A 48,501-nucleotide genomic window follows, 5' to 3' on the forward strand; every position below is an offset into this window, starting at 1 on the left:
CATTTTCAAGAGAGAAAACAGGCAACACACTCGAATTGTAAGATTTAACCATATCAATATATTTTGTTAAAGTTATAGGAGCTACTGTACCATTTTTACTACTATTACCCATAAGGCTAGTTATATAATTATCGATATTTTCTTCAGTTACAGGCTTAACTTCTACATAATCCTTTGCCTTTCCTTTAACTATAGCCATCATAATTGTTCTATTTAAACTTGGTTCTCTTTCAATATAATCCATTACTTCTTGTAAAATTTCAGGGTACTTAAATAATTCTTCACTTAAAAGTAAGAGTTTACTATGTCCAAAGTGGAGAGCTCTACTGCTCTTTCCAAGGGCTTTAAAATATGTATCTGTCATAGAATACCCTTCTACTGTTATAGAAAGTTCTGAAGCAGTACCCTTTTTAGGATCCATATTTCTAATGTCTGGAAATCCATAGGTTACTCTTAAAGTATTATTTTTTTCAATGCTCTCTTCTGATGTATTCTCTTTAGAATTTATTATTTCACTCCTAACTTTAATATCTTCACCTACATCTATTGCTATGGTAGATACAAAGGCTTTTCTATCAATCTCTACACTATCCCAGCATCCAGTAAGAAGTAAAGATATCATCATTATAGGAATAAGTTTTATTATCTTATTCTTCACTTTGCATCCTCCTTTTCTTTATATAGCTTAATAATAGAGTTATTCCTATTACAACTATAATTGTTGCAATAAAACCAATTCTTAAGTACCCAAATTTTAAATTTCTAACTTCTACAATACTGTTAGGTATCATAGAAGCTAAATATACTATAGGAACATATATCATAGAGGATGTTCTAATATCATCTAAATTAAGACTTTCTTTTAATATGGAAGAAGCAAAATAATATATATTGGCAAATGATGTAAAATAAAATATTACCCACAATGCCATAACCAAACCATCCCACTTTTCTAGAAAGCCACTTCTTGAACTTATGGATTGTAGCATTGTTATGGTTGGAAATATACTTTCAGCAGTTTGTACTGATGATAAAGTAGCGGATACTAAGATAAATATTATCACATAGAACACACCTACAAAAATACTGCTTCTTCTTAATATCGAACCAATCTTTCCTTTTTCCCTTACATATGGTATCAATATAAAAGCAATAGAAAAACCATTAAATAAAAATAACATTTCAAAACTAGATATAAAATAATTTTCAATAGGTGAAGCACCTATTGGTAAAAGATTCTTGAAATTTGCTTCAGGTAAAGTTAATAATAAAGTTATTGCTAAAGGTAAAAACATAACCCAGAAGGCTATTTCATTAAAATGCACCACATTAGCAAGTCCTCCGCGACTTAAATACATTCCTGTAAATATAAATGTTATTATTATTACTTCAGTAGGTGTATTAACTAAAAGATACATAGTTATAACCTCTGAAAATACTCTAAGAGAAAATGATAATACAATTATTATCACCAATGAATATATTAATGATATAATTGTTCCTAGAACTCCTCCATAAGTATCTTTTAATATGGGCGTAATATCCTTATATTTATTTAATTTTACTATTTCATATATACAAAAAAGAATTAGACAAATTGCAATCCCTGCTATTATTGCAGATATCCAACTATCTGCACCTACATATTTAGCTACAATAGCGGGAGCATAAAAAACACCTACCCCTATCATGGATACTGATAAGCTAGCAAAGAGTGCAAATTCTTCAATAAATCCTTTATTTTTCATATCTTAACCTCCTAGCTATGGTAACACCTTATTTAGTACCACCTTGTCTTTTAGTTTTCTGTCTCACTTGATTTTGTGTTTTTAAGAAATGAGGCCTATCTTTAAACACTTTAAGGGGCATTCTTACATACAAGTCTTTTAAATCACTCCAAACTAAATCTACAGCCGGAGCAAGATAAGGTATTCCAAAGCTTTTTATTCTTGTTAAATGAATTATTAAGAATATAATACCTAGCATTATTCCGTACAAACCAAAAACTGCTGCTAGAACAATAATCATTATTCTAAAGTAGGTAAAAGCCGAGGTTACTGTATAGTTAGGCATTAAAAATGTTGTTATTGCTGTAAGTCCTAAAACTATAACCATTATAGGACTTACTAATCCTGCTGTTACAGCTGATTGCCCTATTATAAGCCCTCCAACTATACCAATAGTAGAACCAACCGGCTTGGGTAATTTTATAATAGCTTCAACTAGAAATGCTAAACTAGCCTCCATGAGTAGTACTTCTATATAGGCAGCAAAAGGTACTCCCTCTCTAGATGAAGCTATGGTATATGCTAATTTTGTAGGAATTAAGTCTGTATGAAATGTAGTTACCGCTACATATAAAGCAGGTAAAACTAGAGATACCAGTATTCCAACAATCCTAATAAATCTTACTATGCTTCCACTTATCCAGCTTGTATAGTAATCATCTGGTGATTGAAAGAAATCCACTAACACTGCTGGAACAATTAATGCAAAGGGTGATCCATCTACAATTATTCCTATTCTTCCTTCATATAAAGCAGCCGCTACTACATCTGGTCTTTCTGTACTTTGTACTTGAGGAAATGGGGTTTTATCATTATCTTCAATAAATTGTTCAACATAACCACTATCTAAAATTGCATCAATATCAATTCTCTCTAATCTTTCCTTAAGTTCTTCTAGTACATCGGTATTTACTATATCATCTATGTATACTATAGCAATATCAGTTTTAGATCTAACACCACATTGTCTTCCCTCAACTTTAAGTCCTGCATCTCTAATTCTTCTTCTAAGAAGTGCTGTATTAAACCTTATAGTTTCTGTAAATCCTTCTCTAGAACCACGTATTACAGTTTCTCCCGAAGGCTCACCAACTCCACGATTAGGCCATGCTCTATTAGCAACTACTAAAGCTCCTGCTAAATTATCTATCAAAACTAAACTTTCACCTGATAATATTGCATTAATTCCATCGCTTAATTTATTAACTTCTCTCATATCAGATATAGCTATAATTCTATCTTTTATTTCCTTAGCATCTATCACCTCTTCACTCATCTTCATCATAGGTTCAAGTAAAAAATCATTTAATAGTTCCTTATCTGCCATACCATCTATATAGATGACTCCACAAAGAATATCTCCAAACTTAAATTCTCTAAATACCATATCGGATGTATCTTCAAATAATTTCTTAAGATAATCCATATTCTCTCTTGTGCTATTAGAAATATGTTCACGAATTTGACCCTTCATATAGCTATCTCCTTCCCTTTAATGCAACATAATTTAAAATTTCATAATTTCTATATCTATTTTCTAGATAAAAATTCCTCTCAGAATATACATTCCAACCACAATTAACATCATGGTTATCCCTACTACTAAGCTTTGTTTTTTAGCTTTATGCTTATCTTCCCTTGAAAAATATCTTATATCACCACTTACCATCATATATCCAGATACTAATACTAGTATTACTAGGTATATATCAAATCTTTCAATTAAAACTCTCATCATAAATTATCATCCTTCAAATTTATATTTTAATTTATCATCTATTTGCTGACCTTAATATTTCCCTGCTAGCCTAGTTTTACCTTTGTATAAAGTTTATATTCATAAAATTATCAGCATAAATCCTTAAGGTCCTCAAACCACAATTTAATAAAAAAATAAGAGAGTAATTCCTCTTGAATCACTCTCTTATCCCTAATTATATTATGACCATTATTTAACTAAACAACTTCTAGATGGTTCTTGTAACAAAAACCTCTTTATACTTATCTCTTAATTTATCCGCACACTGATTGGCTTTGTTAATGTCACTAAAAAAACCAAAAACAGTAGGTCCACTTCCACTCATCATTGCTCCTAGAGCACCTTCCTTACACATAAATTCTTTTATATCCTCAATTTCCTTATGTTCCTTTATTGTTACAAGCTCTAGTAAATTCATCATATTATTCGCTACATATTCAACATTATCCCTATACATGGCTTCTATAATACCTTCCACATCAGGATGGATTTTTACCTCATTAAGCTTAATTTTTTTATAAGTCTCCACTGTAGATACCCCAAAATTGGGCTTTACCACTACCATTAGCTTATCTTTAAAATCCTTAAGTGACGTTATAACCTCTCCAATTCCTTCACATAGAGCAGTTCCCCCTTCTATACAATAGGGTACATCTGCACCTAACTTAACTCCAAGTAATCTAAGTTCTTCATTTCTAATATCCGGTCTATATATATCCCTCATAGCTCTTAAGGCCGCTGCAGCATCAGTACTTCCGCCTGCCATCCCAGCTTCTACAGGAATATTCTTTTCAATATGAACCTCTATTTCTCTTTTCACCTCGTAGGTATCACAAAATAGCTCTATTGCTTTATACACAAGATTTTTATTATCTGTAGGAACAAAGTCTTTATTACTTGTAATATGTATTCCTTCCTCCCCTCTGTTAAAGGTTAATTCATCATATATATTAACAGTTTGCATAATCATTCTTAAAAGATGATACCCATCTTCTCTTTTTCCAATGATATCAAGGACTAAATTTACTTTACCATAAGCTTTTACCTTCATCTATTCATACACCTCACTACAAATGAGAATAATCCTTTTACCTCTTTGCGTCAAGAATTTTATACTTATTTATAAATTTAAAAACAGATTACTCATTTTAACAAAATAAAATGCCATGAAATATGGCAGCTAATGCTACCCTTCATGGCATTTCTACTTAATAAAAATACTAAATTATAATATATCTAATTTCAAATCTTTAAACTGTAGCTCTTCCTGGTATAATTAGTTTCTGAGATGGTCTAACTTCTTCCCCATCAGCTAATTCATTAATATTCATAATTTCTTCAACTGTAGTCAAATATTTCTTAGCTATGCTCCAAAGAGTATCCTCTGGCTGAACTACATATATTATTATACTTGCTTTTTTCTCCGGAACTTCTCCATCATTAATAGCCATGTTAACAACAAATTTATTTTTAATATTGTAATATACCTTACAATGAACTTTAACAATAGCTCTAATAGATATATTTCCAACTTCTAAACTACCCTCTATCATCTCTAAGGATATATTAGCATTTGTTTGCATATTGGGTTTTGTTCCAGCTATATCAACCTTGCAACTAAAAGGAATATCTTCATCTACAGTAACTATATACCTCTCTTCATCCTCAGTTGAATATAATACATTAACCTTTAATAATCCTTCAATTTCTATCTTATCATTTTTAATATTTTTATCAGTAATAGATACATTTCCTGTAGTCATTATAACCTTGTTTGGTTTTAACTCATCATCTTTCACATCAATATCGCCTTTAACCAGACTTTCAGCATATCCATGACCTTGTATCACATTAATACTATTTTCTTTAATATCCATATTTAATAGTTTTGTAGGACAGTATACATCTTGTATAACTTCCACTTCTTCTTTATACATTACATGAGTAACAGCCTTAACTACGAATTCCACATCAATTATTCTATTTTCACCCATATCATCTTGTCTAACATCATATTCAAATGATTGAACTTCAAATTCAGTGAAGTATTCCATATTTGGTTTTAACTCATCAACGGTAACTTCTTTATATAAAGGCACACTTTCTGAAACGCAGAACAATTCTCTTCCATTTTTCCCCTTATATAATATAGTTACATTAGCCATAGCTTCTATTTTGAGCCCACCATCATATATTCTTACATCCTTCTTACCAATAATAACATTATATTTTATAACTTTTAGACATTCATTCTTATCCATGTCAATTTTAACTTCTGCTTTTCCAACTAATTCAGTTTCTATAGGTTCCATAACCTTATCAACAGTCATAGGATTCTTTAAAAATTGAATATCCTTTCCTTCATGTACATCTTTAACTATTTCAAATGAATTTATGTTATATCCATTGCACTTGCATATAATAAATCCTTGAATAGCTATCTTTCTTTCATTAATAATAACACAGTCCATATGTTCAATGTTTAGCTGTATATCACAATACATATTTGATTGGGCACCAATCATGTCAATAGACTCAAAAATGTTACCATTGTATACTACTGAATGAGCTTCAGTAGCTCCTCCGTCCTTTGCCATATAAAGAATAGTATACTGAAGTTGCCCCTCTAAATTCACTTTATCAGTTCCAACCTCTTTATTTGTTATCATAGGCTTTACATCTAACATTAGTATATTATCCACATCTGGTAGCGTATCAGGTATAACATATTCTTCCTTTATGAACATCTTTGTGTCATTTTCAGCTATTGATTGCTCATATTCTATATAGTCCTTTATTAAATCCAAATCCATAACTTTCCCTCCTAAAATACCTACTAATAATGTATATATGAGAATGTTATGAAATATAACTATTTATATTAAATTTTCTTGAAAGAGTAATTATTTATCCGATGACTACCAGCTCTAATACTCCCATCTTCGTCCTGGGTAACGATTTCCCCTAAAGGACAACGACTTCCAAGTATCAAAAATACTGATACTTAGAATTCTGTTAGTAAAGCTTCCAAGAAGCTAAGACCTCTGTTTGTATTCAAAATAAAAGAGGCATTCTTAAAAGAACACCTCTTTATTCTACCCTGCAAACACTAGCTGAACAGTTTTTGTTAGCACATCACTATAGCTATAACTAACAGTACGTTGCACATTATTATCAAGTCTAATTGTAAATATACTGTCATATGTTTTTTCCAAAACACCATCATTTACTACTACTTTACGTCTTCCTCCATTTGCCTTCAATGTCACTTTTTCGCCAACATGACTTTCGATATCTTTTTTTATCGTAGTCAATACATTTCCCATCTTCACAGTAGACACCCTCTTTCTAATATTTCCATAAAGGCTTCCAACTATATTGTAACAGTTATCCCTCCTTATGTCAAGCAAACTAAATATTTTACAACATATTATTAACATTTGTCAATGTTAAATATTCGTTAAAATTTTATGTATTATTTTGTTTTTTCGATACTATGTCATTTATTCAGCTATAATGAACAGAAATCAACTTGACATTAGTATGTGTAATAATTATTTAGAATATTCACATATAATTGTATAAATTTTAATTTTCTCAGAGATTCAACTAATTTTATAGACTTTGAATATTTCTTTTTCAACACATAAAAGCACCTAGAGATTATTCTCTAAGTGCTAGTAAAAATTTATATATGAAAATAGGTAACTATGAAACTATATAAATATTTAACTAGTTAGCTAGTTGTTCTATTCATGCGTGTTACAATGGTTTCATTATCTAAATATTATACATAAATCCATATTAAATTTATTTCAAATTATCGCTTACTTCTTATTTCGCATACTGAGATTTAGGATATCCTTCTCTGTATTTACCTCTAGTTTGTAATCCTCCTACCCCTTTAATCCCTGTAATTGTATTTTTAATTACATCTTCAATATTTACTATATCATCAATATTAGTATATGCTACCTTCTCACAAATAAGCACTGGATCTAAGCAATGAATTAGTACTCTACTGGGGGAAGATGCAAAATTAGCACCTGCATCCAATAAAGCCTCATAATTTGATTGACAGGCACCTGCAAAAATAACCAAGTCATCATAATTAGAATTGTAACTTCTTAATAAGGAAACACACTCTACAAAATATTTTGAGTTTCTATAGTTTCCAAGATCCATATAATCTGATATATTCTTGCTCATTCCATCATGCCCTGTAATTACAACTATATCTGGATTTACTTCCTTTACTAAATCTAATATCTGAGATGGCTGGTCCTTTTCTGCTATTACTTTACCTACAGCCTCAATGGATAATTGCTTATATGTTTTTAAACAAATATCTAGATATTGAGGATCACCATCTATATGGAGTATTTTACCTGGTCTTCCAAAAAACAATTCATTGCTTTTGAATGATGTACTTTTTTTTTCCTTTCTGTTTATTTCACTATCTATAACTCTTAGCGCAGCAGAAGATCCTCTTGTAGCTGATCTTGATAGTAAAACTTTCTTTAGAGCCGTATTTACCTTTTTATCAAATATTTTATCTTTTTCTCCTACTACTTCACTATTAATAATTTCTAGGTCCTCTTCTATACTGTCTGCCTCAATCCTTATATTTAATCCCTTTAATAAATATTTTTTTACACCTTCATCATCAATTTCTATATCTATTATTTTAAAGACTATATCTTTATTATAAGATTTCCTCACTACTCTATCACCTATATTCATGTATATCTCTCCTCATGATTTCCTCTTAATATAATATGAACTTTACTTAATAATTGTGAGATATTAAACAATTATAAAAAATTCCATTAAAATTTTGATAAAATTTTAACTAAATATCTTGAATTATAAATTTTCTGCGTTATAATATAATTAGTTAAATAAATAACAAAGTTTAGGGGGTCTATAATAAATGTCTACTAAAAAAATTGATGTTAAACCTGCTGATAAATCTAAGAACGAAACCGTCTCAAACCCTGGTATTTTAGCTACTAAAGCCACATCATATGTAGATTCTGAAATTAATGAACTTGTTAAAAACGCTCGTGATGCCTATGATGAATTTTTAACATTTGACCAAACTTCTATAGATAATATAGTTAAAAAAATGACAATCTCAGCCCTAAGTAAACACCGAGAACTAGCTAAAATGGCTATAGATGAGACAGAAATGGGTATATATGAAGATAAAATAACTAAAAATATATTTGCTTCTGAATATGTATATAACAGTATAAAAGATCTAAAAACTGTGGGTATTGTAAATGAAGAAGAAGACTATATGGAAGTTGCAGAACCCATTGGAGTAGTGGCAGGAGTTACTCCCACTACGAATCCTACATCCACTACAATATTTAAATCCTTAATAGCTATAAAAACTAAAAATCCAATAATATTTAGCTTTCACCCTAGAGCTCAAAAGTGCAGTATAGCTACTGCTCAATTACTTTTGGATGCAGCTATTGAAGCAGGTGCTCCTAAGAATTGTATTCAATGGATAAGTAGTCCTTCCATTGAAGGTTCTCAAAAGCTTATGCTTCATCCTGGTGTAGATATTATTCTTGCCACAGGTGGCCCTGGAATGGTTAAATCAGCTTACTCTACTGGAAAGCCCGCACTTGGTGTTGGTGCTGGAAATGTTCCTTGCTATATAGAAAAAACAGCTAATATTAAAAGATCTGTTAATGACTTAGTACTATCAAAATCCTTTGATAATGGTACAATTTGTGCATCAGAACAGGCAGTTATTATAGATAGAGAAATTAGCGATGAAGTAATTTCCCTTTTAAAAGAGCGTGATTGTTATTTCCTTAATAGTGAAGAGATGTTTAAACTTCAAAAGGTCTCTATAGATGAAAAAAGACAATCTATGAATCCAAACATCGTAGGTCAAGGTGCTACAAAAATTGCAGCAATGGCTGATATTAAAGTTCCAAAGGATACTAAAATTCTTGTGTGTGAGCCTGGTGGAATTGGGGCAGATTATCCCCTTTCAAGAGAAAAGCTTAGTCCTATTCTTTCAATGTTTATAGTTGATACCACCGAAGAGGGAATAAAAGCCTCCGAAGATATGATCGCTTTTGGTGGCCTAGGTCACTCTGCTGTTCTTCATTCTACTAATGAACAGGTTATTGAAGAATTCTCTAGAAGAGTTAAGGTTGGAAGAATCATAATAAATTCTCCTTCTTCTCAAGGTGCTATAGGAGATATTTATAATGTAAATATTCCTTCATTAACTTTAGGTTGTGGAACTATGGGTAGAAATTCGACCACTCAAAATGTTAGTGCAAATAATTTAATAAATATTAAACGTGTAGCTAAAAGGAGAGTTAATATGCAATGGTTTAGAGTTCCTGAAAGAATTTTCTTTGAGCCTGGCTCTCTTTCATACCTTGAAAAACTTAAAGGTAAAAGAGCCTTCATCGTAGCAGATAAATTTATGGATAGACTTGGATATGTATCTAAAGTAATGGAACATCTAAAAAAAGCTAACTTTGATATAAATGTATTTTTAGATGTAGAGCCAGATCCATCTACAGAAACAGTTATGAGAGGAACCGCTCAAATGAACAGCTTTGAGCCTGATGTCATAATAGCTCTTGGCGGAGGTTCAGCAATGGATGCTGCTAAAGGTATGTGGCTTTTCTATGAAAATCCTGATATAGATTTTAACGGTCTTAAGCTTAGATTTATGGACATAAGAAAAAGAGCATTTAAATTTCCTTCTCTAGGTAAGAAATCTAGATTAGTTGCTATTCCTACAACTTCTGGTACTGGTTCTGAGGTTACAGCCTTTGCTGTTATAACTGATAAAGAAAATAATATAAAATATCCATTAGCAGATTATGAGTTAACTCCTGATATTGCTATAATAGATCCTCAATTAGTTATGACTGTACCACCATCAGTTACGGCCGATACCGGATTAGATGTTTTAACTCATGCTATAGAAGCTTATGTATCTGTGATGGCTTCTGATTATACCGATGCCTTAGCTCTTAAAGCTATTGAGCTTGTTTTTAAATATCTACCTATTGCATATAAAGATGGAAGCAATACTCTTGCTAGAGAAAAGATGCACAACGCTTCTTGCATTGCAGGTATGGCATTTACTAATGCATTTTTAGGAGTTAATCATAGTATAGCTCATAAATTAGGTTCAGAATTCCATATACCTCATGGAAGAGCAAATGCTATCATGCTTCCACACGTTATAAAATATAATGGAAGTAATCCAAGTAAGTTAGTAGCCTTCCCAAAATATGAATATTATAAAGCTCCTGAAAAATTTAAAGAAATTGCAAAGTTTTTAGAGTTAAATCACTCTACCTGCGAAGAAGCTGTAAATAATTTAGTGGAAGCTATCAGAAACCTTATGCTAGAGCTAAATGTCCCAGCCACCCTTAGTCAATGTGGTGTTACTAAGGATCATCTAGATTCTGTACTATATTCATTAGCCGATGAAGCTTTTGAAGATCAATGTACTACCTCAAACCCTAGACTACCTCTAGTTTCTGAAATCGCAGAACTAATTAAGGATGCTTTCTAATGCAAATTTAATTTAAAGATAAAAAGTTGTGGTATATCATATATTCCACAACTTTTTTATCTTCTCAAGGATAATTTCCTTAAATATTATAGAATTCTTTAAATTGCCTCATAAAATTCTCAAATTTTTCTCTCTCTTGTATAAGCTCTTCTATTTTCTTATTAAAAGTGTTTTGTACCCAATTTACTTCATTATAATAATACCTATTACATATTCTCCAATATCTTTGAGGAAACATCAAAAATGCATATAGCACCATATATTCATCATCTTCTATTGGAGATATTTCATTGTAATTATCAATGATAAACTTTGCTATCTCAAAGTTCCACTCACGCCTCTTTAAAACTTTAATCATAAAATTAGATAAATCGAAAGTTCTAACCTCTCTTTTACAGTAATCAAAATCTATTATGCTCACTTCATTCTTTTCATCAATTATTATATTGTGATAAGTAAAGTCATGATGGCAAAAACTTTTTTCTTCTTCTGATATTCTACAAATATTATAATAATTAGATTGATTTAAAACCTCTAGAGCTTTTTGTCCTAAAACTTTATAATAATCCATAGATTTTATATAATTCAGATCAAAATCTGTCTTATGATTTCTCTTCTTTCTAACCATTTCCTTCATCTTATCAAAGGACTTTATCCTTTTTTCCATTAAATGAGGCCATCTTCCTAAGTCAGATTTTAATTTACTGTTTTCAGATGGTTCATATCCCTTTGACGCTAAATGAAAGTTAGCTAAAGCCCTAGATGCCAATATTAAATCATCATCACTATGAAAATCACATTCTCTACCATCTATCCATTGTGATAAAGTATAAATATCTTCATTTACTAGAGCATACGGTTTTTCCTCTGTATTAAGATAATATCTATCTATGTTCTTAAACCCATTATTGTATAGATGTTCTTTAGCTCCATATACAAAGAATAATTTTTGAGTACCATAGCTTATTTTTTTTAAGCACCTAACACCCTCATTGGTTTTTAATTGATATACACCTTTATTAGGTTTAATGCTTTCAATTTTAATATCAAATTGACGTTCAATTTCAAACTCTCTCATCATAATTTCGCACCCCCTCTATAATTTATATGTATTAGTGTCATAATTTAGAATAGTCCATAACATATTTGAGTTTAACTGAATAGTATAGATTATAATACCTATTATAAAGGAGCATTGATATGAATATTGGTATAGATATTAGAGCTGCCAAATGGTACAGAGGTACAGGTATAGGAACCTATGCCTATCAGCTTATAAACGCTATTAATAAAGTTGATTCCCTAAATAAATATACCCTCTTCAGTGATTGTAATTCTATCCCCATAAACTTTAACTCTAATTTCAAAATTTCTCCTATTCCTAATAGTAGTGCTAATAATTTTTGGGAAAGTGTTAGTCTTCCTATAAATTTAAATAATGAAGATTTAAACATATATCATGTACCTCAAAATGGCATTGGCTTACCTTTGGATCATAATCATCCTTTCGTTATCACTCTCCATGATACAATTCCAGCACATATGCCAGAAACAGTAGGTGATAAATACCTTAGCCTATTTAACAGCTGCATGGAGAATATAGTAAATAGATGTGATGGTATTATTACTGTCTCTAATTTTTCTAAGGAAGATATTTCAAAAGATTTTAATTTCCCTAGAGAAAAAATATATGTTACCTATTTAGCCAGTGAAGATATATATAAACCCCTTGATAAAATTCTATGCAGTACTATAATAAAAAAATACTACTCTTTGCCTAAAAATTATATTTTGTACACAGGAGGGTTCAGTCCTAGAAAGAATATTTCTGGTCTTATAGAGGCTTTTAGTAAGATTCATAGTAAATTACCTAATGAAATAAAATTAGTCATCGCAGGAACTAAAGGAAAATCCTATAGTATTTATAAGACTCTTTGTGAAAAATTAAAAATTGCTGACAAAGTTATATTTCCTGGATTTATAGCTATGGAACATATGCCTTATCTATACAACAATGCAGCCCTTCTAGTATATCCTTCCTTTTATGAAGGCTTTGGACTTCCACCTATAGAGGCTATGGCATGTGGTATTCCTGTAGTTGCATCCAATGTAACTTCTATCCCCGAAATTTTAGGTGATAGTGCTTTACTTTGCTCTCCTTATGATATAGAAGAACTTACAGAAAGTATTTTAAAAGCTCTACTAGATAATAAGGTGAGAAATGATTTAATTTATAAAGGTTTTATGAAAGTAAGTTCCTTATCCTGGGAGAGTACAGCAATACAAACTCTAGATAGCTACAAAAAAATAACTTCACTATAAAAGGAAGATACATCAAGTATCTTCCTTTTTATACTACATCCTAGGGGGGGCTAGGATGTAGCCAACCCATAAATATTATTGAATTTATCTACCATATCTTGTCTTTCTTCTATATCTTGCACTTTTTTTTGTATTTTATACAAGTAACTATTATATTTCCAAAGTTTTTTTCTATAAAAATAATCTCTCGATATAGAGTAAAACCCTTCTGGGAATAATAGCATTCCATATAACACTTCATATTCTTTCTTTGATATAGGTGTTTCCAAATTGTATTCTTCAATAATTTGCTTAAATACATTGAAATCATAGCAACTATGCTTTGTAGTCTTATTTATAAAGTTACATATATCATGAACTCTTAAATCTATTATGGAATAATCAAAATCTATAAAATACCCTTTGTTATCTTTTATTAAAATATTGTGATAAGCTAAATCATGATGACAAAGAATAAAGTTTTCTTTATCCTTACATAGCTCAATATAAGGTGAATTTTCTAGTACTTCTATACTCTTCTTCATTCTTTCAAGAAAGTAATCTACATGAGTCAGAAATATTTCATGAAACTCATTTTTATTCTTATAGCTTAAAGCCATAGTCTTCATATTTTCTAAATCCTCAAGCTTTTCCTTATAACTATCTATAAGTTTAAAACCCTTAAATCTGTTACACTCTTCTGAAAATCCTATCTTCCTTGATGCTTTATGCATCTCTGCTAAACTCCTAACTGCTATATTAATATCCAAAGGATTATTGTATTCACACTCTCTGCCTTCTATCAAATCCATAACTACATAGGTACTTTCTTTCCACACCGTGGTGATATGTCCCATATTATTTCGATAAAAATTTATGATTCTATCAAATCCATTGCTAGTTACATAATCTATGCCATATACTATAAAATATAAATCTTCTTTAGCATAATCTATTTTTTTTAATATTTTATTTCCCTTATCCGTTACCAGAATAAATACCTTTCTTAATGGAATTACATCTGTTACTACAAAATCGTAACTGCTAAAAAATTTTATATCTAAGTTGTATTTACTCAGCCATTCTTTATAAGAAAATCTATTTTCCATAGCCTTTAGTCACCTCCTTATATTAAAGACATTTCATCCTCCTTAATACCATTTAATAACCTTCTTATATACTCCTCTTCATTCCAATTTTTCTTATTCTTCTTATATTTCTCGTATATCTTAATAAATTCATAAGGATAAGATAAAAGTGCTCTAATGAAAATTTTACTGTTTTTTCCCAACCCTTCTAACTCGCAAAACTCATCTATACACCTATTAAAATCCACCTTAAACCCCTTTCTCTTAAGCTTTACTAAAAAATAATAGCAATCCATTTCTACCATGTTATATGCTATGTCATCGAAATTTACGATTTCTATAGTTTCACCTTTTCCTAAGTTATCAAAATCTACATTAGTTAAACATATCTCTACATTATCCATACTTCTTGCAACTAGCTCCATATATCCATTATCCATTATGGTATCAATGACTTTCTCACCTCTAGCTAAAATTTTATCTCCTCTTTCTAAAACTATCTCTTCTACTCTATCTATTGGCCCATTATCTTTAATTTTTTCTAAACTACGTCTAAGTTTTTTAAGTTGAATTTTATCATCTTCAATAAGCTTACAAGTGTGATTATTTATCCTTTTTCTCAAATATCCATTAAAACCACAAGATACTTTATGGACTTCATTTATAATATGAATCTGTTCTATTACCTTCTCCTCTAGTATTCGTCTACTTAACGTCTCATTACTTTTAAGCATAAAATTTACTTTTTTAACACCCTTAGTACTTAAATATTGCTGGAAGCTATCATAAAAAAATCTATTCATTTTATCACCTCTACTTACGTTTATTTTTTTCTACTTTATTTATCTTCTTTAGTATTTCTTCTTTCTCCATTTCAAGCTCCATCATCTTCTTTTTCCTTTTTTTTATTTTTTTTAACTCTTTAACATAAGCTTCCATGTCCTCTAATCTTTTATCATAATCCTCTAAGGTCTTTATCTCTTCTATATTTTCCATATATTCATCATAATTCTTATTTTCATTCTTACTCACATAATCTCCTCCTTAAAGATTATCTAACTTAAATTGCCTAAAGCTATTTATAAATTCCTGTCTTTCTTCTCTGTCATTGGCATATGCATTTAACTTTCTTAAAAAGAAATCTTCTCCCCACATTTTTTTCTCCCAATAATATTGAATTCCGCGTTGCCAATAATCCTGAGGAAACTCCATAAAAGCCGCCATGATTTTAATATCATCTTGTTCTAATCTATGAGATGATTTGTAAGCTTTTAATATAATCCTTGCTCTCTCTTCATTCCATCTTCCATACTTCATTGCCCTAATTAATAGACTAGATAAGTCATGTAAATGAGTATCTAAAATACAATAATCAAAATCAATGATATTAACCTCATTATCCTTGCCTATTAATACATTATGATTGGCATAATCGTGATGACAAAAACCTCCTAATCTTATCTCATCAAGCATCTTATTTTCATAGTTTGTATCACAAAGATTATTAATAGCTCTATCACATCTTTGAAGCTCTTCTTCTATCATGCTTAAATAATACAAGTCAACATCAGTCTTTTTAGACCTCCTATTTATTGAATTTTTGAAACTCAATATTTCTCCCTTTCTTGTCCTGTATACCTCTATCCACTTAAACCATCCCACTCTAGGTTTCATATCTTTGCTTACTATAAATCCCTCACTACATTTATGAAGCTGACCTAATTTTTTAGCGACTATAGAAAGTTCAATAGGATTTTCATAGGAACTTTCCCTCCCATTAAGCCATAGTGTTACATATGCAAAGCTCTCATCAAATTTTATATAATCCATTCCTCTTGTTGTTCTTATTATGTTTGGTACATATTCAAATCCATTACTATCTAGATGTTTCATAGTTCGTAATATGAATAAAAAATGTGGAAGTTCATATTTTACTACTTTTAGACAATATATCTGTTTACCTGCCTCTACTCTATAAACGCTTTTTATTTTTTCTATAGAAGTTACTAGAATGTTATATTCTTTTTTCAATATTTCTGATATCTCTAAATTTTTCAAAAAAACCTCCTCCATAAACCTTCTATAGGTAATATATGATAATTGGAATAAATGTGTGTTTAGTTTTCAAGTATTTGTAACACTTATTTATTCCCTGATTAATATGTAATATATGGTTTTAAAAGGAGTGAAATTTATGAAGTTAGCCATAGATGGTAGAGGCATAAATTGGTATAACGGAAGTGGTATAGGAACATATACAGAAAACCTTTTGAAAAACTTACTTAACATAGATAGAAATAACTCTTATCAAATTTATTGGTCCGGTGAAAACTATGAAAGTTATCAAAAGGAAAATACAAATTTAGTTATGTGCTCAAAAAAATATCAAAGATTCTTCCAGGATAGTTTTTTCCCAGAAGACTTGAAAAGAGAGAATATAGATTTATATCATATTCCACAAAATGGTATAGGATTGGCTACTGAAGTTCATTGTAAAAAAGTAGTTACTATTCATGATTTAATTCCCTACATAATGCCTGAAACTGTAGGTAGGGGATATTTACTTAAATTTTTAAAAGAGATGCCTTTTATCGCAGAAGCTAGTAACGGGATTATTACAGTATCTGAATATTCAAAACAAGACATCATTAGATTTTTTCCAATAGACGAAAATAAAGTCTTTGTTACTCCACTAGCTGCTGATAAAAAGTATAGGCCTTTAGATAAAGAGCAATGTAGAAATATAATAGAAGAAAAATATGGAGTAGATAAACCTTTCATTCTTTATGTTGGAGGCTTTAGCAAGCGTAAAAATGTATATTCTCTAATAACCTCCTTTAGTAAGTTAGTAAAGCATATGCACAAGGAATATAACTTAGTAATTGTAGGTTCTTATAGAGATGAATCTCAAGAACTTGTAAAATTAGTTGATAAACTTAATATGAGTAGATATATAAAATTTACAGGTTTTGCTCCTGATGAAGATTTGCCCATTTATTACAATGCTTGTGAATGCTTTGCATATCCTTCATCATATGAAGGATTTGGACTACCACCACTTGAAGCAATGAGTTGTGGTACTCCAGTTATTTCTTCAAATACAACGTCTATTCCAGAAGTAGTTGGACATAGCGGAATTCTAATTGATCCACATAGTGATAAATCCCTTTTAAATGCCATGGAACTTATGCTTGGTAGTGATACTCTTCGTAGTGAATTTAGCAAAATTGCACTGTTAAGATCAAAAGATTTTTCTTGGGAAAATACAGCTAGAAAAACTTTAGATATATATAATGAAATATATAAGAGAGCTATAGAGGAAAGGTAATCAAGACCCTATATAATATAATTTTATTTTAAATATATTTTTTTCTCCTCCTTCAAATATATAAAACCCTACTGTTCTTATTAACAGTAGGGTTTTATATATTTAAGAAAAGTTTAATAAATTTGTTAGTACGCTTAGCTTCAGTAAAAGATTACTCCTCTCTAAAGCTAAGCTTTATTTCATACTATAAGAACTCTTCTAAGCCCTTTTCTTCCTTAATCTCATTAAGCAGATGTTTTAACTCCTGATCTTTGCTTTTATCCATTACTAAAATAACATCTCCGGCATCTACAATAACTAAGTCTTTAATGCCAAAACCTATAATTAGATTTTTCTGTCCAAATACAGCACAGTTCTCACTGGAATTTAGGTATGCAGAACCAACTATTCTATTGCCATTGCGTTCATCTAAAAATCTGGTTAGGGATGCGAAGCTTCCAATGTCATCCCATTGAAATTCACTTTTTATTACATATCCTTTTCTAGTTTTCTGCATTATTCCAAAGTCAACTGAGATGCCATCTATTATTTTATATTCACTCTCTATAACTTCTTCTTCATCACCTTCTCCAACATGTTTATAAATTTCACTGATGGAGCTATACATCTTTGGTAAGTACTTTTGTAATTCTCTCAGAAATACATCTGCTCTCCATATAAACATCCCTGAATTCCATAGATAGGTCCCTTTCAAAATAAAATCCTTAGCTACATCTATATTGGGTTTTTCTGTAAATCTAGACACCCTATAAGTTTTCATAGAGCTTACTATTGGATCTCCCATTTCAATATATCCATAGCCTGTTTCTGGCCTATTAGGCTCAATGCCTATAGTTATAAGCCCTCTTCTTTTTTCTGCTAACTCTACTGCATTTCTCAATGTATCTAAAAATGCCTTTTCTCCTTCTATATAATGATCTGATGGTAACACTACCATAACAGCATCTTTATCACGCTTTAAAAGCTTGGCTGCTGCAAGACCTATGCAGGTAGCAGTCTCCTTATTACTAGGCTCTATAAATATATTTTCTTTATTTAGTTGAGATAACTCTCCATGAATTTTATCAAGATATTCTTTATTCGTAACTACAAATATATTTTCTTTATTTATTAAAGGTTCTATCCTTTTAACTGTATTAGTCAAAAAACTATCTTCATTAAAAACTTTCAAAAACTGCTTAGGATTGTTAGATCGAGACAGTGGATACAGTCTTGTACCTTTGCCTCCTGCCAAAATTAATGCGTATAACACAAGTATCACCTTTTATATTGCTTATTTTCATAATATGAAATTTAAAAGAAATTTGTGAAGAATAAAAAACTTCTTTTAATATACCATTATAAGAAATTTTATCGTATAATTATAGAATAGTTTATATACTGGTTTTTAATCATTAGCGTGTTTTTATTGTATAAATTTAATGTTGTAATACTTTTGTAATCAATATATCTCCAATAGTTGTTAATATATAATTGACACCTAGTATAGAAAATACTTAGAAAGGGTGATTTTATCTTGAGTAATGACAAAACTTCTATTAATAGAAGAACTACTGTCAATAAAACCGAATCTATAGATGCTAAAAAAAAGGCCTTAAAGAAAAAAAGAGCAAAGCAGCGTAAACGACGAAGAATTATATCTATTATAATAATATCATTAATTATATTACTTATTGTATTCTTAGTAAGTATTAATTCTACTCTAGGTAGAATTAAACGTACTACAATTGACGATAAAAATTTAGAAATTAGTGATAAATTTAAAAATAGCGAAACTTATACAAAAGAATATAACAATGTAGTAAATATTGCTTTCTTCGGATTAGATGAGAAAGTTGATGATATACAACGTTCTGATGCCATAATGATTGGAACTCTTGATCCCATTAATAATAAAATTAAAATTACCTCTTTAATGAGAGATTCTTATGTTAATATTCCTGACTATGGATATGATAAGCTTAATCATGCCTATGCCTATGGGGGACCTGAACTGTCCATAAGAACTATAAACAAGAATTTTGATCTTAACATTACTGATTATGTTTCTGTTGATTTTACAAAACTTGAAAGTATTATTGATGCTATGGGTGGAATTGACATGGAAATGTCTGAGACTGAATTAGAACATGTAAACAAATATCTAGATGTTGTATACACTGCTGCAGGTAAAACTCCAAAACATGTTTCCTTTGGAAAAAATGACAAGGTTCATATGACAGGATATGAAGCTCTTGGATATACAAGAATTCGTGGAACTTCAGGAGGTGACTTCGATAGAACTGAACGACAAAGAAAAGTAATGAATGAAATATTTAATAACATTTCAAATTCTGGTATTGGTAAACTAACTGTTACAATGAATAAGCTTCTTCCTTTTGTAGAAACTAGTTTAACTAACTCCGAAATATTATCTCTAGGTACTCAGGTTCTATCTATGAATAACGCACAATTAGATCAAGCTAGATTTCCTAGAGACGAATATAGTGAAAACTCTATGATTAATGAAATTTTTTATTTTACTTTTGATGAAAATATAGCAAGAGAAGAGATTCATGAATATTTATTTAAAGATAGTAAACTATGGGAAAGTGAAACTTCAGATGATAGCAATTCTTCTAAAGATGAATCTCCCAATAACTAACTTATAAATATATTGTAATATTTATGTAAATATTGTTAAAACATATACTTTATTATTATATCTAATATTATAATAATAAAGTATATATTGCTTTATAAATATATTTATAAATATATTTATTTTTAAACTTACTTTTAGAAAAATAATAATTTTAGGAAGTGATAACATTGGAAGATTTAAATGGTAAAAAATCAAATAAAAGAAAAAAATCCCGAAAGAAAAAGATAATTATTTCCTGTATTGCTGTACTTATACTTATACTTATACTTAGTGCTGGACTTTTTTATGGAAATAATCTACTTTCAAAAATGAAAAGATCAAAAATTGATGAAAGCGATTTAGGTATTAAGAAAGATGTTGCAGAAAAGGTACAAACTAGTGAAATTAAAGATATATTAAACATAGCAATTTTAGGTGTAGATGAAGCTGAAAATGATGTAGGTCGTTCAGATGCTCTTATGATAGCAACCTTTGACCCTGTTCATAAAAAATTAAAGATTACATCTATAATGAGAGATACCTATGTAGACATACCTGAAAATGGTAAAGATAAAATCAACCATGCCTTTGCCTATGGTGGTCCTCAACTTTCAATAAAAACTTTAAATCAAAATTTTGGACTTAACATTAAAGATTATGTGAAAATTAATTTTGAAGAACTTGAAGGACTTGTAGATGCAATTGGTGGTATAGATATAGAACTATCCGATAAAGAAATTGTAGAAGTTAATGATTACATAGTAAGAGTTTCTAAAGCTTTAAACCTTCCAACAAATCGTTTAGTAAAAAGCGAATCAGGTAAAGTTCACTTGGATGGTTTTCAAACCTTAGGTTACTGCCGAATTAGAAGTACTGATAATGGTGACTTTGATAGAACTGAAAGACACCGTAAGATTATGACTGAAATGTTTAATAAAATCTCTAATGCCGGTACTGCAGAGCTCGCTTCTATGGCAACAAAGCTATTGCCTTATGTAGAAACAAGTTTATCTAATAAAGAAATAATTAATCTAGCAGCAAATGTACTTAACTTAGGAACTAAAAATATAGAACAAGAAAGATTCCCTAGAGATGACTACTCTAAAAACTCTGATATTAATGGTGTATTCTACTTATGCTATGATGAGGATTATACAGAGCAACAAATTCACGAGTATATTTTTAATGATAGAAAAATGTGGCTAGAGCCTAACCAGAAGGTATATAATCACGATGCTGAACACTCTCATGGTAATGTAGTTTCAGATTATCAGGATATAAATACTGAAACTACAACTCCTAATACCAATGTTGAAACAGAGGTTTCCACTCCAAATAACAACAACAATACTATTAAAAGTAACACTAATGATGTAGATAGTTCCTCTGATAAATCTAACCAAGAAAATCCTAATAATAATGATAGTAAAACTGAAGTTAAAGATATACCACCTACCGAGGGAACCGTTCAGCCCTAAAGCCTTAATAGGAGGAAGTTTTTATGAATAAAGATAATAAAGTAAAGTCAAAAAAAAAATCTAAAGGATTAACTACTGGCAAAAAGGTGCTTATTATAATAGCAACTATTTTAATATTTTCCTTATCAGCTTTAGGTAGCTATTTACTATCTATGGTTGGTAAACTAAATAATGTTGGTTTAGATGATTCAAAGTTAGGAATAGATAACTCTAAGAACACATCCTCTAAAATTAAAAATATAGCTTTATTTGGTATTGATCAAACTGATGGAGATGTTGGACGTTCAGATGCAATAATAATTGCTACAGTTGATTCTCTTCATAAAAAATTAAAGCTAACCTCTATATCAAGAGATAGTTATGTTAATATAGAAGGTCATGGCTATGATAAATTAAACCACGCTTATGCCTTTGGTCAAGAGGAACTTGCTATAAAAACTATTAATCAAACCTTTGGTTTAGATATTACAGACTATGCAAAAGTTAATTTTAACAACCTTAAAGATATTATAGATATTATAGGTGGTATAGATATTACTGTAGAGGATTCTGAATTAGCTGATTTAAACGGAGTAATTTCAACTTCTGGTAGACAACATGTAAATGGCACTCAAGCATTAGCATACTCTAGAATAAGAAAAAATAGTGGTGGCGATGATAGTAGAACTGAAAGACAAAGAATTTTACTTACAGAAATATTTAATAAAGTATCTACTGTAGGCATCCTTAAATTGCCTTCAATGGTTAATGATATATTACCTCATGTTCAAACTAGCCTTTCAACTTCTGAAGTTTTAAGTCTCGGAACTAAGGTATTGAGCTCTGGAATTACCAATATAGAACAACTAAGGTTTCCTCTTTCAGAAAATAGTAAAGGTGAGCAAATAGACGGTATATACTATACTACCTTTGATGAAGAAATTACAAAAGAACAAATACAAAAATATATCTATGAAGATATAATGCCTAAATAAAAAGTAAGAGCTATATTGATTTTAATCAATGTAGCTCTTACTTTTACTTTGGTAGAAACTCTTTTATACTATTTAGAACAGCTTCTTCTAAATGATGTAAATTTTTATCTGAGTTTTCATTATTTTCACCATTTACTCCTAAATATATTTTCATTTTAGGCTCTGTTCCTGAAGGTCTTACTACAAAATAGCATCCATTGCAGAAAATAAATTTAATAACATTGGACTTTGGTAAGTTTATATCTTCCCTACTGCAATTTTCTATATTAGTTCTACAACTTAATTTATAATCTTCTTTAATAGAAACCTTATAGTCGTCAAAACTTCTTATATCTTCACTTCTAAAATACTCAATTATCTCTTTGATTTTCTCTTGACCTTCTTTTCCTTTTAACTCTACAGATATTAACTTCTCTTTATAGTATCCATATTTTTCATATAAATCCAATAATCCTTCATATAAAGTTTTACCTATAGACTTATAATAAAGAGTCATTTCGCATATTAAAGTTGCTGCTATAACTGCATCCTTATCTCTAACGAAGTTCCCTGCTAAATACCCGTAGCTTTCTTCAAATCCTAATAGAAATTCATTATTATCTGGAGCTTCTTCAAAGCTTCTAATTAGTTCTCCTATATACTTAAACCCAGTTAGAACTTCTTTAACCTGTACATTAAACTCCTTGCATATAGGTTTTATCATATCTGTAGAAACTATAGTTTTAATTATAGTCCCCTTAGTATCTAAATTTCCTATTTCCTTTAAGGATGATATTATATAATGAGTTAATAATACACCTACTTGATTACCAGTAAGAACTCTATACTCGCCTTTATTATCCTTTACTACAGCACCTATTCTATCACAATCTGGGTCTGTACCAAGAATTATATCAGGTTCAAAATCCTTAGCCATTTCTAAAGCTAACTTAAATACTTTACTGTCCTCTGGATTTGGATATGGTGCTGTTGGAAAATCTCCATCAGGTAGTTCTTGTTCCTTAACCACCTCTACATTTTTATAAGAAAGTTCATCTAGCACTCTTCTTACAGGAATATTTCCAGTACCATGAATAGGTGTATATATTATTTTAAGATCTTTTCCATGATTTTTTGCTAAATCTTTTCTTATAGTAAGCTCCTTTACTCTATTTATATATGAAGTGTATATTTCTTCTCCTATATAATTAACTAGCTTTTTATCCAAAGCTACTTTAATATCCATTACCTTAACTTGACTAAAGGAATCAACTTTGTTTACAAAACTTATAATCTCATTAGCTGATGCATCTGTAACTTGACATCCATCTTCTCCATAAACCTTATATCCATTATACTCTTTAGGATTATGAGAAGCTGTTAATACTATACCACCTTGACACTTTAATTCTCTTACTGCATAAGAAAGCATTGGTGTAGGTGTAAGCTTATCATATAAATAGACTTCTATATTATTTGCAGCTAAAACTCTAGCAGCATACCCTGAAAACTCTTTAGACATGTGGCGAGAATCATAAGCTATAGCAACCTTAGGAGAAGTATATCTATCCTTTAAGTAATTAGCAAAACCTTGTGTCGCTTTCCCTACAGTATATATATTTAATCTGTTGCTGCCAGCTCCAATTATTCCCCTTAGTCCTCCTGTTCCAAATTCTAAATCTTTATAGAATCTATCTTCTAGATCAGTTTCATCAGCAATGCTTTTTAACTCAGCTTTAGTTTCCTCATCAATTTCTGGTGAGTTAATCCATAACTCATACTTATTTCTATAATCCAATTTTATCCCTCCTATTAATTACACTTTTCTTAAATTACATTGATTTATTAAAATGCAGTAGTTATATTTATTACTATAAATATTATTAGGATAAATTATTTATATATTTGTATATCTGTGTATTATTTTTGTTCAATATTTTTAATACCCTTAGCTTTAAATATCATATCTAGCATACTCTTAATAGTGTCTCTATATAAGAATAAACCTATTACTATAACTATAGCTCCAATGATTACTGTAATCATTGAAAACTCTCTAAAACTTGAATGTAGAGCAAGAACTAACATGGCAGCTATTGCTACTGTAGTCCTACCTAAATGATAATCTACTTTATAGAGTTTCATAGATATTAAGGTTCTTGCATAGTAAAATACAATATATGCAAGTCCTGTAGAAATAGCTGCTCCTTTTGATCCTAAAATCGGCACTAAAATAATATTACCTATAACATTAAATAAGCAAGCTAAAGATGCTATTATTATATGGTACTTAGGCTTCTTTTTGAAATTTATCCCTCCAACAGATACCTCTGACATAGTATATAGTACTGGCATAAATACTAAAAATGGCATTATGTAAGATGCAACTCTATACTTTTCTCCTAAGAGCAATACAATTACATCTTTAAATAATATTAAACCAATTCCTACTCCAAACATTAGAAAACTTACTATATCATTGATGTTTGTAAAAAACTTTGTATCTTCTGGATTTTTTTCATACTTTTCAAAAGCTACTGGTAGCCAAAAGGTTGCAAATGATGACTGTAATATATTTAATATAGCTATTATGCTATTAGCTGAAGTATAGATTCCTGCTTGATAGAGTCCTATTTCGCCTCCATAATAAGCTTTAATCGCCATTCTATCGGCTGATTGAAATAACCAAGTAACTAACGCTGTAAAAACTAATGGTATACCATATTTTAAAATATCAATTTGAGAATTTTTAAGTTTTTTACCTTTAATGTCTCTAAAGTTCCAACTATCTCTTTCAGTAAATATGGATACAACAACTAGTACTATATTTGACATTAAAGTTGCGTAGGCAAGGGTTAAAAAGTTATTATTATATATCATGAAAAATAATCCTATAGACATAAGATAAGTAACTTTCTGCATTACTTGAAGCATAGAATATAGTCTACCCTTTTGCTTCATTCTTACTGTTAAAAGAGAAAACCTACTTATAGATGATAAAACTATATTTAATATAAGTAATACTATAAAACTTAAATCATACTCAGATATTATATACTTTGATATCGGCACTTTAAATATAATAATTATACATGCTACTATTATATTTAATATAAGCGGAATCTTTATACTTTCAAATAATAATCTATTTCTATTTTGTTCTCCTTCCTCATAAAAAAATCTAACATAAGATTGATCTAGTCCACAGGTTATAACTAACATAAATATATTAACATATATGTTTAAAAATCCAAACTTACCATACTCCGTTGGACTTATTATTCTTGTTATAAGAGGTGTTGATATAAATCCTATTACTAAAACTACCCAGTTTCCTACAGAAAAGGATAAAAACTTTCTAAATAAGGAGTTACGACCTGATGCATCTGATTTCGAATTTAAATTACTCATATATTTATACCTGCCTACTGATTCTCTAGAAGTTGATCTTCTGGTACATCTTTTAAAACCTTTGCTGGACTTCCAATTACTACTTTTCTAGCAGGTACATCCTTTGTTACTAAAGATCCTGCGGCTGCAAATCCCTCTTCTCCTACAACTTTGCCAGGAAGTACTACAGCCCCAGCTCCTAGTCTACCACCATTTTTTATAGTAATACCTTTGAACTTTCCAAATCTCTCTTTTGATCTAGCTGCATAGTTATCATTTGAAGTTACAACACAAGGTGCTATAAATACATAATCTTCTACAGTCGAGTATGCAGTTAAATATACGTTAGTTTGAATTTTACAATTTGAACCTACTGTACAGAAGTTTTCTACTGTTGAGCCTCTACCTATAACGGTTTTTTCTCCTATAGTTACATTTTCTCTTATAGTTGCCATATCTGCAATTAATGTTTTATTTCCTATTACCGCACCCCTATATATTATGGTTGTAGCTCCAATTAAACATCCTTCTCCTATAGTACAGTTTGGTAGCTTTTCTTCATCTTTAAATATACTATTTACTCCTCTCATTGGAGTTTTACCTATAACCGTATTGTCATCTATTCTAACATTATCTCTTATTATAGTATCCTCATGTATAACTACATTATGACCAATAATGCAATTATCTCCTATAACAACATTATCTTCAATAACCGTGAATCTTCCAACCTTCACATTGTTACCTATATTAGCCTTTTCTGATATATAATTCATATGTTACACTTCCTTTTTCTCTTTTAATTGATTATATATTTATATTATTTTATTTGTTATAAACTTTCATATATAACCTATTCTGTAGTCTATTCTTTACTAATTTCTACTAGATATATTATATCCTATTTAGTACATATCTTCTATAAAAATAAAAAGAGAATGCTATTTTAGGGTTCTAGCATTCTCTTTTTACCAAACTTTAATAATTATACTAAAATTTAATTTTATATTCTGCTACTTAAAAAAGCAATTAAATTATTAGTAGTAGCCATATCTTTTCTTTCTAAATCTGTTGGTTGAAGCTTAAGGCCAAATACCTCTTCTATTTTTAGTAACACTTCTATAATTCCTAATGAATCTAATAATCCAGCCTCAAATAAATCTAAGTCTAAATCCTCTCTTATTTCATCAGTTCCAGTTACTTCTTCAAATATATCTAATACTTTTTCTTTCATTTGACTTTCCTCCTAAAACTTAATTTATCTAATTTCATTATACATTCTATATATTATATATTTATCAATACTATTAAATTTTTATCTTTATTTATGAGTAAATAAATACCCTGAGAATAACAATAATCCAAAACAAGCTACATGGAAATTAATTAAAACCTGAACTCTTTGAAACCATTTCTCTTTTTTATGTTTTTTATAAAACTTAGATTTTCTCTGCACTATATCTGTAAGTACCAAAACACTACCTTGATATATTCCATATATTATATAGAATACTTCTAATCCATGCCAAACTCCCATTGTAAGCATAGTTATCATTTGAGCAAAATGAGATGCCCTAAATCTATCTTTAAATCTTTTCTTTCTCATAGAATTTAAAAGAATCCTAGAGTATAGATAATCTCCAAACCATCTTGAAAGAGAAATATGCCATCTTGTCCAAAATTCTTTCATATCTTTACTAAGAAATGGTTTATTGAAATTCTCTGGTGTTTTAATACCAATAATATAGCTTGTACCTACAGCAAAAGAGCTATATCCTGCAAAATCAAAGAATAAATATAAACTGTAAGCATACATATAATTCAAACTATTCAAGAATGTTATATCTGTAGGGATTTTACTCATCCATAGGGTGTTTATAATATATGCTATTACAAACTTATATCCTATTCCCTTTATTATTTTTTTTAATCCTTCAAATAGATAATTATTTATATAATCCTCTTTCTCTATTTTAGTATTTAGATTTTCTTCAAACCTTCTATACCTATCAATGGGACCTGAACTTAATGTTGGGAAAAATATGATGAAATATACTAAAGTAGAAAACTTAATTTCTTTTATAGTTCCATCATATATTTCTATAATTATCTGTATAGCCTTAAAGTTCAAATAAGATAATCCAATAAATCCTATAGGCCCAAAGCTAGATTTGGCTGATATCTTTGTTATTATTAAGGGTAACATTGATAAAAATAGTGCTAAGTAATATATAAATTTATTATCTGTTCTATCACGTATCTCTAAGTATGAATTGATTAATATAATTTCTCCTAGTAAAAACATTATAAATAATACAATTCCTACTGACTTTAACCCTATAATCACTCCTACCATAAATATGGATAATAATATACCATAGGGTTTTATATTTTTGCCCTTTATACCCAAGACTATAGCTGGAATAAGTGATAATAATAGTATATACAGATAGAAATAATCTCCATACTGTGTTAATTTTATCATTTTATTTCCTCCATAAGTCTTTTTCTATCTATTTTCCCATTAGCATTTAAAGGAAACTCACTTATTACCTTAATATTTCGTGGAATCATATACTTTGGTATATACTTTTTAAGCTCGCTCTTTATCAGTAATGTATTCTTTAATGGACTTAGTTCATTATTAGTTTTTAAAGTAACGAACGCAACTAAATGAGCTATTTTACCTTCCTTGTAACATGGCAATACAACTACATTTTTAATATTATCTATTTTTCTTATGTTGTTCTCTATATCCTCAAGTTCTATCCTAAACCCATTAAGTTTTATTTGGAAATCCTTTCTCCCACTAAAATATAAGATATCATCTTTAAAGTATCCTATGTCTCCCGATTTGTATCCTCTAAGAATCTCTCCATCCATATCTTTATAGAAAAACACTTTATTAGTTATATCATCATTTTTATAGTATCCTTTACTTACACTTTTGCCTATTATTACAATTTCTCCTTTTTCACCATTTTCTACTTCAATTCCATCTTCATTAACTATTTTTATATGAACACCCTCCATGACATTTCCTATAGGCAGCTCCTTGTTTTCATGCAAGATTTCATCTGTTATATCTATTCCTGTCACTGCCACAGTTGCTTCAGTTGGACCATAACTATTTATTATCCTTACATTAGGAAATCTTAGTCTTAACTCATCAACTAATGTCGGTGGCAATACTTCCCCTATAAAATACATAGTCTTCAAATTAGGCATTAAATTGTGTGTAAAAGTATCATCTTGCACACATAATGTGGCAAATGCTGGAGTAGAAATCCATAATTGCATATTAGATTTTTTTAGTTCTTCAAATGTATCTTTAGTATCTTCAAGTGTTTTATGAGATAAACTAAATAGGATTTTACCATTAGTTAATCCTAAATATACAGGCATAACAGATAAGTCAAATGAATACGAAGGCTGGTTAAGTATCGCATTATTATCATTACCAACATTCAGAAATTTAGAAAACCATTTCTCAAATGAGTCAATATTATCCTTACTTATTTGTACGCCTTTAGGTTGTCCCGTACTCCCTGATGTAAATAAAATATAACAATTATCATCACCTTTTACCCAAAATCTCTCTTCAATTCCTTCTATATTATATGATTCATATATTTTTTCCAGCTCTATGTAAGATATACTATATGGAATAATGTCTACATTCTCTCTAGTACAATTGATAATTACTTTTGGATTTACTTCTTGTAGAATTTTATTTATTCTATCTTCTGGAAATGTTATATCTATTGGAATATATGCTCGTCCTGATTTTAAAGCTGCTATCATAGCTATTAGAATATCATTTTCCTTATTGCCATATATGACTATAGGTGTTCTATCATTTTTATTCTTGTCCAATATATAGCTAGCTAAACTATTTGATTTCCTCTCTAGCTCTCTATATGTTAAAATTTTATTTTCTACAATAGCTGCAACTTTATTTTCTTCAGCATATTTTTTAATATTTCTTAATATATCCATAACTTCCTCCATGTTAATGTACACTTGTAATAATCTAAATTTTATCTCTCATTAAAATATTTACTTATTTCTTCCGATACATTTAGCCAACCCTTCCATCCTAGATGCATAACATCACTTAAATAATACTTTTCGTATTCATACTCACTTAGATCCAATACATCAAATTTTTTTTCTAATGCTATGTTTTCTAGTTTATTATAGAACTCATTTCTTTTCTTTTCTGTTATACCAGTGTAATCATAATACCATCCATTTACACCTACTAGAATGACATAAGGCTTTATATTTAAGTCATCACACAAATTTAAAAAGAAATTAAAATCATTAAATTCTACAGAATTTTCAAGATTTATATTCCCAGAGATTCCATCCAATTCATTGACTTTTTCTTTTAAGTATTTATCATAGTAATTATCATCTACATAAAATTTATTATTTGTCACAGAATCTCTTCCTTGTTTTTCTGCAATGGCATATTGTTCTTCAAAATCTATATTATTAATCTTCTCTTCATAATTTTTGTTAGGTAATTTCTTAAGTTCTCTAAGCAAATCTAAATTATACCTAGTCTCTAATAAATTCTCTTTAAATTTAAAATATGGCAACGACATATAGTATAACATTTTATCAATAATAGTTTCTTGTAAAAATAGCTGTGCATATAATTTTTCCTCTTTAAATATATCTGAATCTCCAAGTAATTCAGTAACTCTTTTGGCAAGATATCTCTTATTCTCTTTTGAAATCTTAGGGTTATTTAAAAATTTATAAAATTGAATATCAGAAAATCCTGATAAAAATTTCTCACTTCCTATCCCACCCTCTTGCGTAAACCATTGTAAGGATACTAAAAATGCTAGTTTAGAATCTTTAGGATATTCTTGAATGCTTCCTAATCCTGTAGCATGTTGAAAACTTTGTATGTTTGCCACTCCAAATGTACTGATATCATAATTAGCCCCACTAAATGGGAATAAATTTCTAGGATTTTGTGGAACCTCACTACTAAGTTCTGATGATCCTAATAACAATAAATCATCACTTTCTATTGATATATCCCTAAATTTAGTTCCCTTCTGTTTAATGCTTCCCCCATATGCATGTTTGATTTCTGATAAATCTTTATCATTCTTTAGTTGATCAATTTCTCTATTGATTACTAAATTAAATATAGAAATAAATATTGTAGTTATTATTATTGGTATAACTATAATAAATGATTTTTTCATAACTTCCTCCTACTAAAACTGATTGTAAATAAACGGTATTTCCTTAGCTTCTTGAAGTACATAAAGTAAATACGCACTAATTAAGAATAAAGTTAATATAATTATTGTTATAACTTCATTTTTCTTTAATTTATACTTAACAAAAAATTTCTTCATATTATTTATCACCTAATTTCCTTTTTTATACGAGTATATAAAATTATATTTTAAATCAAGAATTATAAGCAATATGTTTATGTAATTCATTTAAATAATTTTACATACTTAGTATTTTACTACAATATGTACAATATAATCAACACATTGTAGTATCTTATAAACTTTTGTAATAATATTTTATGAACTTTATTGACAATGTAAAAATTGGCCTAAGACTAAACATCTTAAGCCAACTTTTAACTATATTCCAGATTCATGAAGATATGACGGTACTTTGGGATTAGATGTTAGGCTTATAAATAATCCTCTTACTGATTTATATCCTATCCCTTCTCTTACCATATCTTTATTATTTAATTCATACTCTCTACACGCATTAAGAACCTTTTCTCTTTCTTCATCATCGTCAGCAACACTTTCTATTAAGTTGCTTCTTGAAATTCCCGAAATTTTGTCTTCTATATCTGAAAATCTACAACCCATGATAATTCTGCTAATGACTTTCCATTTACTAAAATAGCAGCTGAATATTGCATTTTCGATGCAATAATAGATGCTGTTTCGTATCTATCAGAACCACAAATATAGTCCATATTTTTTCCATATGCATTCATAATATTTAATATTAAGAATATAAATAAGCTACCTAATATCTTTGAACAATATTTTCTTACGCCAATTTTCTCCAAGTATCAATAAATTAGTAATATAATACTATTTAGCGTGTCATACTTTTACATAAAACGTCACAATTTTACTATGAGAATTTATATTATTTAAACAAAGAGCAAAACATATAAATATATTTTGCTCTTTGTTTTATGCTATTTTTTCATTATTATCCTCTTCAAATCTAAACCTCCCATGAGTAAATCCTTTAAACATTTCAAAAGTTAAATTATTAACTCTCTGATCTTCTTCAATCCAACTAGTAAATAACTTAAATGGTTCTTCACTAAAATATTTTGAATTTATACGTGGGAATCCCTCTAATACATTAAAACCTTCTCCCATAGCCCTTTTCACTTCTTTTAGATTATACCTAAAATAGTATCTATGGTCACTATTTAGAATTTCCCCTATTACAAAATCATTATTATCATCACTTTTCCATATAAGATTGATTTTATTACTCATTATAATCTCCTCCTTCACTCGTTTTCTTATAGTTGAAATCTTTTCTTTATTCTAAAATATACTTTAAAACTTTTTAATACACCTTTTTTCAATTATCCTCTTTATTAATTCTATGTTTTCATTATGAAATTTATTTCTATTTTAAATAAAATAAATTTCATAAGAATAAATATTTGATTTATATACTATTAATTAACCTTTATTAGTATATAACTATGTGACCTTAATTTCAAATATATTTACTGTTACCTAATATATTCTTGCCAAATTTCATTTTTAAATGCTTATCCTATTGAATAATAATTAAATGATGTTATAATTAGATTTGGTTAAAAAATTAACAATGTCATGAAATTAGGAGGGATTTTAATGTTTACTTTTGATACATCGCTAAAAAAGATTAAGCATGAGGTTCTAAAGCAAATAGTTACTTTATCTATTAATGATAATCTTAACACTAAAGAAATATTTAATATTCATAAATTTATAGTTGATAAGGATACTCCTACATATAGATGCTGTATTTTCAAGGAGCGTGCCATAGTAAACCAAAGAGCTAAACTGGCTGCCGGATATATGCCTATAGAAAATGAATATAGTGACCTTATTGATATTAAAAATAATGAACAAATCATGTATGTTATTGAGGCAGCTTGCGATAGATGTCCTATAAATAAATATACTGTTACAGAGGCTTGCAGGGGGTGTATTACTCATAAGTGTAAGGAAGTATGTCCAGCTAATGCCATGATGACTGTAAGTGGTAAATCATATATAAATCAAGAGCTGTGTAAAGAATGTGGGCTTTGTAAGAAGATTTGCCCTTACAACGCTATATCCGAAGTTCGTCGTCCTTGCAGAACTTCCTGTCCAACTGGAGCTCTTAGGGTAGATGAAAATAGTAGACGTGCTATTATTAATGAAGATGATTGTATTCAATGTGGAGCTTGTATGACAGCTTGTCCTTTTGGTGCTATATCTGATAAAAGCCTTGTTGCTCCTGTATCTAAAAAATTGTATCAGAAAAAACATAATATGATTGCACTTGTAGCCCCATCAATTTCAGGACAGATGGGTAATAATGTTTCAATAGGTCAAATTAAATCTTCATTAAAAGCTATTGGATTTTCTGATGTATTTGAGGCATCTTGTGGTGCAGATATGGTAACAATTCACGAAGCTAAGGAATTTGTGGAGAGAACAGAAAATGGACATACGTACATGACTAATTCTTGTTGTCCAGGCTTCTTTAGCTATATTGAGAAAAAGTTTCCTACTGAAGTTTCTCATATCTCTAATACAGTATCTCCAATGATAGCAATGGGACGTGCTATTAAAAATCAAACTCCTGATGCTAAAGTAGTGTTTATTGGACCATGCACAGCTAAGAAAGCTGAAGCTAAAAGACCCGATGTAGCTGGAGTTATTGACTATGTACTAACCTTTGAAGAGCTTTGTGCTATGCTAGATGCTTTTGATATAAATCCTGAAAGCTGTAGTGAAGAAACTCTTGAAGATGGTTCTACTTTAGGCAGGGGTTTTGGTATGGCTGGAGGACTTACCGCTGCTATAGAAAACTATGTAAGTACAGAAAATATTTCTGTAGAATTTAAACCAGTAAAGGTTTCAGGTCCTACAGAAATAAAAAAAGCTTTAAGTATGGCAAAAATAAATAAATTACAAGGTAATTTTATAGAAGGAATGATGTGTACTGGTGGATGTATAAATGGTGCTGGAGTATTCTCAGATCCTACAGTCGCTAAAGGAACCTTTATTAAAGAAGGTAAAAGTTCATCTATCAAAAATGTATCTGATAATAAAGCTAATAAACTTATGGATAATATATCCTTAGATAGATAAATGCTAATAAAAAAGTGGATTTTTAAAAATCCACTTTTTTATTATAAAAATTATATTTTGCTTAATTTTATTTATTTCTTACAAGAATCTCTTTCAACTATGGTATATGGTAATCTGTAATAACTCTCTTCTACTGGAATTTTATTTACAAGCTTTATAAGAAGTCTCATTCCTACGGATCCCATATCGTATAGCGGACGAGAAACTGTAGTTAGCTTAGGATAAAATACTGCTGATAATGCTATATTGTCAAAACCTATAACATCTACATCTTCTGGTACTCTAATCCCTTTTTCTCTTAAAGCATTTATAACTCCAAGAGCTGATTGATCACTTCCACATAAAACTGCATCCACTTTATTATCTTCTATAATATGAGTTATTCCTTCAAACCCGTCCTGATATTTTAAACTTCCAAGATAAACTAAATTTTCATTGAAACAGTTCTCTTCGTCCATGGCATCTTTATATCCATGATACATTTTTTTATATTCAGTAGCATTCTCTTTAATATATCCTAAATATGCTATGTTTTTATTATTTTTTGAGAATAGATAATTTACAGCATCATAAGCGGCAGTATAACTATCTATTCCAACACTAGGAACATCTCCTTCTTCATCCATAGCACCTATTGATACTACAGGAGTACCAACAGATTTTATAGCTGCCTTTATCTCTTTATCTAGACGGTCTCCCATATATATTATACCGTCTACCATCTTCTCTCTTAATATATTAAAACTTTCTTTTTCCCTACTCTTATCCAGATCAGTATTGCATAGCATTATATTATAATTATAAATACTTGCTAAGTCCTCTGCACCTCTTACAATCTCAGGGTAAAGGGAATTTGATATATCTGGTATTATTATACCAATTGTGCTTGACTTTTGAGTCTTTAAGCTTCTTGCTAAAATATTTGGTCTATAATCTAACTTGTCTATTGCATCTAGAACTCTTTGCTTTGTCTCTTGATTAACTACATCTATATCATTTAGTACTCTTGAAACTGTGGCAATAGAAACATTTGCTTCTTTTGCTACATCTTTAATTGACGCTGCCACTATATATCACCTCTCTTATTATTCTGCATATTTTTAATACATATATACCTTATTTAAACTATAAAGTAAAGTATAATTATAAAGCTTAGATGGAGCAATCTATTATTATATCAACTCCATCTACACAACTTAATATTTTAACTTAAAATATTATCACTAAACTCTCTCTACCTGTAATAATAACTTTTCACCATTAATTTTAACTTCATTTATAGCCTTATCACTGTTATAGGCTACAGTTAATGCTAATGTATCTTTCTTTATTTGATTTTCAAATTTTCTTATTACATTTTCTAAAGCTTCATTGCCAGCAAAGTATAAGTTTATCTTATCTGAAACTTCAAAGCCAGTTTCTTTTCTCATATTTTGTATTTTACTTAGAACTTCTCTTATATGGCCTTCTTCTCTAAGTTCTTCTGAAATATTTGTATCTAATACTACACCTATTTCACCTTCTCCAGCAAAAGCAAATCCTTCTAAGCCTTGCATTGTTACAAGTAGATTTTCTTTGTTCAACTCTATTTCAGTTCCATCTACATTTATTGTAACCACTTCACCATTATTTACTCTTTGTGCAAGATCCATTTGATTCATAGAAGCGATGCCTTTTCTGATTCCTGGAATCATTTTTCCATAAGCTTTTCCCAGTACTGGAAGATTAGGTTTTATTTCAAAATTAACATATTTAGAAAGGTCTGCTCCTAGCTCTACTTGTTTAATATTAAGCTCATCCTTAACTATATCTCCATAATATTCTGGAAGTGAATCTACAGATACAAGCATTTTTCCAAGTGGCTGTCTATTCTTAATATTAGCCCCATTTCTTGCACTTCTTCCAAGCTTAACTATCTTATAGGCCTTATCCATTTCATCTTCTAATACTGTATCTACATCTGCTTTAACGTATTCTGGCCATTTACATAGGTGAACACTCTCTTGTGCATTTTTATCAAAAGCAACAACAAGGTTTTGATATAATTCTTCTGTTATGAATGGTATAAATGGTGCAGCTATCTTTGAGAATGTTACAAGTACTCTATATAAAGTCATGTATGCACCTATTTTATCCTCTGTAAGCTCTTCACCCCAGAATCTTGCTCTATTTCTTCTTACATACCAGTTAGATAATTCATCTACAAAATCTTCTAGTTCTTTAGCACCTTGAGTTATTCTATAATTTTCTAAATGCTCATCAATATTTTTAACTAATGTATTTAGTTTAGACATCATCCATTTATCCATTACATTTTCTGATTTAAAATCATTATAATCTATTGGATTGAAATTGTCTAAATCTGCATATAGAACATAGAAAGAATATACATTCCATAGTGTTCCTATGAATTTTCTTTGAGCTTCTATAACAGCTTCTTCATAGAATCTTGATGGAAGCCATGGTGCACTACCAGTATAGAAATACCATCTTAAAGCATCTGCTCCTTCATTTTCAAGTACTGTAAATGGACTAAGTACATTTCCTTTATGTTTAGACATTTTAAGTCCATCTTTATCTAAAACGTGTCCTAGTACTATACAATTTTCGAAAGGATTATTCTCAAACACAGTTGTAGAAATAGCAAGTAGTGTATAGAACCATCCTCTTGTTTGGTCTACTGCTTCAGAAATAAACTGCGCTGGGAAGTTTGCTTCAAATAATTCTTTATTTTCAAAAGGATAGTGATATTGAGCAAAAGGCATTGAGCCTGAGTCAAACCAACAGTCTATAACTTCTTCAACCCTTGTCATTTCTTTTTGACAATGTGGGCAAGTAAGATTAACTCTATCAATATATGGCTTATGAAGCTCTATTCCCTCTGGTACATTTACACCTTTTTCCTTAAGTTCTTCAACACTTCCTATTAGCTCTCTGTGACCACATTCACATTCCCAAATTGGAAGTGGAGTACCCCAATATCTATTTCTTGAAATTCCCCAGTCGATTACATTTTCAAGGAATTTGCCCATTCTACCTGTTTTTACATTGTCAGGCATCCAATTTATTTTATTATTATTTTCAAGAAGTTGGTCTCTTACTGAAGACATTCTTACAAACCAACTTTCTCTTGGATAATAAAGAAGTGGTGTATCACATCTCCAGCAATGTGGGTATGAATGCATAAACTTCTCACTCTTATAAAGTATATTATTTTCTTTTAAATAAGCTAGAATCTTCTCATCTGCTTTTTTTACAAATATTCCAGCCCAAGGAGTTACTGCAGGAACAAAGTTTCCTTCTCCATCTACTAGATTAATCATAGGAAGGCCGTATTTCTTTCCTATTTGATTATCGTCATCTCCATAAGCAGGAGCTATATGAACTATTCCAGTACCATCTGTTAAGGTAACGAAGTCTCCATGAACTATATAAAATGCTTTTTCTTCAGGAACTTCGAACTTAAACATTTGCTCATATTCTTTTCCAAGCAATGTTTCTCCTTTAAATTCAGCCACTACTTCGTACTCACCTTGAAGTTTATTTAAAAGAGTTCTTGAAAGGATTAGATATTCACCTTCATGTAAAACTTCCACATAATCATAAGACTTATTAACAGCAAGAGCAACGTTACTTGGTAATGTCCAAGGAGTTGTTGTCCATACTAATACATACTTATCTTCATCTTTTAATTTGAATTTTACATAAGCTGAGCTATCCTTTACATCTTTATAACCCTGTGCTACTTCATGAGATGATAATGTTGTTCCACATCTTGGACAATAAGGCATTACCTTATGACCTTTGTATAGTAAGTCCTTATTCCACATTTGCTTTAAAGCCCACCATACTGATTCTATATAATCATTATGATAAGTTACATATGGGTTTTCCATGTCAACCCAGTATCCAAGTCTTTCAGACATTTCTCTCCACATTTCAACGTAAGAGAACACACTATCTTTACATTGAGTAACAAATTCTTCTACTCCATACTTTTCAATCTCAGGTTTTCCTGAAATTCCAAGTTTTTTTTCAATTTCAAGTTCTACTGGAAGACCATGAGTATCCCATCCAGCCTTTCTTAAAACCTTATATCCCTTCATAACCTTATATCTTGGAATTATATCTTTCATAACTCTAGTTATAACGTGACCTATGTGTGGTTTACCATTAGCTGTTGGTGGGCCATCATAGAACGTAAAATATTCACCTTCATCATTTAAGTCGAAGTTTTTTTGTATTACGTCTTTTTCTTCCCAAAGCTTTAACACATCTTGCTCAATGTCCATAAAAGACTTTGTGTTATCAATTTTCTTATACATATATTTTCCTCCTTACATAGTTTATCTGCACCATTTCTGGCTTATCTCATGGAATTCTTTAAATATTGTTAAGCAACTATAACATCAAATTAATTTAATAGTAGTTCACCTTAATTTTATCCATAGCATCCATTAATTAATCCCATATACTATGATACAGCTTATTATAATGTTATAACCAATAAAAATTAAAACTCCGCCCTACTAAGGACGAAGTTACTTCGCTATACCACCTACAGTGTTAATAATTTCGGATACTAACATATCCTATTCCTTAACGCAGAAATACGGAAAAACTTACTAAATTTCAGTTATCAGCTCCTAGGTGATTTTCCTCTAATTATTCGCTATGGGTTTTCACCTACCCCCACTCTCTTTAAGCTACCTTTTAGAGTACTGTCCTATTCTTAGCTTTTATCTGTACTACTTTACTAACAGAATTCTTAGTATCAGTATTTTTGATACTTAGAAGTCGTTGTACTTTAGTATAAATTAATTTTACAACTATTATATTATATAAAATTTTCAATGTAAAGGGCTTTATCTCTAATAATATATTAAAATCTTATTCACTCTATTACAATTGTTTATAATCTTATTAATATTGTCATCCTATCAGTATATTAAAGCTGTATTTGAATAGACTTTTCGTATATCTAGGCATAAATTGAGTAAACCTGTTAATAATTAAAATAAAGCTAGACAATTAATTTTGCTTAATTTAGGAGGTGATAATTATGATAATTACTTGGTTTGGACATTCTTGTTTTCTCCTTGAAAATTCTTGTGGAGAAAAAGTTTTAATGGACCCTTTTAATAAATGTTTAGGTGGGACTCCCTATAAAGGCTCTGTAGATATAGTTACTATAAGTCATGACCATTTTGATCATAATTATACTGATTTGATAAATCCTGGTGCTATGATTATAAATACCCCTTGCTTATACGAAAGTTCTTCTATTAAAATCCAAGGAATTCCATCATACCATGATAATATAAAAGGTGCTAAACGTGGTAATAATATAATTTACATAATAGAAACTGATAATTTAAGACTATGCCATCTAGGTGATCTTGGACATATGCTATCAGATAAGGAACTAGATTTATTAGGTACCCTAGATATACTATTCATACCTGTAGGAGGTAACTTTACTATTAACCCTGAAATTGCTGCTAAACTTTGTAGTAAAATTCAAAGTAAGTTAGTTATTCCAATGCATTATAAAGTTCCACATATAGATTTCCCCGTTTGTGGAATAGAAAAATTCATAGCATTCATGAAAAATGCTATGAATTTAAATTCTCATACACTGACTATAGATACCCCTTTAGAAGGTGTAAATATGGTTAAGATTTTTGAACTCTAATTACTAACCAAATTAGAGTTTTATAATGTCTTTTCAAACTTCTCACCTATGTATTTCCATGAAAGCTTAAGCATGATTACTTCTATATTATAGCTTTAATAATTCTGGTGATAGCCAAAGCAATAAAGACTTTATTATAGAGAATCATAAGCCAAACTGTATTTAATATTATATTAACTATTACAGCTATAAGCGTGCTTGCAATTATAAATCTTCCTGTTGTTTTAGGCCTCTTGTATAAAATTAATCCATATATTATTCCTACAAGAACTGCACTTAATGTGAATCCTGGGAAAAATAGTTCCTATCAAATCCTCTATTCCTGCTACTAATCCACCATATATCGGTCCAAAAAGCATAGCAGCTAAAGCTATTGGTATAAATGAAGAAGTAATTTTTAAAATTTCTAGCTGTATTGCAAAAAATCCAGATAAGATAGGTGTTATTGCAATAAATACAGCCCTGTATACTATTTTTTTAACTGTACTAATATTTTTATGTCCCTATACTTGTAGCAATTTATTTTCTTGCTCTTTTTTTAAACTCTCCATGACCATCATCCCCTCTTCATACAAGATTATAATTTGTTTTAGCATATAAATTTTCAAATTAACCTATTCAACTATAGTTGAGAAAATTTCATAACACTTATTTTCAATTATAAAAATTTATAAAAAAATAGAGACGAACTTCACATTTTGTTGTATAAGTTATTTTGCGAACAATCTTTAACAACAGGAGTAAAGTATATGTCTCATGAAAATATTTTATCAGAAAAATCACCAATAAGCTAATTTTTATTTAAGCTTGGACTTTTTTACACTTCGCAGAATCTGTATTAACGCATATTGAGGAATTCTAGTAATTTACCCCAAAGGTATTGAAATTCAGATTAAACAATTTACTCAATATATTGAGAAGAATGATGTTTGTCTTGTTACAGTGAACTATTACAAATAGTCTTATATCTATCTAATATAATATGCTATAATTTAGTAAGCTAAAAGATATTTACTAAATTGGGGGCGATAAATTGGGGAGCGATAGATTAGGTGAAAATAATTATAGAAATGATTATATGGACATTGCAAAAGGTATTCTAATTATACTAGTAGTAATAGGCCATAGTGGATTTAAATATTCAAAATATATATATTGGTTCCATATGCCAGCTTTTTTCTTCATAAGTGGATACTTTTTTAAAGAGATAAATGGATATAAACAATTCGCAATATTTACAAAAAGAAAAGTAATTAAAACTCTATATCCGTATATATTATGCCTTATTATAATTGCTATTTTGAACTATTATATATATCCATTTAAGATTACATCAAAATATGTTAAAGATCTTTTATATGGTGGAAGACTTCTTCAAGGTTCTTATGGAGTATTTTGGTTTGTTACATGCTTATTAATAACTCAAATTATATTCGGTGCATTAAATACAATTACAAAATCAAAAAAACTAACTTTTGTAAATATATTTATTCTTTATTTATTGGCGCATATTGAATCTTATTATATATGTGTAAAAAACCATAGTATAAATGTGCCCTTAAACTTTGATGTAGCCCTATTTTCACTTTTATTTTTTTGTCTTGGATACTATTCTAAAAATCTTCTTATTAAAACGTTTAGTTTAGATAAAATAAAAATACTTTTAATTACTATATTTACAAACACGCTTTGTATATTCCTTATTTGCTTGGATTATTCTAAAAAGTTTAGCTACTTACTAGACCTAAAATATGTTAGATATAATCATGTGATTCTAGATATTATTATTCCAATATTATTCATAACAACCATTATACTTGATAGTTATTTTATTAAACAAATGAAAATGTTACAATCTATAGGGCAAAATTCTATTTGGATAATGTATATACACATTCCAATAAATTATTATTTAAGGAAATATTATAATTATAACTGGCTTATATTTTCTATAATAGGTATAACAATACCTGTATTGTTTTCTAGTATTTATAAAAAGTTTATGAATACTAGAAAACAACATTTAAATTGCAATAATAATATTAATTGATATTAAGTTAATTATAATGAGTTTATTTTTTACTGCTGCAATTAATTATACAATCTAAGTTTTAACAAAGGCTTAATAATTTACAGGAATGAAGTTAAATTTTATCTAGCTTTGATGAATTTAGTTTCATAATAAATCAATACTCAAAGAAATATATACTTATTTATTGTTATTTGTTGTTATATATCATTATTTGCCTTATAATTTAAGTAATAATATGAAATATATTCTATGGAAAAACATTGTTGAGAAAGGACTGTGAATTAATGAATGATAAAGCATTAAAAGTTTTATGTACACTTGCAACGGGCACAGCCATTGCTACTTCTATGCAAGGTATAGCTATAGCTGATCCAGCTCAAACTTCAAATTCTTCATACAACTCTACAATTACAGGAACTATAACTGCAGATGTATTAAATATAAGATCAAATCATAATACTAGTAGTAGTATTATTGGTAAAATAAATTATAATACTAAGGTATCAATTCTAGAGATATCAAATGGATGGTATAAAATTAAATATAATAATACTACTGGTTGGATTTCTGGAGAATATGTAAAACTAGATAGTAATTCTAATACAGTACAATCGTCCAATACTGGAATTGTTACTGCTACTGCCTTAAATGTTCGTTCTGCAGGTAATACTAGCAGTAGAATTATTGGATCTCTTTCTAAAAATGCCAAAATACAAATAATATCTACTAGCAATGGTTGGCATAAAATTAAATATAATAATACTACTGGTTTCGTTAGTGCTGAGTACATTAATACTTCTTCAAGTAATTCAAACTCAGGTAATGGTAATACTAATAATAACGATAGTAACTCTTCTGATAGTACCGTTAAATCTACTGGTATCGTTAATGCAGATACTCTAAATGTTCGTTCTGGAGCTAGCACTAGTAATAAAATTATTGGTTCCCTTGGCAAAAATGCTACAGTACAAATAATATCTACTAGTAATGGTTGGCACAAAATTAAGTATAATAATACCATTGGCTTTGTTAGCTCTGAATATATTTCCACCTCTTCAAATAATAGTAATAATTCCTCTAACAACAATACCGTTATATCTACAGGTATTGTTAATGCTGATGCTTTAAATGTTCGTTCTGGTGCAAGTACTAGCTCTAAGATAGTTGGTACTCTATATAAAAATTCTAAAGTTGAAATATTATCTACTAGTAACGGGTGGCACAAAATTAAATTTAATAGTGATACAGCCTTTGTAAGTTCAGAATTTATATCAAACAGTAATAATACTGAAACTACTCCTGGTACTGGTACCGTTACACCACCTGAGGTAACTCCACCTTCTCACACTGTGGAAGGTAAAGTTGCAATTGTTAATGCTGATGCTTTAAATGTCCGTTCTGGTGCTGGCACTAGTTATGGTATAGTTACTACAGTAAGATATGGTAGTAAGCTACCTATAATTTCTTATACTAATGGTTGGTATAATGTTAAGGTGGGTAATACTACTGGATACATTAGTTGTGACTATGTAACCATAGCTGATGAAAATCAATCATCAAATCCTATAGTAAAGGAAACTCCTCTTATACAAAGCAATTATACTGGAGAAGATATAGTTGCTAAAGCTGAAGAATACCTTGGAGTTCCATACCTTTGGGGTGGATTTACCCCTGTAGGCTTTGATTGTTCTGGGCTTGCTCAATATGTGTACAAGCAACTAGGAATATACATAGAAAGATCTACATACTATCAAGTACATCAAGGTATCATCGTTGATCGTAATCAATTAAAACCTGGGGATTTAATTTTCTTTACTACTAACGATGATGATCCTAATGATATATCTCACGTAGGAATCTATACGGGTAATGATTTATTTATCCAAGCTCCTAAGCCTGGTGACTGCGTAAGAGTTTCTAATTTAAATTCTGCTTATTATAGTAATAGATATTATATTGCTAAACGTATAATAAAATAGTATAAAAAGTTTCAAATTGAGAACACTATAATTAATATCTAAGAAGTTAGATATGGTCAAATATTTTGAAAGGAGATTCCGTGCTTATCTTAGTAATACTAAGATTTAATGCCCTCGAGTACACGACCAACAGGAGTAGCACCGCAAAACTGAGTATGTTGAAAAGGGTGCAACTATTAAAGTTGCTTAACGGAGATTATATGGAAGTAGGAACAGTAAAATGGTTTAATAGTGAAAAAGGGTTTGGCTTTATATCTATGGAAGGTCATGAAGATGTATTTGTACATTTCTCTGCTGTAATGGGAGATGGCTATAAGGTTCTTGATGAAGGACAAAAGGTTCAATTTGAGATAGTTAGTGGGGATAGAGGCCCTCAAGCAGCAAATGTTACAAAAATATAGATATATATTTTAAAGAAATATGTATTATTCATCATTATAGAGACACGACTTTATTCGTAGTCTCTATTTTATTTTATATAATCAACCCATGTTGAACTATAAAACTATGTATGATATTATGATTATATAAAATAATATTATTGTGCTAGGGGTGCTACGGCTGAGAAATGATTTTTCATTACCCTTTACCTGACCTAGATAATGCTAGCGTAGGGAAGCGATTAATAAGCTTAAGTTAATACTTAGTTATTTAGCCGTGTTCTTACGAACATGGCTTTTTTTATAAACAGAGTTCTTTGCTTCAGAGGGAGTTTTTACTCCCTCTGAAGGTTAGAAATCGTTATCCAGGGTCGTAGCCGCTCTTTGCTCCCACTTTGAAGAAGATGGGAGTATTAAAGCGGGTAGTCATCGGATAAAGTAATAAGACAATACTTCAGCTTCAACATTAGTCCTTAGCACTACTTAATTAAAGGAGGACTCTTTATGGAAATCTTAGAAAATATCAAAAATATTCTAGCTAGTTGGACAACTATTGCCACCTTATTTGGTGTCCTGATTCTATTTTGTGTGTTTATAAAAATTAAGCATATCAAATTTACTTCTAGATTAACAGCTCATATAGCACTAGCAGTTGCAATGTCTATAATTCTTCAATTTTTTAAATTTTTCGAATTTCCTTATGGTGGAAGTGCAACTCTTGCTAGTATGTTACCTATAATATTAATATCCTTAATTTATGGACCTACTATAGGAATGTTCACCGGTTTTGTGTATGGTATATTAAATTTTATTATAGGACCTGCATATATACTGCACCCTATCCAAGTTCTTTTTGACTATACTCTTCCTTTTATGGCAATTGGGCTTTCTGGTTTTTTTAAGAATAACAAGTTCTTAGCTATAGTAGTAGCTTTCTTTGTGAGATTTATATTCCACTACATAGCCGGAATAATTTTCTGGGGAAGCTATGCTGCTGAATATCACTTAACTCCAGCAGTATATTCACTAGTATATAATGGTCCTTACATTCTTATAGATTGTTTAATTTGCATAGCAGTATGCTCAGTTATAAATTTAAATAGTCTTACAAAACGATTAGCTCCATATATTAAGAATTCTACATTAGACTAATTTTAAAAGGCTATAGCATGATCATTAAAGAATTATCATGCTATAGCCTTTTCATTATCATATTTATTTCTTTATCTTATCTTTTAGAACCCTTCCGGCTTTTCTTCACTTATGTTAAACTTCCATTCTCCATGTTCATAAACGTTATTTATATAATAGCTAATTGATGAAGCATTCTCAGCCTTTTCAAATGTAACAATACCTTTATATTTTTTAGAAGTATATCCTTCTGTTTTTATACTCATAACTACATTAAAGTCATCCTTGCTAACAGAATCATCCATAAATGTTACTGAGTTAAGTTTATTTGCTTTTTTTCTAAACTCTTCAATTTCTGTGGATATCTGAAAACGTGCAGCCATATTATCACTAAAGATATTAATTCCAACCTTCCCTGCATCTTTATTAGCTGATACATACTTATCTATACAACTTAAAATAGACGTATAATACACATACTTAAAGTCGATAGGTTTTCTTATGTTCGCAAAGTTCTTTATAATGTCATTATCTAGTCTCTTAGAAACAATATATTTGTTATCATCATTATAAAAATTTGCCCCGTCTTTTTTATCAAGACCAGCTACATAATTAAAAGTTTTAACATCCGTTGGACTCTCGTATATCTCCAAAGTATAGTCTGGATCTAAAGTTGATTTTTCCTCAACTACACTTGCACTGGATAATATACTATATATATCATTTATTACATCTTCATCAGTAACAGTAAACTTATAACTTTTATCTCTAGTACTCTGAATTGTAACCTTCATAATATTTCTTTCTTGCATATAATTAAAATCACTATTTCCTCTTATACCACAAGCGGAAATTAATAATGATGCTATTACTAATAATATAATTACTAAATTTCTTTTTATTCTTCTCACCTTTGACCTCCACTTGAAAAATTTCAATAATTTTTCATTCTTTATCTTATGTTTTATTATAATAGTTGTTATGCATTAAATCAAATAACTCTTTTACTTTTCAAAGGAAAAAGTTTCAACTATATTTTGAAACACCACTTGTGTATTTTCTCTAGTTTTTTTATCACTAATTATAAATGTTATTTTAGCTACATAATCATCATATGGAACATAATACTCATAGGTTCTTTTTATGTTATCTTTACTACTCTTTAAATCATACTGAATATAATCTAATTCTCTATTATCTATCTTCACTTTCTCTTTTTTATAATCTTTTATTCCCATCCCTTCTACATCTGCTATGCATTTATCTATTATAGCTTCAACACCTTCAACACTATTTATAAGTTCTATAGAACCATAAGTATTAGCATCCTCTGAAACAAACTCATTTAAGTATACATTCTTACCATCTTTATTCTCTCTTATTGTAGTTAACCAGCTACTAGGTAACTTATATTTTATTTTACCATCTAGAATGTCATATTGTTTAAATTCAACCATACTATTCTGAGTTAATGTAGCTGTTCTTAGACTTTCTTCAAAGTATTTTCCAAATCCTAATATAACTATCATAAGCCCTGCTAGTATTATTGCTAATCCTAATTTTCTCATATTATCATCTACTAATTTCATATGTTACCCTCCCTCTATTAATATACTATGTACTTCTTTCAAAAAATAGAATAAACTCCGAACAAAATTCGGAGTTTTAAATTCATATATTCATTTATCTCTTAACTGGCACAACAACAGTATTACCTTTTATATCATAATACATTAACCAATGACCTGTTTTATCATTATCTTCATCTGGCATGAAAGTTACAAAACCAGTCTTTCCTTCATATGGTTGATCTACTAAATTTCTTGTTCCTGGTATTGCATATATGATATATTTTAAATTACCTTCATCATCACATTTGTATCCTACCATGAAATTACCATGTCGTGATATATATGGATAATAACAAATCATAGGATAGAAAACTACAGAATATTTATTGTAATCATAAACACAATACATATCCTCTAATTTTTTTACATGAGCTTTATACCAAAAACAGTTTTTAATATTCTCATTTGCACCAATCTTTTCCAAACCATAAACTACTTCTTTAAAGAATTTCCCCTTAGCTCCAATTGGATAACTTTTATCATTCCATTCGCATTTTTTATGTTTCTCAGGCTTGCAATCTTCATATTTTTTCTTTATAGATTCATCATCACATTTATTTTTCTTTTTAGAATGTTTTTTTCTATAATCTTTTAATCTTTCTATTTCTTTTTCATACTCTTCAAAGATTTTATTTTCCTCATTCCTATAGCCTTCATCATCACTATCTAATTGTTCATTTAATATGTCACTCTTTACCACAGGTTTAATCTCTTCAACATCTATAATATCTACTTCATCATTTATATAATCCTCGGAACCTTTAGCTTTTCTTTGACTACATGTATTGCCTGATACCCTATCATAGTCACTCCTTGTATCTGGCATTGTATTACTTAAATTATCTGTGTTATTATTCATGTCACACATACTAGGATTTATGCTACCCATAGGATTGCCCGCTTCATTAACAGTAGTTCCTGGTGCTGGATTATTAATGTTCATAGGATTAGGTGTATTTAAATTCCCCATATTACTGTTCACGTCACTC

Annotated in this window: 42 protein-coding genes, 1 pseudogene, 1 riboswitch and 1 other annotated feature (1 of these 45 cut by a window edge); of the genes and pseudogenes, 12 read left to right on the plus strand and 31 right to left on the minus strand. The window is 29.5% G+C overall.

The genetic code is table 11. The features are described 5' to 3' along the window. From ABDZ93_RS06995 to yabG, 8 genes are all read right to left on the minus strand, one after another. A protein-coding gene (locus ABDZ93_RS06995; protein ID WP_343824970.1) for a Ger(x)C family spore germination protein crosses the window boundary here: on the minus strand, window positions 1–658 show its 5' portion. It extends 521 nt beyond the left edge of the window; the window shows 658 of its 1,179 coding nt (coding positions 1–658); the start codon lies at window positions 656–658; its stop codon lies beyond the left edge, outside the window. Next, window positions 648–1,748 (minus strand): GerAB/ArcD/ProY family transporter, encoded by a 1,101-nt coding sequence (locus tag ABDZ93_RS07000; protein ID WP_343824972.1) that lies wholly within the window; start codon window positions 1,746–1,748, stop codon window positions 648–650. The genes ABDZ93_RS06995 and ABDZ93_RS07000 overlap by 11 nt, the downstream gene beginning before the upstream one ends. Before the next feature lie 28 nt (window positions 1,749–1,776). Continuing rightward, the gene (locus ABDZ93_RS07005) at window positions 1,777–3,261 is read right to left on the minus strand and encodes a spore germination protein (RefSeq protein ID WP_343824974.1); all 1,485 of its coding nucleotides are present in this window, start codon (window positions 3,259–3,261) and stop codon (window positions 1,777–1,779) included. 63 nt (window positions 3,262–3,324) lie between these two features. Beyond that, a complete protein-coding gene (locus ABDZ93_RS07010; RefSeq protein WP_343824975.1) occupies window positions 3,325–3,525 on the minus strand; it encodes a CLC_0170 family protein in 201 nt (66 codons plus the stop codon). 229 nt (window positions 3,526–3,754) lie between these two features. Next, window positions 3,755–4,597, minus strand: a complete 843-nt coding sequence (gene ispE, locus ABDZ93_RS07015; RefSeq protein ID WP_343824977.1) for a 4-(cytidine 5'-diphospho)-2-C-methyl-D-erythritol kinase — start codon at window positions 4,595–4,597, stop codon at window positions 3,755–3,757. Window positions 4,598–4,796: 199 nt separating this feature from the next. Continuing rightward, window positions 4,797–6,359 (minus strand): DUF3794 and LysM peptidoglycan-binding domain-containing protein, encoded by a 1,563-nt coding sequence (locus tag ABDZ93_RS07020; protein ID WP_343824980.1) that lies wholly within the window; start codon window positions 6,357–6,359, stop codon window positions 4,797–4,799. A gap of 282 nt (window positions 6,360–6,641) precedes the next feature. Beyond that, a complete protein-coding gene (locus ABDZ93_RS07025; RefSeq protein WP_035134339.1) occupies window positions 6,642–6,878 on the minus strand; it encodes a Veg family protein in 237 nt (78 codons plus the stop codon). A 502-nt stretch (window positions 6,879–7,380) separates the two neighbouring features. Further along, window positions 7,381–8,289 carry a sporulation peptidase YabG gene (gene yabG / locus ABDZ93_RS07030; protein ID WP_343824981.1) on the minus strand — a complete coding sequence of 303 codons (909 nt, stop codon included), beginning with the start codon at window positions 8,287–8,289 and terminating at the stop codon, window positions 7,381–7,383. A 190-nt stretch (window positions 8,290–8,479) separates the two neighbouring features. Between yabG and adhE the strand changes: the two genes are divergently transcribed. Next, complete coding sequence (gene adhE / locus ABDZ93_RS07035; RefSeq protein ID WP_343824983.1) at window positions 8,480–11,116, plus strand: bifunctional acetaldehyde-CoA/alcohol dehydrogenase; 2,637 nt, start codon at window positions 8,480–8,482, stop codon at window positions 11,114–11,116. Between the two features lie 79 nt (window positions 11,117–11,195). On the opposite strand, the gene ABDZ93_RS07040 is transcribed toward adhE, so the two are convergent. Continuing rightward, window positions 11,196–12,197 carry a CotS family spore coat protein gene (locus ABDZ93_RS07040; protein ID WP_343824985.1) on the minus strand — a complete coding sequence of 334 codons (1,002 nt, stop codon included), beginning with the start codon at window positions 12,195–12,197 and terminating at the stop codon, window positions 11,196–11,198. A gap of 119 nt (window positions 12,198–12,316) precedes the next feature. Between ABDZ93_RS07040 and ABDZ93_RS07045 the strand changes: the two genes are divergently transcribed. Next, a complete protein-coding gene (locus ABDZ93_RS07045; protein WP_343824987.1) occupies window positions 12,317–13,438 on the plus strand; it encodes a glycosyltransferase family 4 protein in 1,122 nt (373 codons plus the stop codon). Between the two features lie 50 nt (window positions 13,439–13,488). On the opposite strand, the gene ABDZ93_RS07050 is transcribed toward ABDZ93_RS07045, so the two are convergent. From ABDZ93_RS07050 to ABDZ93_RS07065, 4 genes are read right to left on the minus strand one after another with little or no spacing between them, the layout of a single operon-like run. After that, window positions 13,489–14,526 (minus strand): CotS family spore coat protein, encoded by a 1,038-nt coding sequence (locus tag ABDZ93_RS07050; protein ID WP_343824989.1) that lies wholly within the window; start codon window positions 14,524–14,526, stop codon window positions 13,489–13,491. A gap of 17 nt (window positions 14,527–14,543) precedes the next feature. After that, window positions 14,544–15,308 carry a hypothetical protein gene (locus ABDZ93_RS07055; RefSeq protein WP_343824991.1) on the minus strand — a complete coding sequence of 255 codons (765 nt, stop codon included), beginning with the start codon at window positions 15,306–15,308 and terminating at the stop codon, window positions 14,544–14,546. A 10-nt stretch (window positions 15,309–15,318) separates the two neighbouring features. Further along, on the minus strand, window positions 15,319–15,537 hold the full coding sequence (locus ABDZ93_RS07060; RefSeq protein WP_343824993.1) for a hypothetical protein: 219 nt from the start codon (window positions 15,535–15,537) through the stop codon (window positions 15,319–15,321). A 12-nt stretch (window positions 15,538–15,549) separates the two neighbouring features. After that, a complete protein-coding gene (locus tag ABDZ93_RS07065; RefSeq protein ID WP_343824995.1) occupies window positions 15,550–16,563 on the minus strand; it encodes a CotS family spore coat protein in 1,014 nt (337 codons plus the stop codon). A 136-nt stretch (window positions 16,564–16,699) separates the two neighbouring features. Here ABDZ93_RS07065 and ABDZ93_RS07070 point away from each other — a divergent pair, with 136 nt between their 5' ends. Then, the gene (locus tag ABDZ93_RS07070) at window positions 16,700–17,833 is read left to right on the plus strand and encodes a glycosyltransferase family 4 protein (RefSeq protein ID WP_343824996.1); all 1,134 of its coding nucleotides are present in this window, start codon (window positions 16,700–16,702) and stop codon (window positions 17,831–17,833) included. Between the two features lie 184 nt (window positions 17,834–18,017). Here the strand turns inward: ABDZ93_RS07070 and ABDZ93_RS07075 are convergent, their stop codons facing one another. Continuing rightward, a complete protein-coding gene (locus ABDZ93_RS07075) occupies window positions 18,018–19,085 on the minus strand; it encodes a mannose-1-phosphate guanylyltransferase (RefSeq protein ID WP_343824997.1) in 1,068 nt (355 codons plus the stop codon). A gap of 264 nt (window positions 19,086–19,349) precedes the next feature. Here ABDZ93_RS07075 and ABDZ93_RS07080 point away from each other — a divergent pair, with 264 nt between their 5' ends. From ABDZ93_RS07080 to ABDZ93_RS07090, 3 genes are all read left to right on the plus strand, one after another. Then, window positions 19,350–20,477 carry an LCP family protein gene (locus ABDZ93_RS07080; protein ID WP_343824999.1) on the plus strand — a complete coding sequence of 376 codons (1,128 nt, stop codon included), beginning with the start codon at window positions 19,350–19,352 and terminating at the stop codon, window positions 20,475–20,477. A 167-nt stretch (window positions 20,478–20,644) separates the two neighbouring features. Then, window positions 20,645–21,934 carry an LCP family protein gene (locus ABDZ93_RS07085; RefSeq protein WP_343825001.1) on the plus strand — a complete coding sequence of 430 codons (1,290 nt, stop codon included), beginning with the start codon at window positions 20,645–20,647 and terminating at the stop codon, window positions 21,932–21,934. Window positions 21,935–21,957: 23 nt separating this feature from the next. Continuing rightward, window positions 21,958–22,908, plus strand: coding sequence for an LCP family protein (locus ABDZ93_RS07090; protein WP_343825002.1), 951 nt, complete (start codon window positions 21,958–21,960; stop codon window positions 22,906–22,908). 43 nt (window positions 22,909–22,951) lie between these two features. Here ABDZ93_RS07090 and ABDZ93_RS07095 read toward each other — a convergent pair whose 3' ends face one another. From ABDZ93_RS07095 to ABDZ93_RS07145, 11 genes are all read right to left on the minus strand, one after another. Then, window positions 22,952–24,685, minus strand: a complete 1,734-nt coding sequence (locus ABDZ93_RS07095) for a phospho-sugar mutase (RefSeq protein WP_343825004.1) — start codon at window positions 24,683–24,685, stop codon at window positions 22,952–22,954. A gap of 122 nt (window positions 24,686–24,807) precedes the next feature. Next, window positions 24,808–26,298 carry a lipopolysaccharide biosynthesis protein gene (locus tag ABDZ93_RS07100; RefSeq protein ID WP_343825006.1) on the minus strand — a complete coding sequence of 497 codons (1,491 nt, stop codon included), beginning with the start codon at window positions 26,296–26,298 and terminating at the stop codon, window positions 24,808–24,810. 14 nt (window positions 26,299–26,312) lie between these two features. After that, entirely contained in the window at window positions 26,313–27,053 is a 741-nt protein-coding gene (locus ABDZ93_RS07105) for an N-acetyltransferase (RefSeq protein ID WP_343825008.1), read from the minus strand. A gap of 227 nt (window positions 27,054–27,280) precedes the next feature. Further along, window positions 27,281–27,511 (minus strand): D-alanine--poly(phosphoribitol) ligase subunit DltC, encoded by a 231-nt coding sequence (dltC, locus tag ABDZ93_RS07110; protein WP_343825010.1) that lies wholly within the window; start codon window positions 27,509–27,511, stop codon window positions 27,281–27,283. An 87-nt stretch (window positions 27,512–27,598) separates the two neighbouring features. Further along, a complete protein-coding gene (gene dltB / locus ABDZ93_RS07115; RefSeq protein ID WP_343825139.1) occupies window positions 27,599–28,759 on the minus strand; it encodes a D-alanyl-lipoteichoic acid biosynthesis protein DltB in 1,161 nt (386 codons plus the stop codon). After that, window positions 28,759–30,276, minus strand: coding sequence for a D-alanine--poly(phosphoribitol) ligase subunit DltA (gene dltA / locus ABDZ93_RS07120; protein WP_343825012.1), 1,518 nt, complete (start codon window positions 30,274–30,276; stop codon window positions 28,759–28,761). Before dltA ends, dltB begins: the two co-directional genes overlap by 1 nt. Before the next feature lie 41 nt (window positions 30,277–30,317). Further along, window positions 30,318–31,508: a D-alanyl-lipoteichoic acid biosynthesis protein DltD gene (gene dltD, locus ABDZ93_RS07125; RefSeq protein WP_343825014.1), complete on the minus strand. Its 1,191-nt coding sequence runs from the start codon at window positions 31,506–31,508 to the stop codon at window positions 30,318–30,320. A 12-nt stretch (window positions 31,509–31,520) separates the two neighbouring features. Next, on the minus strand, window positions 31,521–31,664 hold the full coding sequence (locus ABDZ93_RS07130) for a hypothetical protein (RefSeq protein ID WP_343825016.1): 144 nt from the start codon (window positions 31,662–31,664) through the stop codon (window positions 31,521–31,523). Between the two features lie 243 nt (window positions 31,665–31,907). Further along, window positions 31,908–32,150 (minus strand): hypothetical protein, encoded by a 243-nt coding sequence (locus ABDZ93_RS07135; protein WP_343825018.1) that lies wholly within the window; start codon window positions 32,148–32,150, stop codon window positions 31,908–31,910. Continuing rightward, on the minus strand, window positions 32,126–32,281 hold the full coding sequence (locus ABDZ93_RS07140; protein ID WP_343825020.1) for a cell wall-binding repeat-containing protein: 156 nt from the start codon (window positions 32,279–32,281) through the stop codon (window positions 32,126–32,128). Before ABDZ93_RS07140 ends, ABDZ93_RS07135 begins: the two co-directional genes overlap by 25 nt. A 205-nt stretch (window positions 32,282–32,486) precedes the next feature. Next, the gene (locus tag ABDZ93_RS07145; RefSeq protein ID WP_343825021.1) at window positions 32,487–32,804 is read right to left on the minus strand and encodes a hypothetical protein; all 318 of its coding nucleotides are present in this window, start codon (window positions 32,802–32,804) and stop codon (window positions 32,487–32,489) included. A gap of 369 nt (window positions 32,805–33,173) precedes the next feature. On the opposite strand from ABDZ93_RS07145, the gene ABDZ93_RS07150 reads away from it, so the two are divergent. Further along, on the plus strand, window positions 33,174–34,664 hold the full coding sequence (locus ABDZ93_RS07150; protein WP_343825023.1) for a 4Fe-4S dicluster domain-containing protein: 1,491 nt from the start codon (window positions 33,174–33,176) through the stop codon (window positions 34,662–34,664). 71 nt (window positions 34,665–34,735) lie between these two features. On the opposite strand, the gene ABDZ93_RS07155 is transcribed toward ABDZ93_RS07150, so the two are convergent. Together ABDZ93_RS07155 and ileS are read right to left on the minus strand one after the other, a co-directional pair. Continuing rightward, entirely contained in the window at window positions 34,736–35,731 is a 996-nt protein-coding gene (locus tag ABDZ93_RS07155) for a LacI family DNA-binding transcriptional regulator (protein WP_343825024.1), read from the minus strand. Window positions 35,732–35,887: 156 nt separating this feature from the next. Then, on the minus strand, window positions 35,888–38,989 hold the full coding sequence (gene ileS, locus ABDZ93_RS07160) for an isoleucine--tRNA ligase (protein ID WP_343825026.1): 3,102 nt from the start codon (window positions 38,987–38,989) through the stop codon (window positions 35,888–35,890). A 203-nt stretch (window positions 38,990–39,192) separates the two neighbouring features. Beyond that, window positions 39,193–39,407, minus strand: a binding site (T-box leader). A gap of 319 nt (window positions 39,408–39,726) precedes the next feature. Between ileS and ABDZ93_RS07165 the strand changes: the two genes are divergently transcribed. After that, entirely contained in the window at window positions 39,727–40,359 is a 633-nt protein-coding gene (locus ABDZ93_RS07165) for an MBL fold metallo-hydrolase (RefSeq protein ID WP_343825028.1), read from the plus strand. A gap of 224 nt (window positions 40,360–40,583) precedes the next feature. On the opposite strand, the gene ABDZ93_RS20070 is transcribed toward ABDZ93_RS07165, so the two are convergent. Further along, complete coding sequence (locus ABDZ93_RS20070; protein ID WP_425544760.1) at window positions 40,584–40,850, minus strand: ECF transporter S component; 267 nt, start codon at window positions 40,848–40,850, stop codon at window positions 40,584–40,586. A 542-nt stretch (window positions 40,851–41,392) separates the two neighbouring features. On the opposite strand from ABDZ93_RS20070, the gene ABDZ93_RS07170 reads away from it, so the two are divergent. From ABDZ93_RS07170 to thiT, 4 genes are all read left to right on the plus strand, one after another. Continuing rightward, window positions 41,393–42,409 (plus strand): acyltransferase family protein, encoded by a 1,017-nt coding sequence (locus ABDZ93_RS07170; RefSeq protein ID WP_343825029.1) that lies wholly within the window; start codon window positions 41,393–41,395, stop codon window positions 42,407–42,409. A 266-nt stretch (window positions 42,410–42,675) separates the two neighbouring features. Then, window positions 42,676–44,370 (plus strand): C40 family peptidase, encoded by a 1,695-nt coding sequence (locus ABDZ93_RS07175; protein ID WP_343825030.1) that lies wholly within the window; start codon window positions 42,676–42,678, stop codon window positions 44,368–44,370. Between the two features lie 200 nt (window positions 44,371–44,570). Then, complete coding sequence (locus ABDZ93_RS07180) at window positions 44,571–44,771, plus strand: cold-shock protein (protein WP_343825141.1); 201 nt, start codon at window positions 44,571–44,573, stop codon at window positions 44,769–44,771. 137 nt (window positions 44,772–44,908) lie between these two features. Then, window positions 44,909–45,004, plus strand: a riboswitch (TPP riboswitch). Window positions 45,005–45,254: 250 nt separating this feature from the next. Then, the gene (gene thiT / locus ABDZ93_RS07185; protein ID WP_343825031.1) at window positions 45,255–45,902 is read left to right on the plus strand and encodes an energy-coupled thiamine transporter ThiT; all 648 of its coding nucleotides are present in this window, start codon (window positions 45,255–45,257) and stop codon (window positions 45,900–45,902) included. 83 nt (window positions 45,903–45,985) lie between these two features. Here the strand turns inward: thiT and ABDZ93_RS07190 are convergent, their stop codons facing one another. From ABDZ93_RS07190 to ABDZ93_RS07200, 3 genes and pseudogenes are all read right to left on the minus strand, one after another. Beyond that, window positions 45,986–46,792, minus strand: coding sequence for a YhfM domain-containing protein (locus ABDZ93_RS07190; RefSeq protein WP_343825032.1), 807 nt, complete (start codon window positions 46,790–46,792; stop codon window positions 45,986–45,988). Window positions 46,793–46,885: 93 nt separating this feature from the next. Beyond that, on the minus strand, window positions 46,886–47,470 hold the full coding sequence (locus tag ABDZ93_RS07195; RefSeq protein WP_343825034.1) for a hypothetical protein: 585 nt from the start codon (window positions 47,468–47,470) through the stop codon (window positions 46,886–46,888). A 94-nt stretch (window positions 47,471–47,564) separates the two neighbouring features. Next, a pseudogene (locus ABDZ93_RS07200) lies at window positions 47,565–48,501 on the minus strand (hypothetical protein); the annotation flags it as partial.

This window comes from Clostridium subterminale (assembly GCF_039521425.1).
Taxonomy (GTDB): domain Bacteria; phylum Bacillota; class Clostridia; order Clostridiales; family Clostridiaceae; genus Clostridium_J; species Clostridium_J subterminale.

Coding starts and splice junctions, on each gene's coding strand:
- ABDZ93_RS07140 (WP_343825020.1), bottom strand. CDS start 32,281: ATGAATGCATATGGAAAAAATATGGACTATATTTGTGGTTCTGATAGA.
- ABDZ93_RS07195 (WP_343825034.1), bottom strand. CDS start 47,470: ATGAAATTAGTAGATGATAATATGAGAAAATTAGGATTAGCAATAATA.
- ABDZ93_RS07070 (WP_343824996.1), top strand. CDS start 16,700: ATGAAGTTAGCCATAGATGGTAGAGGCATAAATTGGTATAACGGAAGT.
- ABDZ93_RS07040 (WP_343824985.1), bottom strand. CDS start 12,197: ATGATGAGAGAGTTTGAAATTGAACGTCAATTTGATATTAAAATTGAA.
- ABDZ93_RS07000 (WP_343824972.1), bottom strand. CDS start 1,748: ATGAAAAATAAAGGATTTATTGAAGAATTTGCACTCTTTGCTAGCTTA.
- ABDZ93_RS07175 (WP_343825030.1), top strand. CDS start 42,676: ATGAATGATAAAGCATTAAAAGTTTTATGTACACTTGCAACGGGCACA.
- thiT (WP_343825031.1), top strand. CDS start 45,255: ATGGAAATCTTAGAAAATATCAAAAATATTCTAGCTAGTTGGACAACT.
- ABDZ93_RS07090 (WP_343825002.1), top strand. CDS start 21,958: ATGAATAAAGATAATAAAGTAAAGTCAAAAAAAAAATCTAAAGGATTA.
- ABDZ93_RS07055 (WP_343824991.1), bottom strand. CDS start 15,308: ATGAATAGATTTTTTTATGATAGCTTCCAGCAATATTTAAGTACTAAG.
- adhE (WP_343824983.1), top strand. CDS start 8,480: ATGTCTACTAAAAAAATTGATGTTAAACCTGCTGATAAATCTAAGAAC.
- ispE (WP_343824977.1), bottom strand. CDS start 4,597: ATGAAGGTAAAAGCTTATGGTAAAGTAAATTTAGTCCTTGATATCATT.
- ABDZ93_RS07145 (WP_343825021.1), bottom strand. CDS start 32,804: ATGAGTAATAAAATCAATCTTATATGGAAAAGTGATGATAATAATGAT.
- ABDZ93_RS07100 (WP_343825006.1), bottom strand. CDS start 26,298: ATGAGTAATTTAAATTCGAAATCAGATGCATCAGGTCGTAACTCCTTA.
- ABDZ93_RS07005 (WP_343824974.1), bottom strand. CDS start 3,261: ATGAAGGGTCAAATTCGTGAACATATTTCTAATAGCACAAGAGAGAAT.
- ABDZ93_RS07020 (WP_343824980.1), bottom strand. CDS start 6,359: ATGGATTTGGATTTAATAAAGGACTATATAGAATATGAGCAATCAATA.
- ABDZ93_RS07010 (WP_343824975.1), bottom strand. CDS start 3,525: ATGATGAGAGTTTTAATTGAAAGATTTGATATATACCTAGTAATACTA.
- ABDZ93_RS07105 (WP_343825008.1), bottom strand. CDS start 27,053: ATGAATTATATATCAGAAAAGGCTAATATAGGTAACAATGTGAAGGTT.
- ileS (WP_343825026.1), bottom strand. CDS start 38,989: ATGTATAAGAAAATTGATAACACAAAGTCTTTTATGGACATTGAGCAA.
- ABDZ93_RS07135 (WP_343825018.1), bottom strand. CDS start 32,150: ATGGGTTGTAGATTTTCAGATATAGAAGACAAAATTTCGGGAATTTCA.
- ABDZ93_RS07150 (WP_343825023.1), top strand. CDS start 33,174: ATGTTTACTTTTGATACATCGCTAAAAAAGATTAAGCATGAGGTTCTA.
- ABDZ93_RS07180 (WP_343825141.1), top strand. CDS start 44,571: ATGGAAGTAGGAACAGTAAAATGGTTTAATAGTGAAAAAGGGTTTGGC.
- dltD (WP_343825014.1), bottom strand. CDS start 31,508: ATGAAAAAATCATTTATTATAGTTATACCAATAATAATAACTACAATA.
- ABDZ93_RS07165 (WP_343825028.1), top strand. CDS start 39,727: ATGATAATTACTTGGTTTGGACATTCTTGTTTTCTCCTTGAAAATTCT.
- dltC (WP_343825010.1), bottom strand. CDS start 27,511: ATGAAAGAAAAAGTATTAGATATATTTGAAGAAGTAACTGGAACTGAT.
- yabG (WP_343824981.1), bottom strand. CDS start 8,289: ATGAATATAGGTGATAGAGTAGTGAGGAAATCTTATAATAAAGATATA.
- ABDZ93_RS07045 (WP_343824987.1), top strand. CDS start 12,317: ATGAATATTGGTATAGATATTAGAGCTGCCAAATGGTACAGAGGTACA.
- ABDZ93_RS07130 (WP_343825016.1), bottom strand. CDS start 31,664: ATGAAGAAATTTTTTGTTAAGTATAAATTAAAGAAAAATGAAGTTATA.
- ABDZ93_RS07050 (WP_343824989.1), bottom strand. CDS start 14,526: ATGGAAAATAGATTTTCTTATAAAGAATGGCTGAGTAAATACAACTTA.
- dltA (WP_343825012.1), bottom strand. CDS start 30,276: ATGGATATATTAAGAAATATTAAAAAATATGCTGAAGAAAATAAAGTT.